Source organism: Streptomyces mabaensis, from assembly GCF_053763515.1.
Map to the genome: position 1 here is coordinate 114,080 of NZ_JBSOPZ010000001.1, position 55,155 is coordinate 169,234.

The 55,155-nt window shown below is 71.8% G+C and carries 55 protein-coding genes and 1 pseudogene (2 of these 56 only partly in view); 18 read left to right on the forward strand and 38 right to left on the reverse strand.

Going from position 1 to position 55,155, the window contains the following annotated elements; translation table 11 throughout:
- Positions 1-445, reverse strand: the beginning of a protein-coding gene (locus ACWV17_RS00560) for a methionine ABC transporter ATP-binding protein (RefSeq protein WP_455358006.1). The gene continues 626 nt to the left of window position 1, outside the view; only the first 445 of its 1,071 coding nucleotides appear in the window; its start codon is at positions 443-445; its stop codon lies beyond the left edge, outside the window.
- A 507-nt stretch (positions 446-952) separates the two neighbouring features.
- On the opposite strand from ACWV17_RS00560, the gene ACWV17_RS00565 reads away from it, so the two are divergent.
- Both ACWV17_RS00565 and ACWV17_RS00570 read left to right on the forward strand, forming a co-directional pair.
- Positions 953-1,321 carry a hypothetical protein gene (locus ACWV17_RS00565; RefSeq protein ID WP_455355145.1) on the forward strand — a complete coding sequence of 123 codons (369 nt, stop codon included), beginning with the start codon at positions 953-955 and terminating at the stop codon, positions 1,319-1,321.
- A complete protein-coding gene (locus tag ACWV17_RS00570) occupies positions 1,314-1,739 on the forward strand; it encodes a hypothetical protein (protein ID WP_455358007.1) in 426 nt (141 codons plus the stop codon). The genes ACWV17_RS00565 and ACWV17_RS00570 overlap by 8 nt, the downstream gene beginning before the upstream one ends.
- 18 nt (positions 1,740-1,757) lie before the next feature.
- Here the strand turns inward: ACWV17_RS00570 and ACWV17_RS00575 are convergent, their stop codons facing one another.
- The 3 genes from ACWV17_RS00575 to ACWV17_RS00585 form a co-directional block, all read right to left on the reverse strand.
- Entirely contained in the window at positions 1,758-2,261 is a 504-nt protein-coding gene (locus ACWV17_RS00575) for a GNAT family N-acetyltransferase (RefSeq protein WP_455355143.1), read from the reverse strand.
- Positions 2,262-2,297: 36 nt separating this feature from the next.
- Positions 2,298-2,825 carry a sigma-70 family RNA polymerase sigma factor gene (locus tag ACWV17_RS00580; RefSeq protein WP_455358008.1) on the reverse strand — a complete coding sequence of 176 codons (528 nt, stop codon included), beginning with the start codon at positions 2,823-2,825 and terminating at the stop codon, positions 2,298-2,300.
- Between the two features lie 171 nt (positions 2,826-2,996).
- Positions 2,997-4,181, reverse strand: a complete 1,185-nt coding sequence (locus ACWV17_RS00585; protein WP_455358009.1) for a glycerophosphodiester phosphodiesterase — start codon at positions 4,179-4,181, stop codon at positions 2,997-2,999.
- A 228-nt stretch (positions 4,182-4,409) separates the two neighbouring features.
- Here ACWV17_RS00585 and ACWV17_RS00590 point away from each other — a divergent pair, with 228 nt between their 5' ends.
- Positions 4,410-5,081: a lysophospholipid acyltransferase family protein gene (locus tag ACWV17_RS00590; RefSeq protein ID WP_455355140.1), complete on the forward strand. Its 672-nt coding sequence runs from the start codon at positions 4,410-4,412 to the stop codon at positions 5,079-5,081.
- A 73-nt stretch (positions 5,082-5,154) separates the two neighbouring features.
- Here the strand turns inward: ACWV17_RS00590 and ACWV17_RS00595 are convergent, their stop codons facing one another.
- Complete coding sequence (locus tag ACWV17_RS00595) at positions 5,155-6,699, reverse strand: MFS transporter (protein WP_455358010.1); 1,545 nt, start codon at positions 6,697-6,699, stop codon at positions 5,155-5,157.
- Positions 6,696-7,247: a TetR/AcrR family transcriptional regulator gene (locus ACWV17_RS00600; RefSeq protein WP_455358011.1), complete on the reverse strand. Its 552-nt coding sequence runs from the start codon at positions 7,245-7,247 to the stop codon at positions 6,696-6,698. The genes ACWV17_RS00595 and ACWV17_RS00600 overlap by 4 nt, the downstream gene beginning before the upstream one ends.
- Positions 7,248-7,666: 419 nt before the next feature.
- On the opposite strand from ACWV17_RS00600, the gene ACWV17_RS00605 reads away from it, so the two are divergent.
- Positions 7,667-8,752 (forward strand): DUF2716 domain-containing protein, encoded by a 1,086-nt coding sequence (locus ACWV17_RS00605; RefSeq protein ID WP_455358012.1) that lies wholly within the window; start codon positions 7,667-7,669, stop codon positions 8,750-8,752.
- A gap of 101 nt (positions 8,753-8,853) precedes the next feature.
- Here ACWV17_RS00605 and ACWV17_RS00610 read toward each other — a convergent pair whose 3' ends face one another.
- From ACWV17_RS00610 to ACWV17_RS00620, 3 genes and pseudogenes are all read right to left on the reverse strand, one after another.
- Entirely contained in the window at positions 8,854-9,135 is a 282-nt protein-coding gene (locus tag ACWV17_RS00610; RefSeq protein WP_455358013.1) for a hypothetical protein, read from the reverse strand.
- 608 nt (positions 9,136-9,743) lie between these two features.
- A pseudogene (locus ACWV17_RS00615) lies at positions 9,744-10,394 on the reverse strand (ATP-binding cassette domain-containing protein); the annotation flags it as partial.
- A gap of 473 nt (positions 10,395-10,867) precedes the next feature.
- Positions 10,868-11,326, reverse strand: coding sequence for a nuclear transport factor 2 family protein (locus ACWV17_RS00620; RefSeq protein ID WP_455358014.1), 459 nt, complete (start codon positions 11,324-11,326; stop codon positions 10,868-10,870).
- Between the two features lie 302 nt (positions 11,327-11,628).
- On the opposite strand from ACWV17_RS00620, the gene ACWV17_RS00625 reads away from it, so the two are divergent.
- Both ACWV17_RS00625 and helR read left to right on the forward strand, forming a co-directional pair.
- Positions 11,629-12,858 (forward strand): glycosyltransferase, encoded by a 1,230-nt coding sequence (locus ACWV17_RS00625; protein ID WP_455358015.1) that lies wholly within the window; start codon positions 11,629-11,631, stop codon positions 12,856-12,858.
- Positions 12,859-12,926: 68 nt separating this feature from the next.
- Entirely contained in the window at positions 12,927-15,119 is a 2,193-nt protein-coding gene (helR, locus tag ACWV17_RS00630) for an RNA polymerase recycling motor ATPase HelR (RefSeq protein WP_455358016.1), read from the forward strand.
- Positions 15,120-15,157: 38 nt separating this feature from the next.
- Here the strand turns inward: helR and argH are convergent, their stop codons facing one another.
- Positions 15,158-16,585 (reverse strand): argininosuccinate lyase, encoded by a 1,428-nt coding sequence (gene argH / locus ACWV17_RS00635; protein ID WP_455358017.1) that lies wholly within the window; start codon positions 16,583-16,585, stop codon positions 15,158-15,160.
- A gap of 92 nt (positions 16,586-16,677) precedes the next feature.
- Complete coding sequence (locus ACWV17_RS00640) at positions 16,678-17,871, reverse strand: argininosuccinate synthase (protein WP_455355132.1); 1,194 nt, start codon at positions 17,869-17,871, stop codon at positions 16,678-16,680.
- 152 nt (positions 17,872-18,023) lie between these two features.
- Between ACWV17_RS00640 and ACWV17_RS00645 the strand changes: the two genes are divergently transcribed.
- From ACWV17_RS00645 to ACWV17_RS00655, 3 genes are all read left to right on the forward strand, one after another.
- Entirely contained in the window at positions 18,024-19,514 is a 1,491-nt protein-coding gene (locus ACWV17_RS00645) for a hypothetical protein (RefSeq protein WP_455358018.1), read from the forward strand.
- A 44-nt stretch (positions 19,515-19,558) separates the two neighbouring features.
- Positions 19,559-20,143, forward strand: a complete 585-nt coding sequence (locus ACWV17_RS00650; protein WP_455355130.1) for a pyridoxamine 5'-phosphate oxidase family protein — start codon at positions 19,559-19,561, stop codon at positions 20,141-20,143.
- Positions 20,144-20,471: 328 nt separating this feature from the next.
- Complete coding sequence (locus tag ACWV17_RS00655) at positions 20,472-21,173, forward strand: L,D-transpeptidase family protein (protein ID WP_455358019.1); 702 nt, start codon at positions 20,472-20,474, stop codon at positions 21,171-21,173.
- Positions 21,174-21,200: 27 nt separating this feature from the next.
- On the opposite strand, the gene ACWV17_RS00660 is transcribed toward ACWV17_RS00655, so the two are convergent.
- From ACWV17_RS00660 to argC, 5 genes are all read right to left on the reverse strand, one after another.
- A complete protein-coding gene (locus tag ACWV17_RS00660; RefSeq protein ID WP_455355128.1) occupies positions 21,201-21,737 on the reverse strand; it encodes an arginine repressor in 537 nt (178 codons plus the stop codon).
- 7 nt (positions 21,738-21,744) lie between these two features.
- Positions 21,745-22,941, reverse strand: a complete 1,197-nt coding sequence (locus ACWV17_RS00665) for an acetylornithine transaminase (protein ID WP_455358020.1) — start codon at positions 22,939-22,941, stop codon at positions 21,745-21,747.
- Positions 22,938-23,885 carry an acetylglutamate kinase gene (argB, locus tag ACWV17_RS00670; protein WP_455358021.1) on the reverse strand — a complete coding sequence of 316 codons (948 nt, stop codon included), beginning with the start codon at positions 23,883-23,885 and terminating at the stop codon, positions 22,938-22,940. Before argB ends, ACWV17_RS00665 begins: the two co-directional genes overlap by 4 nt.
- On the reverse strand, positions 23,882-25,036 hold the full coding sequence (gene argJ, locus ACWV17_RS00675; protein WP_455358022.1) for a bifunctional glutamate N-acetyltransferase/amino-acid acetyltransferase ArgJ: 1,155 nt from the start codon (positions 25,034-25,036) through the stop codon (positions 23,882-23,884). The genes argB and argJ overlap by 4 nt, the downstream gene beginning before the upstream one ends.
- An 88-nt stretch (positions 25,037-25,124) precedes the next feature.
- Positions 25,125-26,153, reverse strand: coding sequence for an N-acetyl-gamma-glutamyl-phosphate reductase (gene argC, locus ACWV17_RS00680; protein WP_455358023.1), 1,029 nt, complete (start codon positions 26,151-26,153; stop codon positions 25,125-25,127).
- A gap of 253 nt (positions 26,154-26,406) precedes the next feature.
- Here argC and ACWV17_RS00685 point away from each other — a divergent pair, with 253 nt between their 5' ends.
- Together ACWV17_RS00685 and ACWV17_RS00690 are read left to right on the forward strand one after the other, a co-directional pair.
- Positions 26,407-27,597, forward strand: coding sequence for an NAD(P)/FAD-dependent oxidoreductase (locus ACWV17_RS00685; RefSeq protein WP_455358024.1), 1,191 nt, complete (start codon positions 26,407-26,409; stop codon positions 27,595-27,597).
- Positions 27,598-27,607: 10 nt separating this feature from the next.
- Positions 27,608-28,546, forward strand: coding sequence for a sigma-70 family RNA polymerase sigma factor (locus ACWV17_RS00690; protein ID WP_455358025.1), 939 nt, complete (start codon positions 27,608-27,610; stop codon positions 28,544-28,546).
- Positions 28,547-28,755: 209 nt separating this feature from the next.
- Here ACWV17_RS00690 and ACWV17_RS00695 read toward each other — a convergent pair whose 3' ends face one another.
- The 3 genes from ACWV17_RS00695 to ACWV17_RS00705 form a co-directional block, all read right to left on the reverse strand.
- Complete coding sequence (locus ACWV17_RS00695) at positions 28,756-30,267, reverse strand: hypothetical protein (RefSeq protein ID WP_455358026.1); 1,512 nt, start codon at positions 30,265-30,267, stop codon at positions 28,756-28,758.
- Positions 30,268-30,454: 187 nt separating this feature from the next.
- Positions 30,455-31,354: an aminoglycoside phosphotransferase family protein gene (locus tag ACWV17_RS00700; RefSeq protein ID WP_455358027.1), complete on the reverse strand. Its 900-nt coding sequence runs from the start codon at positions 31,352-31,354 to the stop codon at positions 30,455-30,457.
- A gap of 78 nt (positions 31,355-31,432) precedes the next feature.
- Complete coding sequence (locus ACWV17_RS00705) at positions 31,433-32,056, reverse strand: methyltransferase domain-containing protein (protein WP_455358028.1); 624 nt, start codon at positions 32,054-32,056, stop codon at positions 31,433-31,435.
- A gap of 112 nt (positions 32,057-32,168) precedes the next feature.
- On the opposite strand from ACWV17_RS00705, the gene ACWV17_RS00710 reads away from it, so the two are divergent.
- Positions 32,169-32,675, forward strand: a complete 507-nt coding sequence (locus ACWV17_RS00710; RefSeq protein ID WP_455358029.1) for a DinB family protein — start codon at positions 32,169-32,171, stop codon at positions 32,673-32,675.
- Positions 32,676-32,976: 301 nt separating this feature from the next.
- Complete coding sequence (locus tag ACWV17_RS00715) at positions 32,977-33,297, forward strand: hypothetical protein (protein ID WP_455358137.1); 321 nt, start codon at positions 32,977-32,979, stop codon at positions 33,295-33,297.
- 120 nt (positions 33,298-33,417) lie between these two features.
- On the opposite strand, the gene ACWV17_RS00720 is transcribed toward ACWV17_RS00715, so the two are convergent.
- The 3 genes from ACWV17_RS00720 to ACWV17_RS00730 are packed head-to-tail and all read right to left on the reverse strand — an operon-like array spanning position 33,418 to position 35,975.
- Positions 33,418-33,996, reverse strand: a complete 579-nt coding sequence (locus ACWV17_RS00720) for a histidine phosphatase family protein (protein WP_455355118.1) — start codon at positions 33,994-33,996, stop codon at positions 33,418-33,420.
- Positions 33,997-34,047: 51 nt separating this feature from the next.
- On the reverse strand, positions 34,048-34,482 hold the full coding sequence (locus ACWV17_RS00725; protein ID WP_455355186.1) for a GNAT family N-acetyltransferase: 435 nt from the start codon (positions 34,480-34,482) through the stop codon (positions 34,048-34,050).
- 38 nt (positions 34,483-34,520) lie between these two features.
- Positions 34,521-35,975, reverse strand: coding sequence for an aminotransferase-like domain-containing protein (locus ACWV17_RS00730; protein ID WP_455358030.1), 1,455 nt, complete (start codon positions 35,973-35,975; stop codon positions 34,521-34,523).
- Here ACWV17_RS00730 and ACWV17_RS00735 point away from each other — a divergent pair.
- On the forward strand, positions 35,974-36,888 hold the full coding sequence (locus ACWV17_RS00735; RefSeq protein WP_455358031.1) for a DMT family transporter: 915 nt from the start codon (positions 35,974-35,976) through the stop codon (positions 36,886-36,888). The genes ACWV17_RS00730 and ACWV17_RS00735 overlap by 2 nt on opposite strands.
- 88 nt (positions 36,889-36,976) lie before the next feature.
- A complete protein-coding gene (locus ACWV17_RS00740; protein WP_455355185.1) occupies positions 36,977-37,180 on the forward strand; it encodes a DUF1918 domain-containing protein in 204 nt (67 codons plus the stop codon).
- 285 nt (positions 37,181-37,465) lie between these two features.
- Here ACWV17_RS00740 and ACWV17_RS00745 read toward each other — a convergent pair whose 3' ends face one another.
- A complete protein-coding gene (locus tag ACWV17_RS00745; RefSeq protein ID WP_455358032.1) occupies positions 37,466-38,701 on the reverse strand; it encodes a glycoside hydrolase family 10 protein in 1,236 nt (411 codons plus the stop codon).
- A 157-nt stretch (positions 38,702-38,858) separates the two neighbouring features.
- Between ACWV17_RS00745 and ACWV17_RS00750 the strand changes: the two genes are divergently transcribed.
- Complete coding sequence (locus tag ACWV17_RS00750; RefSeq protein WP_455355184.1) at positions 38,859-39,719, forward strand: 3-hydroxybutyryl-CoA dehydrogenase; 861 nt, start codon at positions 38,859-38,861, stop codon at positions 39,717-39,719.
- Positions 39,720-39,783: 64 nt separating this feature from the next.
- Here ACWV17_RS00750 and ACWV17_RS00755 read toward each other — a convergent pair whose 3' ends face one another.
- From ACWV17_RS00755 to infC, 10 genes are all read right to left on the reverse strand, one after another.
- Positions 39,784-40,314: an NUDIX hydrolase gene (locus ACWV17_RS00755; protein ID WP_455358033.1), complete on the reverse strand. Its 531-nt coding sequence runs from the start codon at positions 40,312-40,314 to the stop codon at positions 39,784-39,786.
- A gap of 93 nt (positions 40,315-40,407) precedes the next feature.
- Positions 40,408-41,748 carry a transcriptional regulator gene (locus tag ACWV17_RS00760; protein ID WP_455358034.1) on the reverse strand — a complete coding sequence of 447 codons (1,341 nt, stop codon included), beginning with the start codon at positions 41,746-41,748 and terminating at the stop codon, positions 40,408-40,410.
- A 256-nt stretch (positions 41,749-42,004) separates the two neighbouring features.
- A complete protein-coding gene (locus ACWV17_RS00765; RefSeq protein ID WP_455358035.1) occupies positions 42,005-43,129 on the reverse strand; it encodes a PP2C family protein-serine/threonine phosphatase in 1,125 nt (374 codons plus the stop codon).
- 207 nt (positions 43,130-43,336) lie between these two features.
- A complete protein-coding gene (gene pheT / locus ACWV17_RS00770) occupies positions 43,337-45,865 on the reverse strand; it encodes a phenylalanine--tRNA ligase subunit beta (protein ID WP_455358036.1) in 2,529 nt (842 codons plus the stop codon).
- Entirely contained in the window at positions 45,865-46,992 is a 1,128-nt protein-coding gene (pheS, locus tag ACWV17_RS00775; RefSeq protein ID WP_455355110.1) for a phenylalanine--tRNA ligase subunit alpha, read from the reverse strand. Before pheS ends, pheT begins: the two co-directional genes overlap by 1 nt.
- A 124-nt stretch (positions 46,993-47,116) precedes the next feature.
- Complete coding sequence (locus tag ACWV17_RS00780; RefSeq protein ID WP_455355109.1) at positions 47,117-48,193, reverse strand: sensor histidine kinase; 1,077 nt, start codon at positions 48,191-48,193, stop codon at positions 47,117-47,119.
- Positions 48,194-48,249: 56 nt separating this feature from the next.
- The gene (locus tag ACWV17_RS00785) at positions 48,250-49,107 is read right to left on the reverse strand and encodes a TrmH family RNA methyltransferase (RefSeq protein WP_455358037.1); all 858 of its coding nucleotides are present in this window, start codon (positions 49,105-49,107) and stop codon (positions 48,250-48,252) included.
- Positions 49,108-49,215: 108 nt separating this feature from the next.
- On the reverse strand, positions 49,216-49,602 hold the full coding sequence (gene rplT / locus ACWV17_RS00790; protein ID WP_411058449.1) for a 50S ribosomal protein L20: 387 nt from the start codon (positions 49,600-49,602) through the stop codon (positions 49,216-49,218).
- Between the two features lie 105 nt (positions 49,603-49,707).
- On the reverse strand, positions 49,708-49,902 hold the full coding sequence (gene rpmI / locus ACWV17_RS00795; protein ID WP_240137342.1) for a 50S ribosomal protein L35: 195 nt from the start codon (positions 49,900-49,902) through the stop codon (positions 49,708-49,710).
- A 103-nt stretch (positions 49,903-50,005) separates the two neighbouring features.
- Positions 50,006-50,641 (reverse strand): translation initiation factor IF-3, encoded by a 636-nt coding sequence (gene infC / locus ACWV17_RS00800; RefSeq protein WP_455355183.1) that lies wholly within the window; start codon positions 50,639-50,641, stop codon positions 50,006-50,008.
- 390 nt (positions 50,642-51,031) lie between these two features.
- Between infC and ACWV17_RS00805 the strand changes: the two genes are divergently transcribed.
- A complete protein-coding gene (locus ACWV17_RS00805; protein WP_455355107.1) occupies positions 51,032-51,427 on the forward strand; it encodes a DUF1844 domain-containing protein in 396 nt (131 codons plus the stop codon).
- Positions 51,428-51,464: 37 nt separating this feature from the next.
- Here ACWV17_RS00805 and ACWV17_RS00810 read toward each other — a convergent pair whose 3' ends face one another.
- Both ACWV17_RS00810 and ACWV17_RS00815 read right to left on the reverse strand, forming a co-directional pair.
- A complete protein-coding gene (locus ACWV17_RS00810) occupies positions 51,465-51,728 on the reverse strand; it encodes a hypothetical protein (protein ID WP_455355106.1) in 264 nt (87 codons plus the stop codon).
- 116 nt (positions 51,729-51,844) lie between these two features.
- On the reverse strand, positions 51,845-52,582 hold the full coding sequence (locus tag ACWV17_RS00815) for an SseB family protein (RefSeq protein WP_455358038.1): 738 nt from the start codon (positions 52,580-52,582) through the stop codon (positions 51,845-51,847).
- Between the two features lie 28 nt (positions 52,583-52,610).
- Here ACWV17_RS00815 and ACWV17_RS00820 point away from each other — a divergent pair, with 28 nt between their 5' ends.
- Positions 52,611-53,135: a hypothetical protein gene (locus ACWV17_RS00820; RefSeq protein ID WP_455358039.1), complete on the forward strand. Its 525-nt coding sequence runs from the start codon at positions 52,611-52,613 to the stop codon at positions 53,133-53,135.
- On the opposite strand, the gene ACWV17_RS00825 is transcribed toward ACWV17_RS00820, so the two are convergent.
- The 3 genes in view from ACWV17_RS00825 to ACWV17_RS00835 are tightly spaced (each overlapping or abutting the next) and all read right to left on the reverse strand, a layout consistent with a single transcriptional unit that may run on beyond the window.
- A complete protein-coding gene (locus ACWV17_RS00825; protein ID WP_455358149.1) occupies positions 53,083-53,643 on the reverse strand; it encodes a hypothetical protein in 561 nt (186 codons plus the stop codon). The two genes, ACWV17_RS00820 and ACWV17_RS00825, sit on opposite strands and share 53 nt — an antisense overlap.
- Positions 53,595-54,782, reverse strand: a complete 1,188-nt coding sequence (gene mycP / locus ACWV17_RS00830; protein WP_455358040.1) for a type VII secretion-associated serine protease mycosin — start codon at positions 54,780-54,782, stop codon at positions 53,595-53,597. Before mycP ends, ACWV17_RS00825 begins: the two co-directional genes overlap by 49 nt.
- Positions 54,779-55,155, reverse strand: partial view of a hypothetical protein gene (locus ACWV17_RS00835; protein ID WP_455358138.1) — the end only. 541 nt of this gene lie beyond the right edge of the window; only the last 377 of its 918 coding nucleotides appear in the window; its start codon lies off the right edge, out of view — the gene reads right to left on this strand; the stop codon is at positions 54,779-54,781. Before ACWV17_RS00835 ends, mycP begins: the two co-directional genes overlap by 4 nt.

The following is a 55,155-nucleotide window of genomic DNA, read 5'->3' on the forward strand; positions in this document are numbered from 1 at the left end:
GGTCGAGCAGCTCCAGTGCCTTGCGGGTGCGCTCCTTGCCGGAGATGCCGAGGATTTCCAGCGGCAGTTCGACGTTGGCCCGCACGGTGCGCGAGGAGAGCAGGTTGAAGTGCTGGAACACCATGCCGATCCGGCTGCGGGCCTCGCGCAGCTCCTTGCCGGCGCGGCGGCCGCGTCCGGCGAGGGCGGTGAGGTCCTGGCCGTCGACGGTCACGGTGCCGGCGGTCGGGCGCTCCAGGAGGTTGACGCAGCGGATGAGGGAGGACTTGCCGGCGCCGCTCTGGCCGATGACTCCGAAGACCTCGCCCTCGCGGACGTGCAGATCGACGCCGTCCAGGGCGGTGACCTCGCGGCCTCGCGACTGGTAGACCTTTTTCAGGCCCGTTGTGGTGATCACAGGGATTTCCGTCACTGTCGAGTGCGCGGCGAGGTGTCCGCCGGGCACGGGGCATTCGTCAGGGGGCGCGGAACGGCCGAATCGGTGGAAACCGGAAGTCAACGCGTGCGCGGGGCAGGCGCGTTCCGTGGTTCACGGACGCGGCTCGGCCAGGTCTCGCTTCGGGGCGCGAGGCTTGCGGAAGAGGGCCCTCAGAAGGCGCACATTCGACACATACAACGAGCACCGGGCGTCATCGTCGCCTCGGTCGCAAGGGTGCGGCTGCTCGTCGTGGTCATGGGCCCCAGTTAACCAGACGTGCGTCCGGAACCGATCAGCGCTGTCCGCATAGCGGACGTCCGTGGACGGGCTCGGTTCCCCTCGGCGATCTCCGTGTCACCGCCTCTGACCTGCGGGGACATGGCCGGCCCGGTACTCGTCCCACGGGCCGCGACCGGCCGACCGGTAACGCGTTGTGGCCAACGCCACGGCCGCCGTGCGTCGCGACGGGGCCTCTGTGGCGTCCCCCGCGGGGCCGCGCGCACCAGGTCTTTTGGCCCGTAATACCCTCACTGCATGCTTGACGCCCTGACGGTCGCGCTCGGTGGGAGCGCCCTCGCCCTCGCCGCGTGGTGCGGATTCGCCGCGTTCCGCGACCAGCCGACCAAGGACTGGCACTTCATCGGCATGGCCGTGGTCTCGGTGCTCGCCCTGGTCCAGCTGGTCGTCGGAATCGTGCTGCTGGCGGGGGGCGAGAAGCCCGACGAGGGCGGCGTGATCTTCGTGTCGTATCTGCTCGGCGCCTTCGCGGCGATCCCCGCCGCCGGATTCCTGTCGCTGGCCGAGCGGACCCGCTGGGGCTCGGCGACCGTCGCGGCCGGCGCGGTCGTGCTGGCCGTCCTCGAAGTCCGGCTGTACGACATCTGGGGAGGCAGCGGTGCCTGAGCCCGCCACCACCGAGCGACGCACGCCGCGCACTCGGCTGGTCACCGGCCCCGGGCTGCTGCTGGTCTGGGTGTACGGAGTGATCACCGTCGGCGCGGTGTCGCGGTCGGTCTACCAGATCCTCACCGAGTTCGACCGGGCGCCACTGGCCTACTCGCTGTCCGCCTCGGCCGCCCTGGTGTACGCGTTCATCACGTACTCCCTGGTGCGCGGCGGGGAGACGGCCCGCAAGGCGGCGCTGGTGTGCTGCGCCGCCGAGCTGACGGGCGTACTGGCCATCGGCACCTGGACCCTGGTGGAGCCCTCCGCGTTCCCCGATGCCACGGTCTGGTCGGACTTCGGCATGGGGTACCTCTTCATTCCGGTGATCCTGCCGGTGACCGGAATGCTGTGGCTGCGGCGGTCCCGGGAGGGCTAGGGGGTGTCCGGAGGCGTTCTACGCGCTGGCCACGAACGCCCGCGTGTCCGCCTCCTTCTCCAGGGTGACGAGCGTCAGGCCGGGCCCGATGCGGCGGTTGGCCACCGCTGCGTACCCGCGGCTGCGGTACAGGCGCAGGTTGCTCTCACTGCGGTGCCCGGTGAACAGCTGGAACCGCTTGGCGGCCAGCTCGGCGGCGAAGTACGTCTCTATGGCGGCCAGCAGCCGGCCGCCCAGCCCGTGCCGCTGCATCCGCGGGTGGACGATGAGCTTCGCGATCCGCGCGGTGCCCGCCTCGTCCACGCTGCCGCGTACCGAGGCCACCACCTCGTCGCCGAGCCGGGCCACCAGTCCGTAGCCCCGGTCGAGTTCGGCCCTGATGCCGGCGAGCGTCTGGGTGAGCGGCTCGATGGCGTAGTCGCCGTAGAGCTCGGCCTCGCTCTGATAGCACAGGTACTGGAGTTTGAGGATTTGTTCGGCGTCCTGTCCGGTCGCCGCAGAGATGGTCACGCTCATGCCCATGTGTGCATGCCTCCCGCTCACCTGGTTCCCGCCGGTCTACGGCTCCTTTCCCCGGAGTTCGGGAGCCGCAACCTCTGCCCGCAGCATTCTGCGCAGACATCCCAGGCATCGGGAACGCACTGGCCCCAGGCTGCCCTGTGACATACCCAACTCCCCTGCGATCTCCCGGTACGTGAGGTCGTCCGGGCGGAGTATCGCGCCGAGCAGTTCGGGGCACCGGCCGGGCAGCCGCGCCACGGCCGCCCGCAGGACACGGCGCCGTTCGCCGTCGAGGAGGTGGTGCTCCGGAGAGGATTCCCGGCCCGCCGCCGGCTCCGGGCCGGCGGTGTCGTGGTACGCCGCTTCACGCCGCGCCGCGCGCCGGGCGAGGCGCGCCTCGGTACGCACGGCGGAGCGCAGCCAGCGTGCGGGTTCGTCCGGCCCCGTGCCGCGCTCCAGCAGCCGTAGCCATACGGCCTGTTCGAGGTCGGCGGCCTCGATCCCGGCCGCCGGCGCCTCGGCCGCGGCCTCGGCGGCGAGCAGCGGGCGCAGTGCGGCCACCAGCTGTGCGGTACTCGTGGTCATGCCGGGCGGGACGCGGGGGCGGGCCCGGCCGGTTGCCCGTACTGCCGGATGTCACCCCAACCGGTCGGGTACGGAACAGACTTGACGCGGACGAATCCCGGAGCGGTCCGGGCGGTCGGAGCGGCCGGCTCCGGGCCCGCCCGCGTCGCGGCGCGCGAGCCCGGCCGCCGGTCAGTTCCGGTGGAAGTCGGCCGCGGCCAGCAGCCCCGTGTCGGGGTTGTCGGTGAAGATCCCGTCGATGCCCTGCTCGAAGTACGCCCGGTAGGCGCCGAAGGCGTCCCCGTACGCGTTCGGGTCCGTACCGCGCCGGAAGTCCAGCGGCAGGAAGCTGTTCTCGTTGCGCAGGGTGTACGGGTGGAGGATCAGGCCGTGGGCGTGCGCGTCCCGGACCAGGGTGGTCGGGGTGCCCAGCTTGCCGGTGGCGTCCTTGGGGATGACGAGGTCGAGGGTGGGGCCGATGCCCTGGGCGAAGCCGGCGATCCACTTCAGCCCTTCGGGCCTGACCAGGTCCGCGACGGTGCGCGGGTCACCGGCCTGGACGAAGTCCCAGGGCCGCGAGGCGGCGGAGGACAGCAGTACGACGCGCGGCGAGGCGACCAGCTTCGACAGCCGCTGCATGCTGGACGGCTCGAAGGACTGCAGGAAGACCGGCGAGTGCTTCTTGTCCCGGCGGTACGTGCGCAGCAGCCGCGCCAGCGGCTCTTCCAGGCCGAGGCCGAGGCCGCGGAAGTAGGTGGGGTGCTTGGTCTCGACGTGCAGCCACACGGCCTTGCCGCGCCGGCGGCCCTCGTTCTCGGCCCAGCGCAGCACCTCCTCGAAGGTGGGGATCTGCCAGCGGCCGTCATAGAGCGTGTTCTCCTGCCGGACGCCCGGGATGCGCTCCTTGGCGCGCAGGGTCTTGAGCTCGGCGAGCGTGAAGTCCTCGGTGAACCAGCCGGTCTGGGAGACCCCGTCCACGGACTTGGTGGTCCGGCGGCTCGCGAACTCGGGGTGGGCGGCGACATCGGTCGTACCAGTGATGTCGTTCTCGTGGCGGCAGACCAGGTGGCCGTCCTTGGTCGGGACCAGGTCCTGTTCGATGACGTGCGCGCCGAGGTCGAGCGCGAGCTGGTACGAGCCGAGCGTGTGCTCGGGCCGGTAGCCGCTGGCGCCGCGGTGGGCGATGACGGTCGGCACCGGCAGGTCCCGGTAGGAGGAGCGGCCGCTGTGAGACTCCCGGGCGGCCGCCGTTCCGCCGCCGAGGCCGAGTCCCAGTGAGGCACCTCCGATGCCGAGGACCGCGGCCCCCAGCAGGCCGCGCCGGCCGGGGCTCGTACCCGCGGCCTCGTCCCGTCCCGCTGCCTCACCCTGCGTCATGAGCGCTCCCTCGATGTGATGTCCGGCACCTGCCGAATGGCGGACCGATGGTAGGCACCTGGGGGTGATACACGGGAGACCTGGGGCGAAACACCGTGCAAACGCGTGTCAACACTGCGTATCCGTTGGGTGAACCCGATGTGCGATCAGACCCGACCCGCGAGTATCGTCCTCACCTGCACAGACTTCATACTTCTACAGAGACACTCACGCCGCCGGAGGGCCCCGTTGTCCCGATTCGCGCTCATCAAGGCAGTGCTCGGACCGATCATGCGCCTGATGTTCCGCCCGAGGGTGGAAGGCGCCGAGAACATTCCCGGGACCGGTCCTGTGATCCTCGCGGGCAACCATCTCACCTTCATCGACTCGATGATCATGCCGCTGTTCTGTGAGCGTCAGGTCTTCTTCATCGGCAAGGACGAGTACGTCACCGGCAAGGGCCTCAAGGGCCGGCTCATGGCCTGGTTCTTCACGGGCTGCGGCATGATCCCGGTCGACCGCGACGGCGGCCGGGGTGGTGTCGCGGCGCTGATGACCGGCCGCCGGGTGCTGGAGGACGGCAAGGTCTTCAGCATCTATCCGGAGGGCACCCGCTCCCCCGACGGCCGTCTGTACCGGGGCCGTACGGGCATCGCCCGGCTGACGCTGATGACCGGCGCGCCGGTGGTGCCGTTCGCGATGATCGGTACGGACAAGATCCAGCCGGGCGGCGCGGGCCTGCCGCGCCCGGGCCGGGTCACGGTCCGGTTCGGCGAGCCGATGGAGTTCTCGCGCTACGAGGGGATGGACCGCGACCGCTATGTGCTGCGGGCGGTGACCGACTCGGTGATGAGCGAGGTCATGCGGCTGTCCGGCCAGGAGTACGTGGACATGTACGCCACGAAGGCGAAGGCGGCCTGAGCCGGCTGAGCCGGCCCCGCGCACGCGAAGGGCGGTACCCCCGAGGATCCGGGGGTACCGCCCTTCGCGTGTGTCACGGGTGCGCGATGCCGTCCTCGAGCTTCTGGCCGCGCAGCATGAACCAGGCTGCGATCGCCGTGGCGAACAGGACAGCCGCGCCCACCGCGCCCGCCGCGTGGAAGCCGTCGGCGAAGGCCTCCTGAGCCGAGGAGAGCAGGGCCGCTGCCTGGTCCTGCGGCAGTTCCTTCGCGGTCTCCGCCGCGCCGCCGAGGGAATCGCGGGCGGCCTCCGCCGCGCCGGCCGGGACACCCTCCGGGACGGCGAAGCCCCGGTAGACGCCGGTGACGATGGAGCCGAGTACGGCGATACCGAGCGCCGCGCCCAGTTCGTACGCCGTCTCGGACACCGCGGAGGCGGCGCCCGCCTGCTCCTTGGGGACGCTGGACAGGATGACGTCCGCCGTCACCGTGAAGGCGAGTCCCGCGCCCACGCCGCCGAGGAACAGCGCCAGCGCGAGGGCCGGGACGCCGGTCTCGGCGCGCAGCGCCGTACAGGCCGCCAGGGCCAGGCCGACCGCGGTCAGGCCGCCGGTCACCGTGCTGCGCACGGAGGCCCGGCGGGCCAGGTGGCCCGCCATGAGCCCGGCGCCCACGGCGCCGATCGCGGCCGGCAGCTCGATCAGGCCCGCCTCCAGCGGCGAGCGGCCCTGCACCAGCTGCAGGAACTGGGAGAGGAAGAAGACCAGGCCGGACAGGCCGAGGATGGTGAGCAGGTCGGCCAGTACCGCGCCGGAGAAGCCCCGGTGGTGGAAGAGCCGTACGTCGAGCAGCGGTGAGGGCAGCGTCAGCTGCCGCCGGACGAACCAGATCAGGGCCGCGAGGCCGACGACGCCCGCCCCCGCGATGTCCCAGCGGAAGCCGTGCACCGCCGCTTCCTTGATGGCGTACACGACGGCGACCATGCCCACCAGCGACAGGCCGACGCTGACCAGGTCCCACGGGCCGGGGCTGGGATCGCGCGACTCCGGCAGCAGCTTGATGCCGACGAGCACCAGTACCGCCATCACGGGCAGGTTGATCAGGAAGACCGAGCCCCACCAGAAGTGCTCCAGCAGGAAGCCGCCGACGACGGGTCCGACCGCGGCGCCGGCCGAGGCCGCGGCGCCCCAGATGCCGACGGCGAGGCTGCGCTCCTTGGGGTCGTGGAAGATGTTGCGGATCAGCGCGAGCGTCGACGGCATCAGGGTGGCACCCGCGACGCCGAGCAGGGCCCGTGCGAGGATCATCATCTCGGGACTGGTGGCGTACGCGTTGAGCACGGACACCGCGCCGAAGGCGACGGCACCCGTCAGCAGCAGCTTCTTGCGGCCGATGCGGTCGCCGAGGCTGCCCATGGAGACGAGCAGGCCGGCGATGATGAACGAGTAGACGTCGCCGATCCACAGCAGCTGGGTGCCGGTCGGCTTCAGGTCCTCGCTGAGGAACGGAGTGGCGAGGCCGAGTACGGTCGCGTCCACCGCGACCAGCAGTACGGCCAGGACGAGGACGGCGAGCGCGAGCCACCGGCCCGGACTGCGTACGGTCTCCGCCGCCGTCGCTCGCTGGTCGGTACTCGTCATTTCTCCACGCTCCGTCGTGCGCCGCCGAGCAACAACTCGGCGATCATGTACTGGAAGTCCTTTGCCGCGACCCGGCCGTCCTGGATGGCCCAGGCGCAGTTGCCGATGAGGCCGTACAGCGCCTCGGTCAGCCAGGCGGGGCTGAGGTCGATCCGGAACTCGCCCTCCTCCTGACCGCGCCGGAAGAGCGCCGAGACACGGGCGTCGAGCCGCGCCCAGCCCTCGTTGACCTGTTCGCCCTCGAAGAGCTGGTTCTCGGTCACGAGGAAGGCGAGCAGCCCGGCGCCCGGCTCGGTCTCGGCGATGAGCCGGCGCACCGCGTCACTCGCCCCGCCCTCGCTGAGCCGGGCGGCGTCGATTGCCGCCTCGAACTCCCGGATCCCGAGGTCTTCGAGCGCCTTGACGAGAGCGTCCCGCCCGGCGAAGTGCCGGTGCAGGGTGGCCCGCCCGATGCCGGCCGCCTTCGCCACCTCGTCCATGGTCGCGGTCGACTTACGGGAGAGGAGGGCGGCGGCGGTGCGCAGCACCTGGTCGCGATCGACTGTCATGAGACAACCATAGCCCAAATGAGACGTTGATGTCTCACTGTCAAGTAGGTGCGCCTCCCGCCACGGAGTGACCGTTAATGAGTGGCCGACGTTGGCGATGGCCCTGACAATCGCCATGGCCGTGGACAGGTAACCGCCAGGCCGGGGGCGTGATGAATGGGGTGGATGCACTGCTGGCAGCGTATGACGAGCAGGTGCGAGGGCACGTCCCGGAGCGGGCGCCGGTAGGAGCCGTGGTCGAACAGGACTGCCTGGCGATTCGGACTCACTACGGCACACACGGCACGGTTCGGCACTCTCCCTTGCCGGACGGGACCGACCCAACGGAAGTCACCGGGCTGATCAGTCGGCAGCAAGAAGCGTTCGCCGCCCGGTGCGAGCCCGCAGAGTGGCGGGCGTACAGCCACGACCCGATCCAGATGGACGAGCCGCTGCGCACCGCCGGTTTCACGGCCGTCGGACCGACGCGGACGCTGCTCATTGCCGAGCTCGACGATCTGGCAGGCGAGGTGGCACCGGCGCGGGGCATGCAGGTGCGCAGGCTCGGCCACGGCTACCGCCGACTTCGGGAGCTGAACCGTCTGGTCGAGGCCTGCGGTCCGTACGTGCGCGGCCTGGCGGACATCCGCGAGGACCACGGGAACCTGCTGAACTGGGGGCTGAACGTCCAACTCCTGGAGGCGGAGAGCAGAATCGTCGGTGCAGGCTGGGCAGAGGCTGTCGGGGCGACAGAGTTCGCGGCCGTCCGGGGTTTGACCGGCCCCCACGCAGAGTTCCTCCCCCACTGGGCCCGCTGGGCCCGCAACAGCTGGAGCCTCCACATGGGCACAGGCCCGGCGCCGGACCGCCGCTATCTCACGGCCGAGGCGCCGACCGGCCCGGTCTTGGATGCCCTTCTCGGAGTCGGCTTCCGCGCAGTCTCGACCGTACGCGTCTACGCGTGGACTCCGAACGGCACGCTCCCCGCCGGCTCCCGCCCGGTATCCATGCTGCTCGACGATCGGGATCACGACGCGTTGTGCGACGAGTTCCAGTCACTCTTCGCCTTCAATCCCAGCTACACCTACTACCCGGCCATTGAGGAGTCGCCCGACTCCGTCACCTGGCACGTCGGGGACGTCACCGACACGCGTCACGCCTACCGCCTGATGCGAGACCTCCCGGACGACCACCGGGTGGCGCGCCTCCAGGACGTCATCGAACGCGGCCTGCGCGCCCGCGTCCGCCCCGGCGAGCAGCTCTACTCGGTCAGTTGGTGGCACCAGGGTTACCGCTTCGACCCGGCGCGCGTTGGCGGGCCAGGGCAGCCGGCCTGGCCGGGCGCCGCATGCTGGGAAGGCGAGCAACGTCGGCAACGTCTGGACTTACGAATCAGACTCTCGGACCTGGCCCACGTCTCGCCGTACCTGACCGAGCACATCCGTCGCTTCGGCGAGTACTCCACCCACGAACTCGGACTGCAGCCGGGCCCATCCGCCCCGGACGGCTACGGTCAGGCGGCCTGACCGGCCACTTCGCAGTCGTCGAGCGATCCCGCGTGCATCCAGGCAGCCCGGCCCTCGGCCACCATGCAGGCCGTGTACGCGGTGGCGCAGGGCTTGCGCGCTCATAGGTCGCGGCGGCGGACAGCGGCCATGGCGACGACTGCTGCGGCGAGGGGCCAAGCCGCATACACGATCCACGACCCGCTGATGGTCGCCGGGTAGGGGGTAGATCCGAAGGGGTCGCCCATCTGCACCAGTCGTTCCCACGCGCTGCGGGGCAGCGCGTGAAGGATGCCGGATGACCAGCGGTGGCGGTCGCTGAGGAGGAACGGCAGCAGCAGAAGGATGCCGGTGAACGTCACGAGGGTGGTTGCGGTGTGCCGGATGAGGGCACCGAAGCCCATGCCGACGAGTGCGCACACCGGAGCGAGCAGCGCGGATGCGCGACGGCACGGAGCGCGCCGGGGTAGCCGAGGGACAGGCCGATGCCCCGACGGGACAGGATGGCCTGTGTCACGCCGAACGAGGTTCCCGCGACGACCGTGCCGTAGACGAGCATGGCTGCCGTCACGGCGGCCATCTTGGCCGCTACGACCGAGTGGCGGGCCGGCACGGCCGCAAAGGTCGTACGGATCTGTCCGGTGCTGTACTCACCGACGATCGTGAGGGCGCCGATGCTGCCGGTGGCGAGTATCAGGACCATGCAGGCGCCGATGGTGAATGCGTCCCTCATGGCCCACATCGGAACGAAGAGTGCTCGGATCCCTTCGTTGTAGGTCGGCCAGCTGTTGTAGTCCGCGACGGCCGCGCTGATGTTGATCGCGATGATTACCAGCGCGCTGGCCCCGAAAGCCAGGGAGGAGGAGCGCAGCGACCACAGCTTGATCCATTCGGCGGCGAGGAGGTCCCGGAAGCGGGCGCTGGGCTCGGCGGCGCGTACGGCGGTCGAGGAGGCCGTCGCCTGTGGGGCGGTCGGGGTCATCGAGGTGAGCCACTCCTCTGCGCCCGAGTCGTCCGGCTGCACCGAAGCGCCCTCGGCTTTGAGCACAGCTGCCAGCGCGGTGGTGTCGGGCGTCCGCACGGTCACGCTCTGGCGGGTGCCGCGGGCCGCGAACTCCGTCACGCTCTCGTCGGCGATCAGCTCGCCCCGGCCGATGACGATCAGGTGCTCGGCGGTGTTCTGCATCTCGCTCATCAGGTGGCTGGAGACGAACACAGTGCGTCCCTCGGCGGCCAATTGCCTGAACAGGCCGCGTACCCACCGCACGCCCTCCGGGTCCAGGCCGTTGACCGGCTCGTCGAACAGCAGCACCGGGGGGTCGCCGAGCAGTGCCGTTGCGATGCCGAGCCGCTGCTTCATGCCCAGGGAGAACCCGCCGATACGGCGCCGGGCAACGGGAGCCAGTCCCACTTCCTCAAGGACCTCGTCCACCCGGCGCCGCGGAATGCCGTTGCTGCGGGCCAGGGCGGACAGGTAGGCCGCTGCGCTGCGTCCGCCGTGGACGTCATGGGCGTCGAGCAGGGCGCCGACGTGGCGCATGCCGCGCGGGTGGTCCCGGAACAGGTGGCCGTCGATGGTGGCGGTGCCGCTGGTTGGTTCGGTCAGGCCGAGGAACATCCGCAGGTCAGTCGGCGAAGCTTGCCAACCGAAGCGCCGAGGCACGAGTTCTCACTTGCCGTGCCGCTCGCGCGGCGGCGCGGTCGCTGGCAGCTACCACACCGGCCGGTTCACGAACGTGCCCCGGCTCGCGAAGCTGCTGCGGGTGCTGCCCCCTGCCGACCGGGGACCGGGGCAGCCATGGCGGCCCGGCACCCCGCCCCGAGATCGAGCCGGCCCTGATCATCCCGACCGGCAGGCGCAAGGGACAGAGCCCCAGCGTCGCCAGCATCTACCGGGCCCTCGCCGAGCACGAGAAGGCCCAGGCGTTCCCCGAGGCCGTCGAGGCAGCCCACGCCGACTTCGCGGCCCTCCAGTCAACGGGCGATACGGCTGGTGGCCTCCAACGACGTCCGCCACGCCCCCTCGTCGGTTTGCCGAGCGGCCGCACACCACGAGGCTGACCGGGAGCCCGCCTGCGGCGGACCACGTCGCGGGCCGCCGCAGGACAGGCCTTCGGGGCACGGCCGCCCGCGCCGTCACTGGGCGCAGGCCTCGGCGATCGACAGGCTGTTCTCGTAGAGGTGGTGCCGGGTGATCCGGCCGTCCTCGACGGTGAGGTGCAGCGCGAACGGGCCCTCGAAGGACTTTCCCGTCGCGCGTACGGTCCCCGACAGGTGCCCCATCAGGACGGCGTCGGTGCCGTCGACGAGGAAGGTGTCGACGGAGGCGCGCGCGTCCTCGGGCACGGTGTGCTCCATCAACTCCGTGAACTGGGCGGCGCATTCGGCGGCGGTGGACCGTGGGCGGATCCACGGGACGACGGGGTTCTCGGCGAGCAGCCAGTCGACCTCGTCGGCGAAGAGCGCGACGAGCCGCCCGGTGTCCCCGGCCACGCGGGCGGCAAGGAACTCCTGCACGACGGCCCGGGTGGCATCGGCGACGGAACTCGCGGTGGTGGCTGAACTCGCCGTGGTGGCGGTGGACTTGACGGACATGGCGCTCTCCTCGCGGCTGCGGCCGGATCCCGGCGGGGGTTCCCGTCGATGTGCTTGATCCTGCCCGGGGAGGGGAGAGCGGTCGATTACCCCGGGGGTAATGAGCGGCCCATCGTGAGAGGGCGCACCTTCGTCGGCGAAGGTCCGGGGGGTCCGCAACACGCGGACGACAAAGGGCAAGGAGGATTACCCACTCCTTGCCACTCTCAACTTATAGCGCACCGGGGGGCTTGCGGCAAGGCCCCGGTCGTGCCGCAGAATCCTCCGCCGAGGCAGGAATCTGCGGAAACGGGAGTCACGAAGTGCGTGTGTTGTTGTCGACGTATGGGTCGCGCGGGGACGTCGAACCGCTGGTGGGACTCGCGGTGCGGTTGCGGGAACTCGGCGCGGAAGTGCGGGTGTGCGCGCCGCCGGACGAGGAGTTCGCGGAGCTGCTGGCCGGTGTCGGCGTGCCACTGGTGCCGTTCGGCCGGGCGGTGCGCGAGCTGGTGACCGGGGTGACGCCGACGACGCCGGCGGACGCGCCCCGGATCGCGGCCGAGTTGGTCGCCGAACGGTTCGACACGGTCGCCGCTGCGGCCAGGGGATGTGATGCGCTGGTGGCGACCGGCCTGATGCCGGCCGGCGCACGGTCGGTGGCCGAGAAGTTGGGCATCCGCTACGTGTACGCGTGCTTCCATCCGTTCGAACTGCCGTCGCCGCACTACCCGCCGTCGCCACGGCCGGGCCGGCCGTTCCCCTCGGAGGTGACCGAAAACCGGGTGCTGTGGGACCTGGACGCCGAGAAGGTGAACGCGCTGTACGGCGACGCGCTCAACACCCACCGGGCGTCGATTGGTCTGCCACCGGTGGACAACGTCCGCGACCACGTCTTCACCGACCGGCCGTGGCTGGCGGCGGACCCGACCCTGGGGCCGTGGCAGGAGCTGACGGATCTCGACGTGGTGCAGACCGGCGCGTGGATCCTGCCGGACGAACGCCCGCTCCCGGCCGAGTTGGAGGCGTTCCTCAACGCCGGCACACCACCGGTGTACGTGGGCTTCGGCAGCATGCCCATGCGCGCCGCGAAGGACGCGGCCCGGGTGGCCATCGAGGCGATCCGGGCGCAGGGCCGCCGCGCACTCGTCTCGCACGGCTGGGCCGACCTGACCCTGATCGACGACCAGGACGACTGCTTCGCCGTCGGCGAGGTCAACCACCAGGCACTGTTCGGCCGGGTGGCCGCGGTTGTGCACCACGGCGGCGCGGGCACCACGACGACGGCCGCCCGGGCCGGCGCGCCCCAGGTGGTGGTACCTCAGATGGTGGACCAGCCGTACTGGGCCCGCCGGGTTGCCGAGTTGGGCATCGGCGCGGCACACGACGGTCCGGCTCCGACCTTCGAGTCCCTGTCGGCCGCGCTCAAGGCGGCCCTGACCCCCGAGACCCGCGCACGCGCGACCGTCGTGGCCGGCAGCATCCGCACCGACGGGACAACGGTGGCCGCGAAGCTGCTGCTCGACACGGTCAGCCGGGAAAGGCCGCCAGTGTGACAACGGCCGGCGCCAGACGCCTTGCCGCGCACCATGATCACAAGCGACCTCAGATCGGAGCTGATGACGTGAACCCCCTGACCACCAGGGCGTTTGACCTTCCCGACCGCCTCTCTCCCAAGGCCGACCCGACGCTGGTCGCCGGCGATGAGCAGCACTTCGCGGCCATCGCGGAGTGCCTGGAGCAGTCGATCGCCGAACTGTCCGACCGCCTCGATGCCGAGCTCAGGGCGCCCGGCGGCAAAGGCCGGCAGGCGATGGACCGGGACATGGAGATCCACCGGCTGACCGCTCGCCTGCGCGCGTTGCGTCGCTTCGGTCTGGACCTGTGCCTCGGGCACATGGTCGGCGCGGACAACCCCGAGCCCGTGTACGTCGGACGACTCGGTCTCAAGGACAGCGCGGGTCGTCGACTGCTGCTCGACTGGCGCTCCCCCGCGGCGGAGCCGTTCTTCGGAGCCACCCACGCCAACCCGATGGGTCTGGCAAGCCGCCGCAGGTACCGCTGGACCCGAGGCCGGATCAGCGACTACTGGGACGAGGTGTTCACCTCGGACGGGTTTGCCGGGCACGCCGCGCTCGACGACCAGTCCGCCTTCATCGCCAGCCTGGGCAGCAACCGGTCGGCACGGATGCGAGACGTACTCGGCACCATCCAGGCCGACCAGGACGCCATCATCCGCGCGGGATCCCGGGGCGCTCTCGTCGTCGACGGCGGTCCGGGTACGGGGAAGACCGTCGTCGCTCTGCACCGCTCCGCCTACCTCCTCTACTCCGACCCGCGCCTCGGTCACCGCCGGGGCGGCGTGCTGTTCGTCGGTCCGCACCAGCCCTACCTGGGCTACGTCGCCGACGTCCTCCCCAGCCTCGGAGAGGAGGGCGTGCAGACCTGCACCCTGCGGGACCTCGTCGCCGAGGGAGCCGAGGCAGCGATCGAGGCCGACCCGGACGTGGCCCTCCTGAAGTCGTCCGCGAACCTGGTGAAGGCGATCGAGACGGCCGTCAGGTTCTACGAGGAGCCGCCCACCCAGGGGATGACGGTCACGACCCACTGGTCCGACATCCGGCTGAGCGCCGACGACTGGGCCGTGGCGTTCGAAGCAGCGGAACCCGGTACTCCGCACAACGAGGCGCGCGACCAGATCTGGGAGGAGCTGCTCACGATCCTTGTGGACAGGCACGACGGCGACGTCTCGGCCGACCTGCTCCGCAAGTCGCTGCTGCAGAACAGGGAGCTGCTCACGGCCTTCAACCGCGCGTGGCCGCTGCTCGAAGCGGCCGACCTCGTCGGAGACCTGTGGTCGGTACCCGCCTACCTGCGGATGTGCGCTCCCTGGCTCAGCCCCGATGACGTGTCGCAGCTGCAGCGCGGGGACGCCCAGGCCTGGACGGTGTCCGATCTGCCGCTCCTGGACGCGGCACGGCAGCGGCTCGGCGACCCGGAGGCGTCGCGACGTAAGCGACGGTACAACGCCTCTGTCGCCGCCGAACGCGAGCGCATGGCCGGCGTCATCGACGCCGTGCTGGAGGCGGACGACGACGGTGAAGGTGCCGTGACGATGCTGCGCGGAGAGGACCTGCGGAGCACCCTGGTCGACGAGACCGCACCGCCCGGCACCGAACCGGACCTTCCCCCACTGCCCTATGGCGTGGGGGGACCCCCAGTCGGCCCGTTCGCGCACGTCGTCGTGGACGAGGCTCAGGAACTGACCGACGCGGAGTGGCAGATGTTGCTGCTCCGGTGCCCGTCCCGGAGCTTCACCATCGTCGGGGACCGCGCCCAGGCCAGGCACGGGTTCACGGAGTCGTGGCAGGAACGGCTCGAGCGGATCGGGCTCGACCGGATCACCCTGGCCTCCCTGAGCATCAACTACCGGACGCCGGAAGAAATCATGGCGGAAGCCGAGCCGGTCATCCGGGCCGTGCTCCCGGACGCCAACGTGCCGACCTCCATCCGCAGCAGCGGCGTCCCCGTCGTACACGGATCTGCTGCGGATCTGAACGCGATCCTCGACACCTGGCTGGCTGCGCACGCCGAGGGGACCGCCTGCGTCATCGGCACGGGTGACATCGGCGAGGGCACGCTCCGAACGACGTCCCGCGTCCGGTCGCTGACCCCGGAGCTGTCGAAGGGGCTCGAGTTCGACCTGGTCGTCCTCATCGACCCGGAGGAGTTCGGCAAGGGCGTCGAAGGAGCGGTCGACCGCTATGTCGCGATGACCCGGGCGACCCAGCAACTCGTCATCCTCACGAGTTCCTGACGAGCTCCTGACGGACTGGGCGGCGCCGGTGTCCGGGGTTACTGCTTGGCCGTCGCCCAGGCGTGCTGGACCGCCAGGTCCGCCTTGACCTCGGCGAGCTGGACCGCGACCGCGGACGGTGCGGTGCCGCCGCGGCCGTTGCGGGAGGCCAGCGCGCCCGGCACGTCGAGGACCGTACGTACCTCGGGCGTGAGGTGCTCCGAGATCTTGGCGAACTGGTCGTCGGTGAGCTGGTCGAGCTCGATGCCGTGCTGCTCGCACTCCTTGACGCACTCGCCCGCGACCTCGTGCGCCACCCGGAACGGCACGCCCTGCTTCACCAGCCACTCGGCGATGTCGGTGGCGAGCGAGAATCCGGCCGGGGCCAGCTCCTCCATGCGCTCCCGGTTGACGGTGAGCGTGGCCATCATGCCGGTGAAGGCCGGCAGCAGGACCTCCAGCTGGTCGCAGGAGTCGAAGACCGGCTCCTTGTCCTCCTGGAGGTCGCGGTTGTACGCGAGCGGGAGGGCCTTCAGGGTGGCCAGCAGCCCTGTCAGATTGCCGATGAGGCGGCCCGACTTGCCCCGGGCGAGCTCCGCGATGTCCGGGTTCTTCTTCTGCGGCATGATCGACGAGCCGGTGGAGAAGGCGTCGTGGAGGGTGACGAAGGAGAACTCCTTCGTGTTCCAGATGATGATCTCCTCGGCGATCCGGGAGAGGTTGACGCCGATCATGGCGGTGATGAAGGCGAACTCGGCGACGAAGTCGCGGGACGCCGTGCCGTCGATGGAGTTGCCGGCGCTGCCGTGCTCGAAGCCGAGGTCGGCGGCGACCGCCTCCGGGTCCAGGCCGAGGGACGAGCCGGCCAGCGCGCCCGATCCGTACGGGGAGACGGCCGTACGCGCGTCCCACTGGCGCAGCCGCTCCGCGTCGCGGGAGAGCGACTGCACATGGGCCAGGACATGGTGGGCGAACAGCACCGGCTGGGCGTGCTGGAGGTGGGTACGGCCCGGCATCGCGACATCCGGGTGCGCCTCGGCGAGGCCCACCAGGGCGTCCTGAAGTTCGGCGATCAGGGCGCCGATGATCCGGGCGTGATCGCGCAGGTACATCCGGAAGAGGGTGGCGACCTGGTCGTTGCGGGACCGGCCGGCACGCAGTTTGCCGCCGAGGTCGGGGCCGAGGCGCTCCAGCAGCCCGCGCTCCAGCGCGGTGTGCACGTCCTCGTCGGCGATGGTGCCGGTGAAGGTGCCGGCCGCGACATCCGCCTCCAGCAGGTCGAGCCCGGCGATCATGCGCTGGAGCTCGTCGGCGGTGAGCAGCCCCGCCTTGTGCAGCACGCGGGCGTGCGCGCGCGAGCCGGCGATGTCGTACGGAGCGAGCCGCCAGTCGAAGTGCACCGAGGCCGACAACTTGGCCAGGGCCTCGGCCGGGCCGTCGGCGAAGCGGCCGCCCCAGAGCCGGACGTCACCGTTGTTGCTGCTCACAGCTGAAGCTCCTCAGGAGGGTGGATGTGCGGCCGCCTCCCCCACCCGCCACGGCGGTGGGGGGAGGCGGCTGCTGTGCTACGCGTATCGAATCAGGCGAGGTCGCGCCGCGCGGCGATCTTCGACGACAGGCCGAAGATCTCGATGAAGCCCTGCGCCTTGGACTGGTCGAAGGTGTCGCCCGAGTCGTACGTCGCCAGGTTGAAGTCGTACAGCGACTCGTCGGACCTCCGGCCGGTGACAACGGCCCGGCCGCCGTGCAGCGTCATCCGGATGTCGCCGGTGACGTGCTGGTTGGCCTCGTTGATGAAACCGTCCAGGGCGCGCTTGAGCGGGGAGAACCACAGGCCGTCGTAGACCATCTCGCCCCAGCGCTGCTCGACCTGTCGCTTGTACCGGGCCAGCTCGCGCTCGACGGTGACGCTCTCCAGCTCCTGGTGGGCGGTGATCAGCGCGATCGCGCCGGGCGCCTCGTACACCTCACGGGACTTGATGCCGACGAGCCGGTCCTCGACCATGTCGATCCGGCCGATGCCCTGGGCGCCGGCCCGCTCGTTGAGCTGCTGGATGGCCTGCAGGACGGTGACGGGCCGGCCGTCGATGGCGACCGGGACGCCCTCCTTGAAGGAGATGACGACCTCGTCGGCCTCACGGGCGAGGGCCGGGTTCTGGGTGTACTCGTAGATGTCCTCGATCGGCGCGTTCCAGATGTCCTCGAGGAACCCGGTCTCGACGGCCCGGCCGAAGACGTTCTGGTCGATGGAGTACGGGGACTTCTTGGTGGTCGCGATCGGGAGGTTCTTCGCCTCGCAGAACGCGATCGCCTTGTCCCGGGTCATCGCGTAGTCGCGGACCGGAGCGATGCACTTCAGCTCGGGGGCGAGGGCGACGATGCCGGCCTCGAAGCGGACCTGGTCGTTGCCCTTGCCGGTGCAGCCGTGGGCGACGATGCCGGCGTTGTGCTTCTTCGCGGCGGCGACGAGGTGCTTGACGATCGTCGGCCGGGAGAGCGCGGAGACCAGCGGGTAGCGGTCCATGTAGAGGGCGTTCGCCTTGATCGCCGGGAGGCAGTACTCGTCGGCGAACTCGTCCTTGGCATCCGCGACCTCGGCCTCGACGGCACCGCAGGCGAGCGCGCGCTTGCGGATGACGTCCAGGTCCTCGCCGCCCTGGCCGACGTCCACGGCGACGGCGATGACCTCGGCGCCCGTCTCCTCGGCGATCCAGCCGATGGCGACGGAGGTGTCCAGGCCGCCCGAGTAGGCGAGTACGACGCGCTCGGTCACGGGTTTCTCCTTACGGTGCATTCAACGACTGGCATAACTATGCACTACTCCGTATGTTTCGTCAACGCGACGCGATGCGGTCGATAACCAGGGGCGAGAAGGCGCTGGTCACGCCTACGATCGGCGCTTCGGCCAGAGCGCAGGGGGCGGCGATGAGCAGGGGTTACGAGTCCGACTGGGCTGCGGCGGAGCGGCTCGCGCAGGGCGAACCGGTCCCTGCGGTCATCGACATCACCGACGCCGCCGCCTGGACGGGGCTCGACCTCGAGGTACGCGTCCTGGCCGATCACCGGCCGGCCCTGCTCCCCTCCCGCCGGCTGTTCGAGGAACGGCTGCGGTGGCCGACGCTCCACCGGCACAGCAGGCCGGTCGGCGAGAGCGTGCTCGCTCTCGCCCTCTGCCACCCCGACGGCCGGGTCCGTGAGGCTGCACTCGACCGGGCGGCAGACACCTTTCCCGGGCTGCTTCCGCTGGTCGTGATCCGCTGCGCGGACTGGGCGGCCCCGGTGCGGGAACGGGCCCGGACCCTGCTGGCGGACCTGCTGCCCACAGCCGGACCGGACATCAGCACTCTCGCCACCCTGGTCCTGCGGGTCGCAAGCCGCCGCCACGGCGGCTTCGCCCACGAGCTGCTGGACCGCATGCTGCGCGAAGGGCCGCCCGAGGGCGTCGAAGGCCTGCTGGTGAGCGAGGACCGCGCCACCCGCCGGTTCGCCCACCGGATCGCGGTGCGGCGGCAACTGCTCTCGCCCGCGCGGCTTGCCCGTACGGCCGCCGACGACGGCGACGTGGTGATCCAGGACCTCTGCGCGGAGGCCGCCCTCGCCGCGGTACGGGACGGGGCGCGCGAGGCGGACGGCGCGTACGACGAGTACGACGAGGACGGGGCGTACGAAGCCGTGCTCGGCCCGCTGCTGGGCTCCCGGCACCCACGGGTGCGGTCCGCCGGGGTCACCGCGCTGCGCCGGGCGGGCCGAGCCGCGCAGGCGGAACCGTTCCTCGTCGACCGCTCCGGTGTCGTACGGGCGTGCGCGCGCTGGGTGCTCCGGCAGCACGGAACCGATCCGCAGCCCCTCTACCGCGCCCTGTGCGCGGACCCGGCGGCGCGGAGCTTGCCGCCCGGCGCGCCGGTCGGCCTCGCCGAGTGCGGCACGCGCGCCGACGCCGCGCTCCTGGTGCCGCTGCTCGCCCACCCGGTGGGGGCCGTCCGGGCCCGGGCGGTCGCCGGACTGCGTCTGCTGGACGCGGCCGACGCGGAGTTGCTGCGGCCGCTGCTGGACGACCCCGCGCCGGCCGTGGCGCGGGAGACGGCCATGGCGCTCCTGCCGTCGGTGGACCGGCTGGCGGAGGAGTGGCTGGCTCGGCGGCTCCTCCCGGACCGGCCCTCCCACAACCGGCGGGCGGCCTTCCGCCTGCTGCGAGTGAAGGGCCCGGTCGCTCAACTCCGGGCGGCCGTCAGCCTCTTGTCCGACGACGATCCTCGGCTCAGTGCTCTGGCGAGGCCGGCCGTACAGCAGTGGGTGCCGACGGGCGCCGTGCCACGCGGGGACGCGGAGGTGGCGGCGCTCCTGGACCGCTGCTCGCATCTGTTCAGCGACGACGTCCTGCGACAGCTTCGGTGGCGGGCGGGTATCACCAGCTGAAAAACGGCGGCGGTGCGCGGATTCGGTCGCCGATAATCCGTGTCATGGGAAAGCTCTATGAACAGATAGACGGCCGGCTGCGCACCTTCATCGAGGAACAGCACATCTTCTTCACCGCGACCGCCCCGCTCTCCGGCGACGGCACCGTGAACCTCTCCCCCAAGGGACTGACGGGCTCGTTCGCCGTCATCGACGAGCGCACCGTGGCGTACCTCGACTTCGCGGGCAGCCACAACGAGACCATCGCGCACCTGAGGGAGAACGGCCGCATCACCCTGATGTGGTGCGCGTTCCAGGGGCCGCCGACGATCGTGCGGGTGCACGGACGCGGCGAGCCGGTCTTCCGTGACGACCCGCGCTGGAAGGAACTGCTGACGCACTTCCCGGACATCGACACCGGCCCGCACGGGCTGCGCGCCATCATCGTCGTACGGGCCGAACTCATCCGGGACAGCTGCGGGTTCGCCGTCCCCTACATGACGTACGACGACGAGCGCGAGCTGCACGCGCAGCGCTTCTCGCGCGAGGACGACGCGTCGCTCGGCGCGTACTTCGAGCAGAAGCCGGCCATCGCCACCAGCATCGACGGCCTTCCCGGCCTCCCGCTGCCGCTGCCGCCGACCCCCTGAGTCCGGCCGTCACGCGTGGGCGGTTCCGTTAGGGCCTGTCCGGCGGATCTTGGCCGGGGCCACGACGCTCCCCCAGCTACCGCTGGGAGGTGCCCCCAGGCACGGCACCTCGCCGCGTTGCCGAAATGCCCGAATAGCTCCGCTATTAGGACACTCCGGCGCCTTGCGATGCAGCTCCGCATCCAAGGGCCTGGACAAGAGCGGAGACGGAGCGCAGCGCAGTGCACCAGACGCCGCGTCCTATCCAGCCCTGATCCGCCGGACAGGCCCTAGGCCGGACGGCCCAGGCACGCTGCCGCCGCCGGCCCCCGCGCGTACGGTCGCCGGTATGCGCAAGGGTCCTGTTCTGGGTACGGTCCTGTTCGTCGTCGCCGCCACGGCCGCGCTCTCGCCGGGCCGCGCCGCGCCACTGCCCGACCGGATGGCCGACACCGGCGGCGGCCGCCAGCTCATCACCGCCGTCGCCCCGCGCGCCGGTTCCAGCACCGGGCGGCTGACCTGGTGGGACCGGCGGGGCGGCGGATGGGTCCGGGCCGGTTCCGCCGAGGCCAGGTTCGGGGCGAACGGCCTGGCGGACGGGCGGGTACGGAAGCAGGGCACCAGCACCACGCCGACCGGTCTGTACGACCTGCCGTTCGCGTTCGGGATCAAGGCGCCGCCGGCCGGAACGGACTTCTCGTACCGGCGGGTGACGGACGGGTCCTGGTGGTGCCAGGACAACGCCTCGCGGCAGTACAACCGGTGGGTCGAGCCGCGGCCGGCGGACTGCTCGGCCGACGAGTCCGAGCACATGATCACGTACCGGACCCAGTACGCGTACGGGATGGTCATCGGCTTCAACTACGCCGAGCCGGTACGCGGCCGGGGCGCCGGAATTTTCCTGCATGTCAACGGCCGGGGCGCGACGGCTGGTTGCGTGTCCGTGCCCCAGGGGGCGATGAAGAGGATCCTGCGGTGGGCCGATCCGGAGCGCCGCCCGCACATCGCGGTCGGGACCAGCTCGGGCCCGACCGCGATCACGCGCTACTGAAGGGGCGGCTGAGGGGCGGCCGAGAGGTCAGCCCTCCTTCTGCGCGAGGCGCAGCATGTGGTCGGCGAGCGCCTGCCCGCCCGCCGGGTCGCGGCTGATGAGCATCAGCGTGTCGTCACCCGCGATCGTGCCCAGGACGGCGTGCAGTTCGGCCTGGTCGATGGCCGAGGCCAGGAACTGGGCGGCCCCCGGCGGCGTACGCAGCACCACGAGGTTGGCCGACGCCTCGGCGGAGATCAGCAGCTCGCCGGACAGGCGCCGCATCCGCTCCTCCTTGGCCGACTCCCCCAACGGCGCCTGCGGGGTACGGAATCCGCCCTCGCTGGGCACCGCGTAGATCAGCTCGCCGCCGGTGTTGCGGATCTTCACCGCACCCAGTTCGTCCAGGTCGCGGGAGAGCGTCGCCTGAGTGACACTCAGCCCGTCATCGGCGAGCAGTTTCGCCAACTGGCTCTGGGAGCGCACCGGTTGCCGGTTCAGGATGTCCACGATCCGGCGGTGGCGGGCGGTGCGGGTCTGCGGTACGGCCTGGCCGCCGTGCTCGTTGTCCTGCGCCTCGGTCATCGTCGTCTCATTCTCCGGATCGTCCGTCCCCGTAAGCAGCGCCGAGAACGCCGGGCAGGACCCGGAGGAACGCGTCCACCTCGTCGTCCCCGATGATCAGCGGAGGCATCAGCCGGATGACATCGGGCGCGGGCGCGTTCACCAGGAAACCGGCGTCCTGAGCCGCCTGCTGCACCTGCGGCGCGAGGGACTCAGTGAGCACGATACCCAGGAGCAGTCCCGCACCACGGACATGGGAGACCAACGGGTGGGCCAGCGCCTCGATTCCGTTGCGGAGCTTTTCGCCGGTGCTCTTGACCTGGTCGAGGAGTCCGTCGGCCGCGAGTGTGTCCAGTACGGCCAGTCCGGCGGCGCACGCGACGGGGTTCCCGCCGAAGGTCGTGCCGTGCTGGCCCGGCTGAAGCAGCTCGGCGGCCGCGCCGAAGGCGACGGTCGCGCCGATCGGCAGTCCGCCGCCCAGGCCCTTGGCGAGGGTGATGATGTCGGGTTCGACGCCCTCGTGGGCCTGGTACTCGAACCAGTGGCCGGTCCGGCCGATGCCGGTCTGCACCTCGTCGAGGACGAGCAGCGTGCCGGTCGCCCGGGTGATCTCGCGGGCCGCCCGCAGATAGCCCTGGGGCGGGACGACCACGCCGTTCTCGCCCTGGACGGGCTCGATGATCAGCAGCGCGGTGTCGGTCGTGACGGCCGCGCGCAACGCCTCGACGTCTCCGTACGGGACGTGGGTGACGTCACCCGGCAGCGGCAGGAACGGCTGCTGCTTCTTCGGCTGCCCGGTGAGCGCGAGGGCTCCCATGGTCCGGCCGTGGAAGCCGCCCTGCGTGGAGACCATATGGGAGCGTCCGGTGAGCCGGCCGATCTTGAAGGCGGCTTCGACGGCCTCCGCGCCCGAGTTGGCGAAGAAGACCCGGGCCGGCCGGCCGGCGAGCTGGATCAGCCGCTCGGCGAGCGCGACGGGCGGCTCGGCGACGTACAGGTTGGAGATGTGGCCGAGCGAGGCGATCTGCGCCGAGACCGCCTCGACGACGGCGGGGTGGGCGTGGCCGAGCGCGTTCACGGCGATGCCGCCGACGAAGTCGGTGTACTCGGTGCCGTCGGCGTCCCAGACCTTGGCGCCCGCGCCGCGCACCAGCGCCAGCTTCGGGGTGCCGTAGTTGTCCGTCATCACGCTCTGCCAGCGCTGCGTGCACTCCTGGTTGCTCATGATTCCCCCGGTCCCTGTCCCTGGCCCGGTCCCTGTCCCAGTCCCGGTCCCTGTCCTGGCGCGTCGGGCACGACCATCGTGCCGATGCCCTCGTCGGTGAAGATCTCCAGCAGGATCGCGTGCTGGACCCGTCCGTCGATCACGCGCGCGGTGTGGACCCCGTTGCGTACGGCGTGCAGGCAGCCCTCCATCTTGGGCACCATGCCGCTGGACAGCTCGGGCAGCAGTTTCTCCAGCTCGCTCGCGGTGAGCTGGCTGATCACCTCGTCGCTGCTGGGCCAGTCCGCGTACAGACCCTCCACGTCGGTGAGGACCATCAGGGTCTCGGCGTTCAGCGCGGCGGCCAGCGCGGCCGCGGCGGTGTCCGCGTTGACGTTGTAGACGTGTCCGTCGTCGGCGCTGCGGGCGATGGAGGAGATGACCGGGATACGGCCGTCCGCCAGCAGCGCCTCGATGGCACCGGTGTCGATCGCGGTGATCTCGCCGACCCGGCCGATGTCGACCAGCTCGCCGTCGATCTCGGGCCGGTGCTGGATGGCGGTGATGGTGTGCGCGTCCTCGCCGGTCATGCCGACGGCCAGCGGGCCGTGCTGGTTGAGCAGCCCCACCAGCTCGCGCTGGACCTGGCCGGCCAGCACCATCCGTACGACGTCCATCGCCTCCGGGGTCGTCACCCGCAGTCCGGCCTTGAACTCGCTGACCAGGCCGTGCTTGTCGAGCTGGGCGCTGATCTGCGGTCCGCCGCCGTGTACGACGACCGGCTTGAGGCCGGCGTGGCGCAGGAAGACGACGTCCTGGGCGAAGGCCGCCTTCAGGTCCTCGTCGATCATGGCGTTGCCGCCGAACTTGATGACGACGGTCTTGCCGTTGTGGCGGGTCAGCCAGGGCAGCGCCTCGATGAGGATCTGCGCCTTCGGCAGTGCGGTGTGCTTGCGCGCGCTCATGAGCTGTAGGCGCTGTTCTCGTGGACGTAGTCCGCGGTCAGGTCATTGGCCCAGATCACGGCGGACTCGCTGCCCGCGGACAGGTCGGCGGTGATCTTCACCTCGCGGAAGCGCATGTCGACCAGGTCCCGGTCCTCGCCGACCGAACCGTTCTTGCAGACCCAGATGCCGTTGATGGCGACGTTGAGCCGGTCGGGGTCGAAGGCGGCCTTCGTCGTGCCGATGGCGGAGAGCACCCGGCCCCAGTTGGGGTCCTCGCCGTGGATGGCGCACTTGAGCAGGTTGTTCCGGGCGATGGACCGGCCGACCTCGACGGCGTCGTCCTCGGTCGCCGCGTTGATCACCTCGATGCGGATGTCCTTGCTCGCGCCCTCGGCGTCGCCGATCAGCTGGCGGGCGAGGTCGTCACAGACCGCTGTGACGGCCGCGGCGAAGTCGGCGTACGCGGGGGTGACCCCGGAGGCGCCGGAGGCGAGCAGCAGCACGGTGTCGTTGGTGGACATGCAGCCGTCGGAGTCGACCCGGTCGAAGGTGGTCCGGGTGGCGGCGCGCAGCGCCCGGTCCAGTACCTCGGTGCCGAGGTCGGCGTCGGTGGTCAGGACCACGAGCATGGTGGCCAGGCCCGGGGCCAGCATGCCCGCACCCTTGGCCATGCCGCCGACGGTCCAGCCCGCCTGGGTGACCACCGCGGTCTTGTGCACGGTGTCGGTGGTCTTGATGGCGATGGCGGCCTTCTCGCCGCCGTGCGGGGAGAGTTCGGCGGCGGCCTTCTCGATACCGGGCAGCAGCTTGTCCATCGGCAGGGTGACGCCGATGAGCCCGGTGGAGGCGACGGCGATCTCGCCGGCGCTGTGCCCTTCGAGTACCTCGGCGGCCTTCTCTGCGGTGGCGTGGGTGTCCTGGAAGCCCTGGGGGCCGGTACAGGCGTTGGCGCCACCGGAGTTGAGGACCACGGCGCTGACGGTGCCGCCCTTGACGACCTGCTCGGACCAGAGGACCGGGGCGGCCTTGACGCGGTTGGAGGTGAAGACGCCCGCGGCGGCCAGACGCGGCCCGTTGTTGACCACGAGGGCCAGGTCCGGGTTGCCGCTCTCCTTGATCCCGGCGGCGATGCCCGCCGCGGTGAATCCCTGTGCTGCCGTGACGCTCACTGCATCTCCTCGTTCGCTTCTCCGGCCGCGCAGCGCAGCGGCGCGGCCATCGTGCCCGTGTGCAGCCCGGCGGCTGCCCGTCCGTCGCTCACGGAGCCACTCCGATCGTGGAAAGTCCCATGGCCTCGGGAAGTCCGAGGGCGATGTTCATGCTCTGCACCGCGCCGCCGGCGGTGCCCTTGGTGAGGTTGTCGATGGCGCTGATCGCGATCACACGGCCGGCCGACTCGTCGTACGCGACCTGGACGTGCACGGCGTTCGAGCCGTACACGGAAGCGGTCGCGGGCCACTGCCCCTCGGGGAGCAGATGGACGAACGGCTCGTCCTGGAGCGCCTTTTCGTACGCCGCGCGTACGGACTCGGCGGTCGCGCCGGGCTTCGCCTTCGCGCTGCACGTGGCGAGGATGCCGCGGGCCATCGGGGCGAGGGTCGGGGTGAAGGACACGGAGACCGGCTCATCCGCCGCGGCGCTCAGGTTCTGGATCATCTCCGGGGTGTGCCGGTGGCCGCCCCCGACTCCGTACGGGCTCATCGAGCCCATCACCTCGGAGCCGAGCAGATGCGGCTTGAGCGCCTTGCCCGCGCCGGAGGTGCCGGTCGCGGCGACGATCACCGCCTCGGGCTCGGCGAGCACCGCCGCGTACGCCGGGAACAGCGCGAGCGAGACGGCGGTCGGGTAGCAGCCGGGCACCGCGACGCGTTTGGACCCCTCCAGCGCGGCACGGCCGCCCGGCAGTTCGGGGAGCCCGTAGGGCCAGGTCCCGGCATGCGCGGAGGCGTAGAAGCGTTCCCAGTCGGCCGAGTCCTTCAGCCGGAAGTCGGCGCCCATGTCGACGACGAGCACGTCGTCGCCGAGCTGCTCGGCGACGGCCGCGGACTGGCCGTGCGGCAGCGCGAGGAACACGACGTCGTGGCCGGCCAGCACCTCGGGGGTGGTCGCTTCCAGGACGCGGTCCGCCAGCGGCAGCAGGTGCGGCTGCAGGGCGCCGAGCTTCTGGCCGGCGTTGGAGTTGCCGGTCAGGGCGCCGATCTGGACCTCGGGGTGGGCCAGGAGCAGGCGCAGCAGCTCGCCGCCCGCATACCCGCTCGCCCCTGCCACTGCTGCACGTACCGTCATCGAACCCTCCTCATCGATGGCATGACTATACGTATCGCTGCACTTTTATGCAAAGTCTTTCCAGGCGGGCGCGGAGTTGCGGTCGATCCGCAGTTGGCCATCGCCCCGTTTCGACTGCCCAAGACAGGCCGAAGCGTCTGTCGGAGGCTCCGCCGCTCGTCTTGGTTCGGTGACCCGCGTCACACCCGGCTCCTGTCAGCAATCGGGGCGCCGTCTCGTTCAAGGGGCACGCGAACGAGACAGGAGCAACGCCATGAAGCACCGCATCGTCGTACTCGGCGCCGGATACGCCGGGGCCTTCGCCGCCGGAAACCTGGCCCGCCGGCTCTCCCCCGCCGACACCGAGATCACCGTCGTCAACGCCGTGCCCGACTTCGTTGAGCGGATGCGGCTCCACCAGCTCGCGATCGGCCAGGACCTCGCGGTCCGCAAGCTCGCCGACGTATTCGCCGGCACCGGGGTGCGGCTGCGCCTGGCGCGCGTCACCGGCGTCGACCCCGAGCGCAGGACCGTCGCAGTGACCGGCGAGGACGGCGATGGCGAGCTCGCGTACGACACGCTTCTCTACGCGCTCGGCAGCTCTGTAGCACACCATGGCGTCCCCGGCGTGGCCGAGTACGCCTTCGATGTGACCGGCCGGTCCTCGGCGCTGCGTCTGCGCGAACGCCTGGCCGGCCTGGGGGAGGGCGGCACCGTGCTGGTCGTCGGTGAGGGGCTGACCGGCATCGAGACCGCCACCGAGTTCGCCGAGTCCCGGCCCGACCTCTCGGTCGCGCTCGCCGCCCGCGGCGAGCTGGGCGCCTGGCTCTCCCCGAAGGCCCGCCGTCACCTGCGCCAGGCCTTCGACCGGCTCGGCATCACCGTCCACGAGCACACCGGCATCGAAGCCGTCGAGCCGACACGGGCGATCGCCGCCGACGGTACGTCCATCCCGGCCGACGTGACCGTGTGGTCGGCCGGGTTCGCCGTGCACCCCATCGCGGCCGCCAGCGGCCTGGAGGTCGCCGAGACCGGCCAGATCGTCGTCGACCGCACCATGCGCTCGGTCTCGCACCCGGACGTCTACGCCGCCGGTGACTGCGCCTACGCGATCGGCGAGAACGGCCGGCCGCTGCCGATGTCCTGCGCCTCGGCCGGCTTCACCAACATGCAGGCGACCGCCGCGATCATCGCGCGCCTGACGGGCAGTGAGGTCCCGACCACCGGGCTGAAGTACCACGGCAACCACATCAGCCTCGGGCGGCGGGACGCGATCTTCCAGATGGTGGATGGGGACGTCCGGTCGAAGTCCTGGTACCTGGGCGGCCGGACCGCCGCGCGGCTCAAGTCGGGCGTGCTCAAGGGGGCCGGGTGGGGCATCGCCCACCCGACCTTCGGCATGCCGAAGCGCAAGCGCCGCCTGGCCACCGCGCCCGACCGGGCCGGTGTCAGGGTCGCTGCATAGGCTGTTCCGCATGGACAGCGCAGCCATCGATCGGTTCGAGGCCAGCCGGGGTCGGCTGGCCTCGCTCGCGTACCGTCTGCTCGGCTCGGCCGCCGACGCCGAGGACGCCGTGCAGGATACGTTCCTGCGCTGGCAGGCCGCAGACCGCGAACGGGTCGAGGTGCCGGAGGCGTGGCTGACCAAGGTCGTCACCAATCTCTGCCTCGACCGGCTCCGCTCGGCGCAGGCGCGCCACGAGCGAGCGGCCGGTGCCTGGCTGCCCGAGCCACTCCTCGAGGGCGACCCGATGCTCGGCCCTGCCGATACCTTCGAGCAGCGCGAATCGGTGTCCTTGGCCGTACTGACCCTCATGGAGCGCCTCTCGCCGGTCGAGCGGGCCGCTTACATCCTGCGCGAGGCCTTCTCGTACCCCCACGCCGAGATCGCCGGGATCCTCGACATCACCGAGTCCGCGAGCCAGCAGCATGTCCACCGGGCCCGACGCCGGGTCGCTCCCGAGCGCCGCGGCGGCGACGAGGTGGACCCCGCGTCCGCGCGCCGGATCGTCGAGGAGTTCCTCGCCGCCGCCACGTCGGGGCGCACCGAACGGCTGGTGGCGCTGCTCACCGCCGACGCGACCGCGGTCTCGGACGGCGCCGGACTGGCCAGGCGGCTGCTGCGGTACAAGACGCGCGAGCGCATCGCCTCCTATGTGCGGGCCGGCTTCAAGCCCACGCCGGCGAAGCGGCGGCTGGCCGGCGGCTCGCCCGCGATGCACATTGCGCTGGTCAACGGCTCCCCGGCCGTCCTCGCCGTGGTCGAGGACCGGGTCGTGGGCGCCGTGGCGTTCGAAGTCAGCGACGGCAAGGTCGCGTCCCTGCGCGGCATCGCCGCCGCGGACCGGCTCGCGCGCCTCAATGAGGCCTGGCGGCAGCACGAACCCGACGCGCCGGTCATCAGCGCATGGTGACCAGAGCCACCGGAATCCAGTGACCCGAGTCGGAGCGAGGACGGCACCCCTTCGGCCCCCCGCGCTGCACAGCAGCACGGGGGCCCGAAACACGTAGGTCTCCCGCATCAGACTCGGCCATGTAGTTCGGATCCCCGATGGCCAACTAGCGGGTCCAGTCACTCATGCGTTGTGACTGAGCGCTTCAGTTGGCGGGCAGGGCAATACAGCTAGGGCACCAGATCCCGCATCGCGGCAAGCGGCAGCGACGGATTGGCTGCCGCCGCTTCCACCACCTGCCAGTCGGCGTCGGTGAGCAGCTCTACGATGACCGGTGGCGGGAGTGCCGGATGGCCAGCGGCTGTGGGCCTCGCCTGTTTGTCCGCCAAGCAGGCGAGCAGCGCCGAGGCCGTCGCATTGCGAAGCCGGGCGACCTCGCGGAACGCTTTCTGTACCGAGGGTTCGTGCCGGGCCAAGTCCTCCAGCAGCGCCGGAGTCGCGTCCGGGTTGGCCGCCACCTTGGCGACAACCCGGACTCCGTGCCGGTCCACCATGGCGCGCAACTCTGCTTCGGAGAGACCTGGGTGCGGAGCGATGGACGTGACCACTTTCGCATCGGGATCGGTGGCCAGCGCGTCTCGGATCTCGGCCGGCAGATCGCGTCGTTGGGCCAGGAGCATCCGCGCGGCTGGATTCGGCGACTGGGCCAGCTCCTCAACCTCGGTGGGAGAGGCGGTGGCGATCCGCGGCAGCAGGGTGGCGCCGATCTTGGTAGCGCCGGCCAGGTGGATGAGCACGTCAAGCGGCGCGTTCGGGTTGTGTGCGAGCCTGCGCTGCACATCGTGGCCACGGTCGCCGGCCAGTGTGCGGATCAGGGCGCTGTCGATCGCGGGATTCTCGGCGAGGTCGGCTCGGACACCGGGAGTGGGATCTACGGCGAGGCGTCCGCTCACCTCCGAGGGCAGATCCGGGCGGGTGGCGAGTGCTCGGCGCAGCAGCATAGAAGGGTGGTCGGCGAAGCCGACGACGGCTCCGGTGGGTGTGGCCGGGTTCCGCAGCGCCGCCTGCTGCATGTCGTGCACGGTGGACTCATGGGAGCCGTCGCAGGAGGCTCCCGGCAGCAGATCGCAGTCGAGCCTCTGGCATTGCCGGTCATGCACGAAGGGCGGCTCCTCGCGGTCGCAGACCAGGCACCGCCGCGCGGGAGGCAACCCCTCGTCAGTGATCAGCGCCGCCAATACGTCCGGGGGCGTCACCTCGTTGGCCGCCACCGCGCGGCGGACCTCGGCATGCGGATGCCCCGCAAGCCTGGCGGCGACTTCCGGCGTAGTCCACAACGCGAGCTCCGCAACGACCCGTACGTCTGAGTCCGCGGCGAGCGTCTCCACCACATCGGACGGGAGGCCGGAGCAGGCAGCCAGCTTCTCCCGGCGCTCGAAGACCGGATCCGCCGCGAACAGGCGCGCCCACTCCGGGCTGCCGGAACGCCCCTCGAGCAAGGCGAGGGCGGCATGCGGCTGTGCTGCGGGATCAACGTCGACCGCGGTCAGCCGGCCCTCGTACACGAGCCGTACAGCGCTCTCCTCAACGCGTGAGACCAACGCAACCGCCTGCGCGTGGCTGAGGTCCGCGCGACCACCGAGGTCTGCGGCGATGTCCGCGTCCGCGACCGCGATCAGCCGGCCGACCAGCTCGGACGGCAGGGCCGCATTGGCAGCGAGCCCGCACAGGACATGGTTCACAGAGGGCATCCTGCCTGGGCCGTGACCGAATGGCTTGTGTATTTCGAAGTCAACAGCTTGTTGGCGGCCCCCGGGGCACGTCCCGTCCTGAGCGCGGTACTTGGCGAAACGGGCCAACTCAAGCACTCAGTCGCATGCGTACATGCCGGGCGGGCCGGCCAGGGCGGCCTGGACCTGGCCGGTGTCCTCAGCCCTCTCCCAGTACCGCCCCGATCACGTGCCGGGCGTTGTGCGCCATCGCCGGGTTCGTCCTGCGGTAGTACGGCAGCGCGATCAGCGCCTGGGAGAGCGTCCGCGCCCGGCCGCGGTTCCAGGTCGCGTCGTCCACGCCGAGCGCCTCGCGGAAGACCTCCCTCGCATCGGCCGGCAGCAGATTCCACGCCGGGAACAGATCGCAGGCCGGATCGCCCACCCCCATGCACCCGAAGTCGATCACCGACGTCAGTCTGCCGCCGTCCACCAGCAGATTGCCCGGCATCAGATCGGCGTGCAGCCACACCGGCGGCCCGTCCCAGCCCGGGGCGCGCAGCGCGTCCTCCCATACGGCGGCCGCGGCATCGCAGTCGATGTCCTCCTGCGGGATCTCGCGCAGGGCCTCGATCGCGGCACGGGTCTCCGCGTCGAGCGCGGCGACCGGCCCGCCGCGGTGGGCCACCGGCGCCCCGGAGAGGGTGATGCTTCGCATCGCCGCCACGAACCGGGCCAGGTCCCTGGCCAGCAGCACGGGCTCACTCAGCGCCCCCGCCTCGGGGTTCTCGCCCGTCAGCCACCGGTACACCGACCACGGCCACGGATACCCCTCGGCGGGCTCCCCGGCCCCGAGCACCTCGGGGACTGCCGTGGCCAGCCGGGGCGCGAGGCGGGGCAGCCACTCCCGCTCCATCGACACGTCCCCGGCTCCGCCTTCGACCAGCGGCAGCCGTACGACCATGGCGTCGCCCAGCCGGTACATGGCGTTGACCGTGCCGCCGGAGGGAAACCGCTCCACCGCCAGCTCCGCCCACTGCGGGAACTGCCCGGCGATCAGCCGCCGTACGAGGTCGTCGTCGATGGGGTGCTGGCCGGGATGCATCTGCCCTGTGCTCATGGGCCGCCATCCGATCGCCGGACGCCGGCGGGCGTCAAACGCTTTCCGGCTGCGGGCCTGGTGGGCGGCCAGGAGGCGCTAGGAGGACAGGGCGGTGCCGAGGGAGTCGGCGGCGATGAACTTCGGTGCGCCCTTTTCGTAGAAGACCTCGATGTCCGTGATCGTGAACCCCGCGGCCGTCAGCATGTCGGCGATCGGCCGGGTGAGGTGGCACCCGCCGAAGAGCCGTTTGTTGAGCGGCTCGAGGCGTCGTTGCCAGCGGCGCACGCTCTGGTCCGGTTCCGGGGCCAGTCCGTGCTCCACGAAGTGCAGGACTCCCCCGGGCTTGAGGACGCGCCGCACCTCCCGCAGGGCGGCGTCGGCGTCGGGGATGGTGCAGAGGGTCCAGGTGGACAGGGCGGCATCGAAGCTGTTGTCCGCGAACGGAAGCGACTGGCCGTCCAGACCGGCGCGCCGCACCGGGACGGGTGTCGCCCTGAGACGGTCACCGGCGAGCTTCCACCCGAGGTCGGACGGCTCGACGGCGGCCACTCCGGTCACGGTGGCCGGGTAGAAGGGCACGTTGTGTCCTGTTCCGAATCCGATCTCGACCACTTCGCCCCGCAGGCCCGCGCAGACGCGGCGGCGCAGCGGCTCGGCGGTCTTGACCCCACACGCGGCGTTGACGATCCGCGGCAGGACTCGCTCGGCATAGAAACCCATCGTGGACTGCCTCTCCTTCTGAGCATGTTGAGCATGGCACCGGAGCGGCCTGGTCGCACCTGCCCACTACGCTGGCCTGCTGCTGCGCTGCCGCGCCGAAAGGACCTCCACCGTGACCGTCGAACGGATCGGCCCGCCCCTGGTCGCGGGAGAGCGCGAGACGCTGCGCGCCTTTCTCGACTACCACCGTGCGACGCTGGCGATGAAGACCGAGGGCCTCTCCGACGAGGACCTGCGGCGCCGGTCGATGCCGCCCTCGACGCTTTCCCTGCTCGGGCTGGTACGGCACATGGCCGAGGTGGAGCGGGCGTGGTTCCGCCGGGTGATCAACGGGGAGGACATCCCGCTGGTGTGGTCGGACGAGGGCGACTTCCAGGTGGCGTACGACGCGAGCGCGGCCACGCGGTCGGAGGCCTTCGACGCCTGGCAGACGGAGGTCGCGCACGCGCGGCGAATCGAGGCGGCGGCGGAGTCGCTCGACGTGACCGGCTACCGGGCCGGGACTGGCGAGCAGGTCTCGCTCCGGCTGGTGATGCTGCACCTGATGCACGAGTACGCCCGCCACAACGGCCACGCGGACTTCCTGCGCGAGGCGATCGACGGCTCGGTCGGGGCCTGAACGCCTCGTCGCCGGCTGCCGTCGCCACCGGCCGCGGTGATCCGGTCCCACGGCACGCGTAGCAGTCGGACGTGCCGTCCGCGTCCGGGAAGCCGGGTGCGGTCGCGATTCGGGTGGTGGCGGGCGCGAGTTCGGCGTTGCGCCGTACGACCGGGCTGGCCGCCCGGACGGTCGTACGCGGGTTACGCCCCTCCGCCACCACCTCGCCGGCACGTATATCGCGTTGTGGGTCCAGGGGCGCCGCCATAAGGTCACCGGCATGTCTTTACGTCTTCGTATGCGTCAAGCACTGCCGGAAGCCATGCGTGCCCGTGACAAGGCCGCGGTGAGCGCCTTGCGCGCGACACTTGCTGCGCTGGACAACGCTGAGGCGGTGCCCGTGGGTGAAGCTGAGCTCCGCGGCTTGGCCCTTGAGCAGTCGCCGGTCGGTGTCGGTGTCACCGAAGCAGCGCGGCGTGAGCTGAGCGAGCGCACTGTGGTGGATGTCGTGCGCGCCGAGGCCGCCGAGCGACTGGAGGTTGCGGCGCAGTTGACTGCGCCCGCGCACGCTGACCGAGCCGCGCGGCTCCGCGCGGAGGCCGCCGTGCTGCTTCGCTTCCTCGACGGTCCCGGCAGCGCATAGGACACGGCGTCGCATCGCACCCGAAGCGACGCAGGAGCAGGGCTGGGAACAGGTACGGCCACGGCGTGATCATGGCCCGGATCGCGGGCCGGTTCGAGATCACAAGACCGCACGGGAGTACTAGAGCGCCGCCGACTGCAGTCGCAGGCTCCAGCGGCCCGACCAGCCCGCCAGGGTGACCGTCGACAGTGGGCGGACGTCGACGTTCCAGTACGTCGACGGGGGCGCTTTCAGGGCGTACACCAAGGCCGCCCGGACGACCGAGGGCTCGGCGACCGCGACGATCATGCCGCCGTCGTCGGCCGGACGGGTGTCCAGCCAGCCGCCGATCCGGGAGATGAAGGCGAGCAGGGACTCACCGCCGTGCGGGGCCGAGCGCGGGTCGGCCAGCCAGGCGTCGACCGCCTCCGGCTCATGGGCGGTGACCTCACCCAGGGTCAGCCCGCGCCAGCGGCCCATGTCGCACTCGCGCAGCGCGGGCTGGGCCATCGGCGCGAAGCCGAGCGCCTGGCCGGTGGCCCGGCTGCGCGGGGTGGGCGAGCAGTACCGCAGCTCCGCCGCGCCGAGGGGGATCAGCCCGTGCGCGGCGAGCTGCACCTCGTGCCAGCCGGCCTGGTCGAGCGGCCGGTCGTCGTCGAAACGCTCGGCCAGCAGCGCGGCGCTGCGAGCGGCGGCGATCAGCGTGACCCGAACATGCATGCGGCCGATCGTGAGGCCGGAGGCCTCGCAGGTCAAGAAGGAATTCAGGAGTCACGCGAGACTCAGGGCCATCCACTTCGCGGGGTCGTCGATCCGCCGGAAACCGATCTTCTCGTAGACACCGTGCGCGTCGTCCGTGGCGAGCAGGAAGCGGCGCAGGCCGGCCGGGGCGAAGTGGTCCCGTACCGCGGTGACCAGGGCGGTGCCCAGGCCCCGGCCGCGGGCAGCCGGGGCGACGTACACATCGCAGAGGTAGGCGAAGGTCGCGTGATCGGTGACGACCCGGGCGTACGCCAGCTGGGCGCCGGAAGCGGTGTCGTACAGGCCGAAGTTGACCGAGGCGGCGACCGCGGCGTCGTGCTTCTCGCGGGGGCGGCCGAGCGCCCAGTACGCGTCGGTGGAGAGCCAGTGGTGGACGAGGGCGGTGTCCAGCCGGTCCGGGTCCGTGGAGATCTCGTAGTCCTGGGTCATGGTCTCGTCGGTCATGGTCTCTTCGGTCGCGGTGTCGTCGGTGGCGGTGTGGTTCATGAGGGGAAGCTTCCTTGCGGCAGGAGTTCCGTACAAGCCATTTGCAGGCGGCGCACGCCCTCGGTGATCTCCGCCGGCCCGGCCACCCCCGCGAAGCCGAGCCGCAGATGGCCGGCCGGCGGTTCCGCGCTGAAGTACGGCCGGCCCGGGGCGACGGCGACTCCAGCCCGCAGCGCGCCCGCCACGAGGGCCGCCTCGTCGGTGCCGTCGGGGAGGCGGACCCACAGGTGGTGGCCGCCGGACGGGATACGCGGCACGGCGAGCGCGGGGATCTCCAGGCGCAGCGCGGCGGCCAGCGCGTCGCGGCGGTTCTTCAGCTCGGCGGCGACCGTGCGCAGATGGCGGCTCCAGGCCGGCGACCCGACGAGTTCGAGGGCGGTCTCCTGAAGAGGACGGGGGACGAAGAAGCTGTCGACGACCTGGATCGAGCGCAGCCGTTCCAGCACCGGGCCGCGGGCCGCGAGCGCCCCCACCCGCAGGCTGGGTGAGGTGGCCTTGGTGAGCGAGCAGACGTGCACGACGACGCCGTCGGGGTCGTCTGCGGCCAGCGGCCGGGGCAGCGGGCCCGCGTCCTCGTGGGCCAGGCGGCGCGCGAAGTCGTCCTCGACGACGAAGGCGCCGGCCGCGCGCGCGATGCGCACCACCTCCTGCCGGCGGTCCACGGCGAGCGCGACCCCGGTCGGGTTCTGGAAGAGCGGCTGGCAGATGAAGAGCCGGGCACCGGTGGCCCGGAAGGCGGCCGCCAGCAGCTCGGTGCGTACGCCGTCCGCGTCGGCCGGCACCGGCACCGGCCGCAGGCCTGACGCACGGGCGATCGCCAGCATCCCGGGGTACGTCGGGGATTCGACGAGCACCGGCGCACCGGGCGGGGCCAGCGCGCGCAGTGCGGTGGTGAGCGCGCTCTGGCCGCCGGCGGTGACCAGCACCTCGGCGGCGGTGACCGGGCCGCCGATCTCGCGGGCGAACCATTCGCGCAGCTCGGGCAGGCCGTCGACGGGCGGCCGCCCCCAGGCGCCGGGCCGACGGCCGGCCCGGGCCAGGGCGGCGGCCATCGCGCGCTCGGGTTGCAGCGACGGATGCAGGTAGCCGCCGTTGAACTCGATCACGCCGGTGGGCGGTGCGGCGAGGGTGACCAGGACCCCGGCGGCGTCGACCGCGCGCGGGACCAGCTCGCCGGCCGCGTCGGCGCTGAGCGTGACCTCCTGCCACGAGGTGTCTCCGGCGACGGGGGTGTCCGTACGCGGCTGCGCCCGGAAGGCGCCGGCGCCGGGGCGGGTGACGACCAGCCCCTCGGCGGAGAGCTGGGCCAGCGCCCGGGAGACGGTCACCGGACTCACCCGGTACCGCTCCACCAGGGCGCGACTTGACGGGAGCTTTCCACCGGGTGAGTAGCGGTTCAGCTCACTCCGCAGAGAACTCACCAGGTCCGCAACACTGCTACGCTCTTGCATGACAGTACAGGATAGCGCTACTCGCATCACCCCGATAGCAGTCGGCAGCAGCAGTAGCCGCAGCAGCGGAACGCTTCTCGCCGGGCTGGGCGTCGTCGCCTTCTCGCTCACCTTCCCCTCCACCGCCTGGGGGCTGGAGAGCTTTGGCCCGTGGTCGCTCGTCGCCGTACGCAGCGTGCTCGCCGCCCTGCTCGCGGGCGGCTTCCTGCTGGCGCTGCGCGTCCCGGTTCCCGACCGGCGGCACTGGGCCGGACTGGCCGTCGTCGGCGGCGGGGTCGTCGTGGGCTTCCCGCTGCTGACCACCCTCGCGCTGCAGACCTCCACCACCTCGCACGCGGCCGTCGTCGTCGGTCTGCTGCCGCTGACCACGGCCGCCTTGTCGGCGGTACGGACCGGGGCGCGCCCCTCGCGTACGTTCTGGCTCGCCGCCGTGGCCGGAGCCGGCGTGGTCATCGCCTTCACCCTCCAGGAGAGCGGCGGCGCGCTCTCGGCCGGGGACCTGTACCTGTTCGGCGCGCTGCTGGTCTGCGCCGCGGGCTACACCGAGGGCGGCAGGCTGGCGCGGGTGATGCCGGGCTGGCAGGTCATCGGCTGGGCGCTGATTCTCTGCCTGCCGCTCGCCGTGGCCGGGGCGGCGGTCGCCCTGTCGTTCGAGCCGGTACGGCTGTCGGCCCACGGAGTCGTGGGACTGCTGTGGGTGGCCGCCGGATCGACGTTCTTCGGCCTGTACGTGTGGTACCGGGGCATGGCGGAGATCGGCGTCGCCCGGGCCAGCCAGCTCCAGCTCGCCCAGCCGCTGCTGACCCTCGTGTGGTCGGTGCTGCTGCTGGGCGAATCCCTCTCGCCCGCCGCGCCCGTGGCCGCCGTCGCCGTACTGGTCTGCATCGCCGTCACACAGCGAGCCCGCGGCTGACCGTGATGCAGATCACGCCGACGGACCTAGACTCGTGCTGACGGCCGGTTTCACGCACACGTACGCACAGGACAGGGAGGACGTCTCGATGCATGCGGAAAAGGGCGACAAGCTGGTGAGGCACGGCAGGGTCGTGGGACAGCACGACCGCGTCGTGGAGATCGTCGAGGTCCTGGGACCCGACGGCACCCCGCCGTTCAAGGTACGCGCCGAGAACGGCCACGAGTCGATCGTGACTCCCGGACCCGACCAGGTCGTGGATCACCGCAGGAGTGCCGGTTTCAGCGAGTAGCTCAGCTCGGCTCGGCGCTAGGGCCTGTCCGGCGGATCAGGGCCGGATAGGACGCGGCGTCTGGTGCACTGCGCTGCGCTCCGTCTCCGCTCTTGTCCAGGCCCTTGGATGCGGAGCTGCATCGCAAGGCGCCGGAGTGCCCTAATAGCGGAGCTATTCGGGCATTTCGGCAACGCGGCGAGGTGCCGTGCCTGGGGGCACCTCCCTGGGGGCACCCCCGGACGGAGTCTGGGGGAGGTAGCTGGGGGAGCGTCGTGGCCCCGGCCAAGATCCGCCGGACAGGCCCTACGGGCCGGTCGGGGCCCGGTAGTGGTCGGCGACGACCCTGGCCATGGCCCCGATCCGGTCCGCCGCGACCTCCTTCGCCGAGAAGAAGACGTGGCCGGCGACCTCCGGGTAGCGCGTCCCCAGGGTGAGGTGACGCGAGAGCTCGGCCGGGTCCTGCCACGCGGACGGCTGTTTCGGGTCACCCGCCTTGTACAGCGCCTCGCCGATGTAGAGGTCGACGCCCGTGCCGCGCACGGTCCGGGACCACCAGGGCAGCAGCTTGGCGTAGTCGGCGGCCCGGTTGCCGACGTGCCAGTAGAGCTGGGGCACGATGTAGTCGATCCACCCCTCCTTGACCCAGGTGCGGGTGTCGGCGTACAGGGCGTCGTACGCCTGGAGGCTGGTGGTGTCCGAGCCCCTCGGGTCGGAGGCGGCGTTCCGCCAGACCCCGAACGGGCTGATGCCGAAGCGCAGGCCCGGGCGCACGTCCTTGATACGGGCGGAGGTCTCGGAGACCAGCAGATCGGTGTTGTGGCGCCGCCAGGCGGCCCGGCTCGGGAAGCCGCCGCCGTGCAGCGCGTACGCCAGGTCATCGTCGAAGGTCTGGCCCGCGACCGGATACGGATAGAAGTAGTCGTCCCAGTGCACCGCGTCGATCTCGTAGCGCCGCACGGCGTCGAGCATCGCGTCCTGGACGAAGCGCCTGACCTCCGGCAGCCCGGGGTTGTAGAAGAGCTTGCCGCCGTACGGGACCGTCCACCCGTCGTTGACCCGGGCGGGATGCCCGGCGGTCAGCCGCGAGAGGTCGGAGTGGTTCGCGACCCGGTAAGGGTTGAACCAGGCGTGCAGTTCGAGTCCGCGACGGTGGGCCTCGGTCACCGCCGTGCCCAGGGGGTCCCAGCCGGGGTGCACGCCCTGTTTCCCGGTAAGGCACTCGGCCCAGGGCTCGTACCGGGACGGCCAGAGCGCGTCGGCCGACGGCCGCACCTGGAGGATCACGGCGTTCAGCTTGCGGGCAACCGCGGTGTCGAGGTGCGCGAGGAGTTCGGCCCGCTGCTGCGCGGCGCCGAGTCCGGCGCGGGACGGCCAGTCCCGGTTCTGGATACAGGCCAGCCACATCGCCCGGAAGGGGGGCGGCGCCGCCCGTTTCCGGCCGGGGCGCGGGACCGCGGCGGCGGCTGACGCCGTCATCAGGCAGGACAGCGCCGCGGCAGTGATCAGTCCCCTGCGCCCGACGTTGCGAGATTGCGGCATGTGATGCTCCCTGTTCGTACAGTGACGACGACTCTCCTCGGACAGCATGCCCCGCCCCGGCCCGTCCCCCGCCCGGCGGCGCGGAGTAACGTCAAGGGCCGGGGCGGGCGCCGGAATCACACGGGGGACCCGCTGGATGATCAGCGAAAGGCACGATGTGACCGACATCGAACGCGTCGGAGTAGTGGGCTGCGGCCAGATGGGCGCGGGCATCGCGGAGGTCTGCGCCCGCAGCGGCCTGGACGTCAGGGTCGCCGAGACCACCGGCGAGGCCCTGGAGATCGGCCGCACACGGCTCTACAACTCCCTCTCGAAGGCCGCCGAACGGGGCAAGATCACCGAGGAGGAGCGAGACGCGACACTCGGCCGCCTCAGCTTCACCACCGACCTCGGGGAGTTCGCCGACCGCGACCTCGTGATCGAGGCCGTGGTCGAGAACGAGCAGGTCAAGACCGAGATCTTCCAGGTCCTCGACCAGGTGGTGACCAGGCAGGACGCGATCCTCGCCTCGAACACCTCCTCCATCCCGCTGGTCAAGCTGGCGGTGGCGACCTCCCGGCCGGACCAGGTCATCGGCGTCCACTTCTTCAACCCGGCCCCGGTGCAGAAGCTCGTGGAGCTGATCCCCGCGCTGACCACCGGCGAGGAGACCATAAAGCGCTCCGAGGCCCTGGTGCAGAACGTGCTGGGCAAGCACGCGATCCGCGCCCAGGACCGCTCGGGCTTCGTGGTCAACGCGCTGCTGATTCCCTACCTCCTCTCCGCGATCCGGATGTTCGAATCGGGCATCGCGAGCCGCGAGGACATCGACAACGGCATGGAGCTCGGCTGCGCCCACCCCATGGGGCCGCTGAAGCTCGCCGACCTGATCGGCCTGGACACGGTCGCCTCGGTCGCCGACTCGATGTACGCGGAGTTCAAGGAGCCGCTGTACGCCGCCCCGCCGCTGCTGCAGCGGATGGTCGACGCGGGGCGGCTGGGCCGTAAGACGGGCTCGGGCTTCTACCCGTACTCCTGACCGCGCGCCCCGCGCCGCAGGACCCGCCTGGCCCAGCCCCCTGGCCCAGCCGCCCGTACAGGCCCTAGCCCAGCCGCAGATGGTGTAACAGCAGGAGGCCGGCCGCCATGTTGGCGGCCGGTATCTCGCCCCGGGCGACCATGTCGGGGACCAGCTTGAGCGGGACCCACGCGCGCCGGGACGACTCGAAGTCGTCCTCCGGATGTCCGGTGTACGTCGCCTCCTCGGACCAGAACACATGGTGGCGGGCGTCGGTGAGGCCGTTCGACGGCTCGACGGTCAGGAGGTGGTGGAGCGGTCCGGGGCGCCAGCCCGTCTCCTCCTCCATCTCACGGGCGGCCGCGGTCTCGATGTCCTCGCCGTCCTCGACGACGCCGGCGGCGAGCTCCCAGCCCCAGCTGTCGGTGATGAACCGGTGCCGCCAGAGCAGCAGCACCTCGTTGGCCTCGTTGACGGCGGTCGCCACGGCGACGGGGCGCAGCCGGATGAGGAAGTGGTCGAGGTGACGGCCGTCGGGGAGTTCGACGTCCGCGAGATTGACCCGGAACCAGCGGTTCCTATACACGGTTTGTTCGCTCAGGTTCGTCCACTGCACAGTTCTGCCACCTTCCGACACGTAGATGGCAACATGGCAGCAGGAGCACGTTCGCAAGGGAACGGTCACAGGGGAACGGCCACAGGGGAACGGTCACAGGGGAACGCGCAACGCCCCGTCGATCAGCTCGGCCGTCTCCCCGGCCCCGGCGCAGCCGCTGGCCACCAGCTCCTCCCGTACCGCGCGCAGCCGGTCCCGAAGCCGCTGCGACTCCATCCCCCTGGCCCTTTCGGCCATTTCGGCCGCGGTCTCCCTCGCACGGTCGGCCTCTCCCTGACGCAGCTCGATCCGGGACAGCACGGCCAGCCGGTGGACCCGGCCCCGTTCGTGCGCCGGAAAGTCCACCGCCGCCGTCGCGTGCTCACGGGCGGCCGGCAGGTCCCCGAGGCTCAGCAGGGCCTCGGCCACCTGCACATTGACCAGCCCCGGCTGTACATAACCGGTCTCGTCCGGCTCGTCGCCGCGCAGGATCCGCTCCGCCGCGGCCTCCGCGTTCCGGATGCAGGTCAGCGCGCTGCCGCCGTCGCCGAGATGCGCGTACGCCTTGGCCTGCATCGCGTACAGGTCGGAGGCCAGGGCCGGGGTGATCTGCTGCCGCGCCGTCCGTAGCGCGGCCTCCGCGAAGGCCACCGCCTGCCGGTACTCGCGCATGAAGAGCGCCTGGTTGACCAGCAGGGCGATGGCGTACGCGCCGAGGCCCCGGTCGCCGCTCGCCTTGGCCAGCCGCAGCGCCTGGTGGAAGTAGCACTGGGCCAGTCCGTGCGCGTCCGAGTCGTACGCGCAGATACCGGCCACCGCGACCAGCCCGCCCGTCGCCCGGTGCAGTTGACGGCCCGTCCGGTCGGTGTAGCTGCCGCGCAGCAGGGGCGCGGTCTCCGCGTTGAGGAAGCGGACGATCCGCGAGCGCGTCGCCATGCCGCCCGCCCTGCGGTACATCAGCTCGTAGTGCGCCCGGGCCGCGCGGAGCATCTCGATGTCCGCCATGCTCACCCGCGTCTGCCCGGACCGGGAGACGTCCGTGTCCTCCGGCGGGTTCTCCCACTCCCACACAGGCATGACCGCAGGCGTCCCGGTGACGGCCGGTGCGCCGAGTACGTGCGGGCGCCGCTGCTCGTCGGAGCGCCACAGGGCGGTGGCCCGGTCCACGAAGCCCTGCAGCGGAGAGCCGTGCGGTTCGGCCGGCCGGTCCGGCACGCCGAGGCCGATGTCGTCCAGCGTCACCGGGCGGTGCAGCCGGGCCGCGAGGACCTCGCAGATGAGGTCCGGCACCTGGCCGCGCGGCCGCTGGCCCTTGATCCAGCGCGCGACGGCCGTGTGTTCGTACCGCAGGACGAGCCCTCGCGCGCGGCCCGCCTGGTTCACATGGGCAGCGAGGCCCGCCCGCGAGATGCCCGCCTCGTCGAGCAGGGCGTCGAGCAGGGTGTTGGGCAGCATGGGCCCCTCCGATGGCTCGGTGGCCACAGCGTAGTGGAGCGCGATTCGCACGGGGTGTGAACGCAGTACCCGGAGGAATGCCCCGCGCGCTCTGCCGCGACGGGGCGCGGGCCGGTTGACTGAAACGCCTCGAAAGAGGTGGCCGGGCCGCCGGCTCCCCCTCGTACAGTGCGGCGGCCCGCTTCCGCGTCGTCTGTCCTGCTGTCTGCCCGACACTCCGCGGCAGGGCGGACGACGCCCGTCAGGCCGTCGCTGTTCAGGCTCCGTGCGGAGTCGGTGTCCGGCGCACTGCCGGCCCACCCGGCTGCGCGGGCACCCGGCGGCGGTCGTTGCGCAGGACCAGCAGGGCGACATCGTCGGCGAGCCGCCCGCCGGTGTGACGCAGCAGCGCGGCGTGCACGTCTGCGACCAGGCCCGCAGGCGATACCGGGCCGAGAGCGGCCTCGGCCAGCGCGCCGCGCAACGGGAAGTACTCCCCCGCGCGGTTGCGGGCGTCCTCCGCACCGTCGGTGTGCAGGAACAGCGCCTCGCCCGGCAGCAGCCGTGCGCGCAGCTGTACGGGGATGTCGTCCGGCAGCGGGAAGGCACCCAGCGGCGGCAACGGGTCGGCGCCCGCCAGCAGTTCGGCGCTCCCCCGCACGCCCGATGGCGGTTCCGCGATCCCCCGCACGCCCGCCGGCGGTTCCGCGCTCCCCCGCAGCAGATACGGCCAGGGGTGCCCGCAGTTCACGGCCGCGATGCCGCCGTCCGGACCGATCTCCAGCAGCAGTACGGTCACGAACTCCTCGGCGACCGGACTCTCCGGCTCCGCACCGCCGGCCGCCGGATGCTCGGCCAGCGCCCGCTCCCGCAGATGCCGGTGCAGGGCGCGCTCCATCCGGCCCAGCACGCCGGGCAGTTCGGGCTCGTCGTGCGCGGCCTCGCGGAAGCTGCCGAGTACGGCGGCGACCGCGCCCAGGGCGCCGAGGCCGTGCCCGCGGACGTCCCCGATGACGACGCGGACGCCGTGCGGTGTCGCGACCGCCTCGTAGAGGTCCCCGCCGACCGCCGCGCCACGGCTCACGGAGAGCTGGGCCGCGGCGACGGAGAGCCCTTCGAGCCGGGCCGGCAGCGGACGCAGCAGGACCCGCTGCACGGCGTGGGAGATTTCCCTGGTCCGCCGCAACTCGGCCAGCAGGCAGTGCCTGATGCACAGCCCCACCCCGGTGGCGATGGCCAGGAACGCCACACAGGTGGCGATCCTCGGCAGCATCCGGTCGTGCAGGGCCGACGGGCAGGTCAGCTCCCAGGTGACGACTGTGGCGGCCCAGGCGAGGATGCACGTGCGGCGCAACCACGGCGCATCCGTGCAAGGAGCGCGCCACGCCCTGAAACGGATCATGCCGTCGGCCCCCTCGGTCCTGTTCGGCGGATCCCCCACGGCCCCCGTGGCCGGTTCGATTCTGTCGATCGATCGTGGCTGTTCAGCAAGCCGTCTGCTTTTGTCACTCGAATGAGTGAGATGGGGGTCGCCCGCGCCGCCCGCACGCGCGCAAGGGGCGCACTCGGTCTCCCGAATGCGCCCCTCAACAGGTGTTTCGCGGGTCCGCTACGCGCCGCGCAGCACCGCCCCGGTGCGCTCGGCGGCCAGCGCCACCGCCGCGTCGCGCGCGGCCGAGGCCTCCTCGACCGTCAGCGTGCGGTCCGCGGCCCGGAAACGCAGCGCGTACGCCAGGGACTTGTGTCCCGCACCGATCTGCTCCCCGGTGAAGACGTCGAACAGCCGCAGCGATTCGAGGAGTTCACCGGCGCCCTCGCGCAGCGCGGCCTCCACGTCGGCGGCCGGCGTTGCGGCGTCGACGACGAGCGCGACGTCCTGGGTCGCCACCGGGAAGGTGGAGATCCGCGGCGCCTGGAGCGCTCCGGCACCGGCCCGCTCCAGGCGGTCCAGGTCCAGCTCCATCGCGCTGGTGCGCGCGGGCAGGTGCAGCGCCTTGACGACGCGCGGGTGCAGCTCGCCGGCGAAGCCGATGACCTGCTCCTCCCCGTCGGTCACGACGGCCAGCTCGGCGCAGCGGCCCGGGTGCCACGGCCCGTACTGCCCCTGCCGGACGATCAGTTCGGCGCCGGCCTCACGGGCGAGCGTACGAGCGGCCTGGACGGCGTCCGCCCAGTCCGCCGGACGGCCCGCGCCCCACCAGCCCGCCTGCTCGTGCGCACCGGCCAGCACGACCGCGGCGTGCCGCGGCTGCGCGGGCAGCGCGGCGTCGAGGGTGGCGATCTCCTCGTCCGTGGGACGGCGGTCGACCGGGAGCCGCACCGCGACACCGGCCTCCTCGCCCGCCCGGAAGACCAGGCCGGTCTCGAAGAGCGCGAGGTCGTGGCTGCCACGGCTGTCGTTGCGGTGCAGCGCGCCGAGCAGGCCCGGCAGCAGCGCGGTACGCAGCGCGGGCTCCTCGTGGGAGAGCGGGTTGACCAGCTTGACCACCCGGCGGCAGGTGTCGTCCGCCGGGATGTTCAGCTGGTCGAAGACCTGCTCGCCGATGAACGGGTAGTTCAGCGCCTCGACGTAGCCGGCGCCGGCCAGCGCGCGGCCGACCCGGCGGTACAGCTGCTGCCGGTCGGTGAGCCCGCGGCCGGACGGTGGGGTCGGGAGGGTGGACGGCAGGTTGGCGTAGCCCTCCAGCCGGATGACCTCTTCCGCGAGGTCGTTCGGCTCGCGCAGGTCGGGCCGCCAGGACGGCACGGTCACGACGAGCTCGTCCTGCCCGTAGACGTCGCAGCCGACCTCCTGGAGGCGGCGTACGACGGTCTCGCGGCCGTAGTCGACGCCCGCCACGCGGTCCGGGTGGTCCGCCCGCATGGCGATCGTGTGCGGCGCGGACGTCGCGAGGATCTCGGTGACGCCCGCCTCGGCGGTGCCGCCCGCGAGCAGCACCAGCAGGTCGACCGTCCGCTGCGCGGCGGCGGCCCCGGCCTGCGGGTCGACGCCCCGCTCGAAGCGCTTGGACGCCTCGGAGGACAGCTTGTGGCGGCGCGCGGTACGCGAGATCGACAGCGCGTCGAAGTGCGCGGCCTCGATGACGACGTCGGTGGTGCCCCGGACCTCGCCGGTCTCAGGGTCGGTGACGGAGTCGGCGATCTCGGTGTTGGCACCGCCCATGACACCGGCCAGGCCGATCGGCCCGCGGTTGTCGGTGATCACCAGGTCGCCGGCGTCCAGCACCCGCTTGACGCCGTCCAGGGTGGTGAACTTCTCGCCCTGCTCGGCCCTGCGCACACCGATCGTCCCGTCGAGCCGGGACCGGTCGTAGGCGTGCAGCGGCTGGCCGAGTTCGAGCATCACGTAGTTGGTGACGTCGACCGCGAGCGAGATCGGGCGCATGCCGGCCTTCTGCAGACGGCGCCGCAGCCAGATCGGGGAGTGCGCCTCCGGGTCGAGGCCCGTGACCGTACGGGCGGTGAAGCGGTCGCAGCCCTGCGGGTCGGAGACGCTCACCGGGTAGCCGTACGAGTTCGGCGCCGGGACGTCCAGCAGCGCCGGGTCGCGCAGCGGCAGCCCGTACGCGGTGGCGGTCTCGCGGGCCACCCCGCGCAGGGAGAGGCAGTAGCCGCGGTCGGGGGTGACGGCGATGTCGAGCACCTCGTCGATCAGCTCCAGGAGCTCGATCGCGTCGGTGCCCGGCTCGTACTCCGGCGGCAGCACGATGATGCCGCCACTGCCATCATCGCCCATGCCCAGCTCGTCGCCGGAGCAGATCATGCCGTGCGAGGTCCTGCCGTACGTCTCGCGCGCGGCGATCGCGAAGTCGCCCGGCAGCACCGCGCCGGGCAGCACCACGACGACCTTGTCGCCGACGGAGAAGTTGCGGGCGCCGCAGACGATCTCCTGCGGCTCACCGGTGCCGTTGGCCGTGCCGACGTCGACGGTGCAGAAACGGATCGGCTTGCGGAACTCCGTCAGCTCCTCGATGGTCAGCACCTGGCCGACCACCAGGGGGCCCTTGAGGCCCGCGCCGAGCTGCTCGACCCTCTCGACCTCCAGGCCGGCGTCAACAAGCTTGGCCTGCACGTCGCGACCGGTCTCACCGGCCGGCAGGTCGACGTACTCCCGCAGCCAGGAAAGCGGGACCCGCATCAGATCTCCATCCCGAACGGCCGGGTGAACCGGACGTCACCCTCGACCATGTCTCGCATGTCATCGACGTTGTGGCGGAACATCAGCATCCGCTCGATGCCGAACCCGAAGGCGAATCCGCTGTACTTCTCGGGGTCCACCCCACAGGCGATGAGCACCTTCGGGTTGACCATGCCGCAGCCGCCGAGCTCGATCCAGCCCTCGCTGGAGCAGGTACGGCACGGGCGGTCGGGATTGCCCACCGACTCACCGCGGCACACGTAGCACTGCATGTCCATCTCGGCGGACGGCTCGGTGAAGGGGAAGAAGTTCGGACGCAGCCGGGTGGTCATGTCCTTGCCGAAGAGCGCCTGGACCATGTGGTCCAGGGTGCCCTTGAGGTCGGCCATGGTCAGGCCCTCGTCCACGGCGAGCAGCTCGATCTGGTGGAAGACCGGGGTGTGCGTCGCGTCCAGCTCGTCGGTGCGGTAGACCCGCCCCGGGCAGACGACGTAGACGGGCGGCTCCCGGTCGAGCAGGGAGCGGGCCTGGACCGGCGAGGTGTGCGTACGCAGCACGACACCGGACTCGTCGCCCTCGGTCCCGGCCGGGCCCTGGACGAAGAAGGTGTCCTGCATCTGGCGCGCCGGGTGGTCGGGGGTGAAGTTGAGCGCGTCGAAGTTGAACCACTCCGCCTCGACCTCGGGGCCCTCCGCGACCTCGTACCCCATGGCGACGAAGATGTCCGCGATGCGGTCCATCAGCGTCGTCAGCGGGTGGCGGGCGCCGGCGGGCGTGCGGTCGTACGGCAGCGTGACGTCCACCGCCTCCTCGACCAGTACGCGCTCGTCGCGCTCCGCCTCGAGCTCTGCCTGACGGACCGCGAACGCCTTGTTCACGGCGCCGCGGGCCTGGCCGACGCGCTTGCCGGCGTCTGCCTTGGCGTGCGGCGGCAGGGCGCCGATCTCGCGGTTGGCGAGCGCCAGCGGCGAGCGGTCGCCCATGTGCGCGGGCTTGGCCTCGCGGAGCGCGTCGAGGTCGCCGGCGGCGGTGAAGGCGGCGAGCGCCTCGTCCCGCATGCGCTCGATCTGTTCCGGTTTCAGTGCCTCGACCTCAACAGGGTCGTACGACTTGTTCGGTGCCGACATCTCTTCCCGTACTTCCGATGGGCTGGCTGGAGGTCCCCGCTCGACGACAAGGACGCAAAGGTGCCAAAGGTCGAGTCTAAATGGCGCGGGGGGTCGAATGGGCCCGCGGACCGCCTGGCGAGACTCAGGTGAGATACGCCGGCGCGCCCACGGGCAGGGTAAACCGGAACTGGGCGCCGCCGCCGGGCCCCCGCTCGACGGTGATCGTGCCGCCGTGCGCCTCGACGATGCCCTTGACGATGTACAGGCCGAGTCCGGTGCCGCCGCGCTTGCTTCCCCGCCAGAAGCGGGTGAAGACACGGCCCATCGACTCCTCGGGAATGCCGGGGCCTTCGTCGCTCACGGTGACGGCCGTTCCCTTCGCTGAGTTCTCGGCGTTCCTCGTGTTCGCGGGCGCCACCTCGATGGTGACCGTTCCCTCGCCGTGCCGCACGGCATTTTCCAGCAGGTTCCCCAGCACCTGGTCGACCTTGTCCGGGTCCGCCCACAGATCGGGCAGCGGCTGGAGAATCCGGACCAGGAAGCGGTCCGGGGACTGGCCGCTCGCGGTGAGGGCCTGCACGTGCCGGCCGACGGCCGTGGGGACGTCGACGGGCTGGCGGCGCAGCTCCAGCCGGCCGGAGTCGATCCGGGAGATGTCGAGCAGTTCGGCGATCAGCCGGGTGACCCGGTTGGCGTCCGCGTCGACGGTCTCCAGCATCAGCCGCTTCTGGTCGTCGGTGAACCGCTCCCACTTGGCCAGCAGGGTCGCCGTGAAGCCCTTCACCGAGGTCAGCGGGGAGCGCAGCTCATGGGCCACGGTGGCGATGAGCTCGGCATGGCTGCGCTCGGTACGGCGCCGGGCCTCGGTGCCGCGCAGCGAGACCACCAGCCGGCGCACCGGCCCGGTGGGGTGCTCCCGTACGTACCGGGCGGCCACCAGGACCTCACGGCCGCCCGGCAGCAGCAGATTGCGCTCGGGCTGCCCTGCCCGGATGGCGAGACCACCGTACGGGTCGGTCAGCGTCCACCAGCGGCGTCCTTCGAGGTCCTCCAACGGCAGGGCGCGCTCGATGGGGGCCCCGAGCGCGTCGCCCGGGGCGACGGCGGTGATCCGGGCCGCGGCGGCGTTGAAGCAGATCACGTGCCCGGTCTCGTCCGCGACGACCAGGCCGTCGGGGAGATCGTCGGGGTCGATGCCACTGTTGGTGCCGACCGTCATGTCCCCGTACCCCACCTCTCCGAATACCGCAGGGGGCCCTCGAGCCCGTCACATTACTAGCTGTTGGTGACGGAGCGGCACCCTCCGGAAGCGCGCTGCGCACGGGCGGACGCGTAGAGGCACACGGCGGCGGCCGTGGCGAGGTTGAGGCTCTCCGCCTTGCCGTGGATCGGTACCCGCACCACCGCGTCGGCGAGCGCGCGGGTCTCCTCCGGCAGGCCCCAGGCCTCGTTGCCGAAGATCCACGCGCTCGGACCGCCCATGGTGCCCGCGTCGAGTTCGGCGTCGAGGTCGTCCCGGCCCGCGCCGTCGGCGGCGAGGATCCGCACCCCGGCCGCCCGCAGGCCCTGGACGGCCTGCTCGACCGGTACGCCGACGGCCACCGGGAGGTGGAAGAGCGAACCGACCGACGCCCGCACCGACTTGGGGTTGTAGAGGTCGACCGAGGCGTCGGTCAGGACGACGGCGTCGGCGCCCGCGGCGTCCGCGCAGCGCAGTACGGTGCCGGCGTTGCCGGGGTCGCGGACGTGCGCGAGCACGGCCACCAGCTTGGGCCGCGCTTGGAGGATCGACTCGAACGAGGAGTCCAGGAAGCGGCAGACGCCGACCAGGCCCTGCGGGGTGACGGTCTGCGAGACCTCGGCGAGGACCTCGTCGGCGGCCAGGTGCACCCGGACCCCGGCGGCGCGTGCCGCGTCGACGATCTCCGCGTACCGCTCGGCGGCCTCGGCGGTGGCGAACAGCTCGATCAGGGTGGGCTCGCCGTCGGCGCGGTGCTCCACCGCCTCGCGCACGGCCTGCGGACCCTCGGCGATGAACCGGCGCTCCTTGGTGCGGAAGTTGCGCCGCGCGAGGCGCTTGGCGGCGGCCACCCGCGGGGAACGCGGGGAGATCAGCTCGGCGGGGGTGCCCATGGGCGGCGGCTCACTTCGGTAGGTGCGTAAAGGGTCGTGCAACGCGCCGGACCCGCAGGCGCGATGCCTGCGGGTCCGGGCAGATGCCTCGTCGAAGAGCGGCCTGGATCAGGCGGCGGTCTTCGGGGCGTTGACGTCGCTCGGCAGCGCCTTCTGGGCCACCTCGACCAGCGCGGCGAACGCGTTGGCGTCGTTGACCGCGAGCTCGGCCAGGATCTTGCGGTCCACCTCGATGTTGGCGGCCTTCAGACCCTGGATGAGGCGGTTGTACGTCATGCCGTTCTGGCGGGCAGCGGCGTTGATGCGCTGGATCCACAGCTGACGGAAGTCGCCCTTGCGCTTCTTGCGGTCGTTGTAGTTGTAGACCAGGGAGTGGGTGACCTGCTCCTTGGCCTTGCGGTACAGGCGGGAGCGCTGGCCCCGGTAACCGCTGGCCTGCTCGAGAATCGCCCGGCGCTTCTTGTGGGCGTTGACTGCCCGCTTGACGCGTGCCACTTGTTTAACTCCTTGTAGCGGGGCCGCGGTGTGGAGTCACACGGCCCGGAAACGAATAGGTCCCGGTCTCGGCGTCCCGTCCCCGGTCACCGGGGACGGAGGACGTCACTTGCCGAGAAGCTTCTTGATCTTCGCGGCGTCGCCCGGGGCCATCTCGGCGTTGCCGGTGAGGCGACGCGTCAGCTTGGACGACTTGTGCTCGAGCAGGTGGCGCTTGCCGGCGCGCTCGCGGAGCACCTTGCCGGAGCCGGTGATCTTGAAGCGCTTCTTGGCACCGCTGTGCGTCTTGTTCTTCGGCATCGCGCCGTTCTCTCCTCGTCAGTGGCGCTCCCGCCGGTCCGTGGACCGGCATACGGGAGCGTCAGATGTGTCGGTTGATGTCCGGGGCAGGCTTGCTCCGGAATCAGGCCTCGGCCGACTCCTCGGAGGAAGCCTCCGGAGCGGAGTCCTCCACCTGGGCGGGCTGGCCCTGGCGCTCGGCCTTGCGGGCGGCCTGCGCCTCGCGGGCCTCGGCCATCGCCTCGGTCTTCTTCTTGTGCGGACCGAGAACCATGATCATGTTTCGGCCGTCCTGCTTCGGGTTCGACTCGATGAACCCGAGCTCCTGGACGTCCTCGGCGAGGCGCTGCAGCAGCCGGTAGCCGAGCTCCGGCCGGGACTGCTCGCGACCACGGAACATGATCGTGATCTTGACCTTGTCGCCCTGCTTGAGGAACCGGACGACGTGACCCTTCTTGGTGTCATAGTCGTGCGGGTCGATCTTCGGCCGGAGCTTCATCTCCTTGATGACCGTGTGCGCCTGGTTCTTGCGCGCCTCACGGGCCTTCATGGCCGACTCGTACTTGAACTTCCCGTAGTCCATGAGCTTGCACACGGGCGGACGGGCGGTCGCCGCGACCTCGACCAGGTCGAGGTCGTACTCCTGCGCAAGCTCCAGGGCCTTGGCAAGCGGGACAATCCCGACCTGCTCGCCGCTGGGACCGACAAGTCGCACCTCGGGAACGCGAATCCGGTCGTTGATGCGGGGCTCGGCGCTGATGGATCCTCCTCAGTAGCACCACACGACCGCCTGGCAGACAGCCGCGTAACGTCTGTTTCGTCAGACCAACCGAGCGGGAACGTGAAGAATGCCCCGGACGGGACACAGGCGGGAGCTCCTTGAATACCGGAGCACCGCCGCGTACCACCGCGGGGCGCACATCGGGCGGCTCCATCGTCCGTACGGAACGATGGTGGCCGCCTGACCGGTGACCCGCCGCCCTTCAGGACGGCCAGGTGGGAGATCGGAGCCTCCACTTGTGGGCCGGACACATGCGTGTCCAGCCGGTCGTGCACCCAGCATACCAGTGACCGGGGGCGCGTCCCACTCGGGCGGATACGGGTCATAGGCTGGAGCGCACCCGTCCACCGGCAAGAAGAAGCGAGCACGATGACTACCGCAGGCGACGCCACCCCCTCCGAGCCGGACCAGCCGGCTGCGGCCTCCGAGGCCCCCGACTACGAGGAGCTGACCCGCGACATCGCGGACGTGCCCGCGGTCGAGGTGATCACCACGGTCGCGGTGCATCTGCTGAGCGCGGCGGCGGTCAACCTGGGCCTCGACAAGCCGGACTCCGAGCACAAGGACCTGGACGAGGCGCGGAAGCTGATCACGGCCCTGGCCGGCCTGGTCACGGCGAGCGCGACCGAGATCAGCTCGTTCCACGCGGCGCCTCTGCGCGACGGCCTGAAGTCGCTGCAGCTCGCGTTCCGTGAGGCGTCACTGGTCCCGGACGAGCCGGGCCAGGGCCCGGGCGAGAAGTTCACGGGCCCGGTCTTCGGCTGAGCCGGTCGCCGCGTGGAGTCCGCGCCGCGGCGGGTACTCACGCGGGATCTGCGGCGGGAGCGGCGGCCTTCCTCCTGCGGAGCACGGTCCGGTATCCGCGCCACGCCGGCGGCGAGAGGCGTGCACGCTGCCCGCCGCTGGTGATCAGCGCGTTCACCGGCGTCAGCGGGTCCGCGGCCATCGCCCTGGCCAGCAGTACGCCGACCACCAGCGGGAGCAGGGCGGCGGCCAGGGCTGTACCGGCGGTGGTGACGTGCTGCATGCGGGCATACCGCGGGGCGTCGGGGATCATGATGCTCATTCGACCAGCGAACGCGCGGCGACGAATCCGGCGACGTACTCATCTCGTGCGTCGTCACGTACTCATCCTCGGCGGTGAGGCGCTCGGCGGTGGGGAGACGCCCCTCGCCGGGCCGGCTACTGCTGGTCTCGTACGTACAGGGGCTCGCCCGGGGGTGTGGCCTCCGCCGGCAGCAGGGCCAGGTCGAGGCCGTGGACCAGGCGGGCGCGCAGTACCTCGTCCGCCGCCAGCGTTCCGGCCACCCGCCGGGCCGCCCCGGCCGCGTCCGCCCCTGCGGCGAGGACCAGCGCGAGGGTCCCGTCCGCCCGGCCGGGGCCGAGGTGGGCGCGGAGTACCGCCGGTTCGGCGGCGACCGCGGACCGTACCGCCGACGTAACGGCGGGATCGTCGAGTGGGTCCGCGCTCGTGCGGCCCTCCGCCAGCGCGAGCAGCGCGGACCCGGTGAGCTGGAACGGGACCGGGCCCGCCAGGTCGAGCACCACCGTGTCCGCGCGCTCATGGGCTGCGGCCTGCAGCGCCTGGTGCAGCGGTACGGCGACCGGGCGGGCCTGCGGGTCCCAGCGGGCCAGCGACTCGGTGGAGGTGAAGGCGGGAAGCGCCCGCCTGTCCCCGGCCCGCAGGGTCGGAACCGCCATGTCGCTGGTCTTCTCCCGGCGCAGTCCGTCGGGCCCCTCCTCGACCTCGCCGAGCACCGCCACGACCGGTACCAGGAGACGTGCTCCGGCCAGCGCCCGGAGAACCTCCGGCTCGGCCGTTCTGTCCGCGGCCCAGGCGGCGAGAGCCGCGCTCAGCCGGGGGTCGGCGGAGCCGTCGTCGTCGGAGAAACCGGGGTCGGGAATGTTCTTCTGCGCCACAATGACCCGACCCTATAGGGAGGCCACGGTGGACCACGAAGGGGTGTCGGGCTGGGCCGGGGTGCCGCCCGTACCGGACGGCGTGCGCGTGTCGGTGGCCGTGGGGGGCCTCGACTCGGGGACCACGGTGGCGTACGGCGCGGGCTCCTTCGTCACCGCGAGCCTCGTGAAGGTGGACATCCTCGCCGCGCTGCTGATGCGGGCGCAGGACGCCGGGCGCGAGCTCACCGCGCGGGAGCGGGCGTGCGCGGACGCGATGATCCGGGTCAGCGACAACGACGCGGCGACGGAACTCTGGCAGGCGATCGGCGGCGCCGACGGTCTCGCCGCCGCCCATGCGCGGCTCGGCCTCGTCGCGACCGAGCCGGCCGCGAGCGGGGCGTGGGGGCTCACCCGGACCACGGCCCGGAACCGGCTGGCCCTGCTGGCGGCGGTGTTCGGTACGGGGCCGGTGCTGGGGGCGTCCTCCCGTACCTACCTCCAGGGCCTCATGGCAGGCGTCAGGGGGGGCAGGACTGGGGGGTGTCCGCCGCCGGGACGTCGTACGCGCTGAAGAACGGCTGGCTGCCGCGTACCGCCACCGGGTTGTGGGTGGTACACAGCACCGGCCGGGTCACGACGGAGGACGGCCGGGTGTTGCTGGTCGCGGTGCTGTCCGACGGCCACGCGGACCAGGCGGCGGGGATCTCGGTGGTGGAGGCGGCGGCGCGAGCCGCGGCGGGCGCGGGCAGCGTGGGCGGCTCGGGCGGCGCGGCCAGCTCGGCCGGCGCCTGCGGATCGACCGGCTTGGCCAGCGCGGGCGGCGTGGGCGGCGCGAGCGGCGCGAGCGGCGCAGCCGGATCGGCCACCTCGGCCGGCTCGTTCAGGGCGGTCGGATCGGGCGGATCGACCGCCTCGGTCACCGCGGCCAGCGCGGTCAGCTCGGCCGGCGCGGGCGGATCGGCCGGCATCGGTGGCGCGGGCGGCGCGGGTGGCGCCTGCGGATCGACCGGCTTGGCCGGGGGCGGATCGGTCAGCGCTGGGGGCGCGGGCGGCCCGGCGGGCTGACGCCACCGCGCCACAGCAGCACCGCCCCCGCGAGCAGCACCGCGCCGAGGCCGCCCGCCGTGGGGGCGAGCCAGGCCGCCGGCTCGTCGGCTTCCCGGGCCGCGGCCGGGCCGGGCCCGAAGTACTCCCGGCCGTACGCGGCGGAGGCGGGCTTCAGGCCGGCCCGCTTCAGCTTCGCGCCCGCCTCGATCGCGGCCGCCGGGTCGACCAGACCGTGGCCGCGGGCGTCGTCACGGCCGCCCTGCGGGGAGTTGCGGGCGGTGTCCGCGAGGAGCTTCTTGACCTGAGCGGGGGTCAGGTCCGGGTGCGCGGAGCGGACGAGCGCGACGGCGCCGGAGACGAACGCGGCGGCGGCGCTGGTGCCCCAGCCCTCGTAGTAGCGGCGGTCGGGGTCCGCGATGATCACGTCCACGCCGGGCGCGCTGACGGTGGCGTACCAGCGGCGGGTGGAGAAGGCCGCCTTGGTGCCGTAGCGGTCGACCGCGGTCACCGCGATCACGCCGGGGTAGGCGGCCGGGTAGGAGATGTGGTCGCCGTCCTCGCCGCCGTTGCCGGCCGAGGCGACGACGACCGCGCCCTTGCTCAGGGCGTACTGGACGGCCGCGTCCTCCGCGGGCTCGGGGTGGGCGGACTTGCTGTCGTCGCCGAGGGACAGGTTGATCACGTCGGCGCCGTTGTCGGCCGCCCAGCGGATGCCTTCGGCGAGCGCGCCGCCCTTGGAGTTGCGGGCCTTCGTGCGGGCCGGATCGCCCTCCTCGAGGATCACCCGTACCGGAAGGATCTTCGCCTCGGGGGCGATCCCGAGGACTCCGTCGGTCCGGCCGGGGCCGTGTCCGTGGGCGGCGATGATGCCGGCCATGGCGGTGCCGTGCCGTGCCCAGGGGCGGTCGCCGCGGCCGGCCCCGAAGCCGATGAGGTCCTTGCCGGGGAGCACCTGTCCGGCGAGGTCCGGGTGGAGGTCGTCCACGCCGGTGTCGAGTACCGCGACCGTGATGCCCGCGCCCTTGGTGGTACGCCAGGCCTGCTCGGTGTGCATGGCGTCGAGCCCCCACTGCCGGGAGCGGATGCCATCCGCGTGGGCGGGGGTGCCGGCCAGCAGCACGAGCCCGGCGGCGAGGGCCGCGGCTAGGCGGCGGGAACGGCGAGGGGTCATCGGGGCTCCCGGGTGGGCGCGCTGACGGTCTTGCGGAGGGCGCGCTCGACGCGGTCCGCGATGCCCTTGGCCTCGTGGCCGAGGCCGGCCTGGGCGGCGGCGGTCGTCGCGCCCGGCGTCATGGCCCGGGCGGCCGGCTGCGGGTCCGCGACGGTACGGCCATCGGCGAAGCCGGAGACGGCGAAAACGACCACCGGGGCGTCGGTGAGGACGCTCACGGTCCAGCTCGCGCGCTGTGGGTCGCCGAAGCCGGCGGCGACGGTGCCCTTCGCCGGGTACGGGCGGGGCATGAGGTCCGTACGGTCGCCGAGCTTCTCCCGCGCGAAGCGGGTGCGCAGGGCGGACATGCCCGTCACGTCGGCCTTGGTGAAGA

Excerpts from the sequence above, each read along its gene's own strand:
- ACWV17_RS00765 (WP_455358035.1), bottom strand. The coding sequence starts at position 43,129 with ATGATCCGTTTCAGGGCGTGGCGCGCTCCTTGCACGGATGCGCCGTGG.
- ACWV17_RS00740 (WP_455355185.1), top strand. The coding sequence starts at position 36,977 with ATGCATGCGGAAAAGGGCGACAAGCTGGTGAGGCACGGCAGGGTCGTG.
- ACWV17_RS00575 (WP_455355143.1), bottom strand. The coding sequence starts at position 2,261 with ATGGGCATGAGCGTGACCATCTCTGCGGCGACCGGACAGGACGCCGAA.
- mycP (WP_455358040.1), bottom strand. The coding sequence starts at position 54,782 with ATGACCCCTCGCCGTTCCCGCCGCCTAGCCGCGGCCCTCGCCGCCGGG.
- ACWV17_RS00660 (WP_455355128.1), bottom strand. The coding sequence starts at position 21,737 with ATGACCGAGGCGCAGGACAACGAGCACGGCGGCCAGGCCGTACCGCAG.
- ACWV17_RS00810 (WP_455355106.1), bottom strand. The coding sequence starts at position 51,728 with ATGAGCATCATGATCCCCGACGCCCCGCGGTATGCCCGCATGCAGCAC.
- argB (WP_455358021.1), bottom strand. The coding sequence starts at position 23,885 with ATGAGCGCGCGCAAGCACACCGCACTGCCGAAGGCGCAGATCCTCATC.
- ACWV17_RS00655 (WP_455358019.1), top strand. The coding sequence starts at position 20,472 with ATGCGCAAGGGTCCTGTTCTGGGTACGGTCCTGTTCGTCGTCGCCGCC.
- ACWV17_RS00665 (WP_455358020.1), bottom strand. The coding sequence starts at position 22,941 with ATGAGCAACCAGGAGTGCACGCAGCGCTGGCAGAGCGTGATGACGGAC.
- pheS (WP_455355110.1), bottom strand. The coding sequence starts at position 46,992 with ATGTCGGCACCGAACAAGTCGTACGACCCTGTTGAGGTCGAGGCACTG.
- argC (WP_455358023.1), bottom strand. The coding sequence starts at position 26,153 with ATGACGGTACGTGCAGCAGTGGCAGGGGCGAGCGGGTATGCGGGCGGC.
- ACWV17_RS00745 (WP_455358032.1), bottom strand. The coding sequence starts at position 38,701 with ATGCCGCAATCTCGCAACGTCGGGCGCAGGGGACTGATCACTGCCGCG.
- ACWV17_RS00650 (WP_455355130.1), top strand. The coding sequence starts at position 19,559 with ATGGGAAAGCTCTATGAACAGATAGACGGCCGGCTGCGCACCTTCATC.
- ACWV17_RS00610 (WP_455358013.1), bottom strand. The coding sequence starts at position 9,135 with ATGGGCTTCGGTGCCCTCATCCGGCACACCGCAACCACCCTCGTGACG.
- pheT (WP_455358036.1), bottom strand. The coding sequence starts at position 45,865 with ATGCGGGTCCCGCTTTCCTGGCTGCGGGAGTACGTCGACCTGCCGGCC.
- ACWV17_RS00595 (WP_455358010.1), bottom strand. The coding sequence starts at position 6,699 with ATGACGAGTACCGACCAGCGAGCGACGGCGGCGGAGACCGTACGCAGT.
- ACWV17_RS00705 (WP_455358028.1), bottom strand. The coding sequence starts at position 32,056 with ATGGGTTTCTATGCCGAGCGAGTCCTGCCGCGGATCGTCAACGCCGCG.
- ACWV17_RS00585 (WP_455358009.1), bottom strand. The coding sequence starts at position 4,181 with ATGACGCAGGGTGAGGCAGCGGGACGGGACGAGGCCGCGGGTACGAGC.
- ACWV17_RS00780 (WP_455355109.1), bottom strand. The coding sequence starts at position 48,193 with ATGACGGTCGGCACCAACAGTGGCATCGACCCCGACGATCTCCCCGAC.
- ACWV17_RS00785 (WP_455358037.1), bottom strand. The coding sequence starts at position 49,107 with ATGGGCACCCCCGCCGAGCTGATCTCCCCGCGTTCCCCGCGGGTGGCC.
- ACWV17_RS00700 (WP_455358027.1), bottom strand. The coding sequence starts at position 31,354 with ATGAGCACAGGGCAGATGCATCCCGGCCAGCACCCCATCGACGACGAC.
- ACWV17_RS00760 (WP_455358034.1), bottom strand. The coding sequence starts at position 41,748 with ATGCTGCCCAACACCCTGCTCGACGCCCTGCTCGACGAGGCGGGCATC.
- ACWV17_RS00725 (WP_455355186.1), bottom strand. The coding sequence starts at position 34,482 with ATGACCGACGAGACCATGACCCAGGACTACGAGATCTCCACGGACCCG.
- ACWV17_RS00735 (WP_455358031.1), top strand. The coding sequence starts at position 35,974 with ATGACAGTACAGGATAGCGCTACTCGCATCACCCCGATAGCAGTCGGC.
- ACWV17_RS00600 (WP_455358011.1), bottom strand. The coding sequence starts at position 7,247 with ATGACAGTCGATCGCGACCAGGTGCTGCGCACCGCCGCCGCCCTCCTC.
- ACWV17_RS00565 (WP_455355145.1), top strand. The coding sequence starts at position 953 with ATGCTTGACGCCCTGACGGTCGCGCTCGGTGGGAGCGCCCTCGCCCTC.
- ACWV17_RS00720 (WP_455355118.1), bottom strand. The coding sequence starts at position 33,996 with ATGCATGTTCGGGTCACGCTGATCGCCGCCGCTCGCAGCGCCGCGCTG.
- ACWV17_RS00605 (WP_455358012.1), top strand. The coding sequence starts at position 7,667 with ATGGACGAGCCGCTGCGCACCGCCGGTTTCACGGCCGTCGGACCGACG.
- ACWV17_RS00685 (WP_455358024.1), top strand. The coding sequence starts at position 26,407 with ATGAAGCACCGCATCGTCGTACTCGGCGCCGGATACGCCGGGGCCTTC.
- ACWV17_RS00715 (WP_455358137.1), top strand. The coding sequence starts at position 32,977 with ATGCGTGCCCGTGACAAGGCCGCGGTGAGCGCCTTGCGCGCGACACTT.
- ACWV17_RS00620 (WP_455358014.1), bottom strand. The coding sequence starts at position 11,326 with ATGTCCGTCAAGTCCACCGCCACCACGGCGAGTTCAGCCACCACCGCG.
- ACWV17_RS00580 (WP_455358008.1), bottom strand. The coding sequence starts at position 2,825 with ATGACCACGAGTACCGCACAGCTGGTGGCCGCACTGCGCCCGCTGCTC.
- ACWV17_RS00645 (WP_455358018.1), top strand. The coding sequence starts at position 18,024 with ATGAGCAGGGGTTACGAGTCCGACTGGGCTGCGGCGGAGCGGCTCGCG.
- ACWV17_RS00730 (WP_455358030.1), bottom strand. The coding sequence starts at position 35,975 with ATGCAAGAGCGTAGCAGTGTTGCGGACCTGGTGAGTTCTCTGCGGAGT.
- ACWV17_RS00805 (WP_455355107.1), top strand. The coding sequence starts at position 51,032 with ATGACTACCGCAGGCGACGCCACCCCCTCCGAGCCGGACCAGCCGGCT.
- ACWV17_RS00690 (WP_455358025.1), top strand. The coding sequence starts at position 27,608 with ATGGACAGCGCAGCCATCGATCGGTTCGAGGCCAGCCGGGGTCGGCTG.
- rpmI (WP_240137342.1), bottom strand. The coding sequence starts at position 49,902 with ATGCCGAAGAACAAGACGCACAGCGGTGCCAAGAAGCGCTTCAAGATC.